Here is a 57,671-nt window from a genome sequence, read left to right as displayed (position 1 = left end):
GCCCATCGTAGCAATTGCGCAAGATCACGATTGTGGTGACGCACCCACTACAGTGTCCACTGAAAAGGTCGCAGATACAAAACTCGGGATTGAAGGTATTGCTGCGAAGTTAGTTGGTTTGAAAATTGGAGTTTCCGTAAAGGAAAAGGTTGATACAGTTATCACGCAGTTCCCCAATGCTGATCAAGTGGTACTTCGATACGCCGCGTGGACGATTGTATGCAAAACGATAAAACAAAGTTCTGCGACGCCGACAGAGAAGATCAATCAATATTTAGAGGCGGAAAAGGCGCTCGACCCGAAATCAGTGTCCCCAACAGGTATCAAAATCATAGACGCGCCTAAAGCAGAGACAGAGAGAAGGGTTAGTGATTCTCACGCTGTCCCGCCAAAGAGCGAGCGAATTACTGTGAAGACACAAGTAAGCAACGTGGACCTTGTGGCAATCCCACCAGAAGAAGGGGCTGCCGGATGGGCGCTCCGTTATCTCCCGTCGTCCCCATCAGATTCCGCGCATCAGTATTTTGTGATCGTAAAATCCGTTTCCGACGAAACAAGTGGCAAAGAAACTATCGACAAATTACGCAAGAAATTTCCCAGATATGATTTTGTTCTTTATGACCACTTCCAGGGGAATCCTTACATGGGCATCATGATGGCAGCGTGGGTGTCGTTAGCGGACGCTCAACAAGTATTAAAGATCGCAAAGACGGAAGTCTCGGCCGATAGCTATATATGGACATTCAGCAGGTGATATCACGGTATGCAGCCAGAAATCGAAAAATCACCCGTCTACAGCGGTCTATTGGAGTCGCTCAAGTCCTCTACGGAGCAAATGCCTAGTTCGCACACTTGAGTGACCCGACTTTCAATAAGCGTCGAGAAGTAGGTCGTGCCGATGTCGAAGAGTTCGTCTTTGAAAATCGGATGGCCGATTGCAGTTGGAGAGTCGACGCCGGAACGTCCGATCAAGGACGCGTATGAACGGCGGGTTGTGGCCGGACTGCGCCTGACGGCGGCCGGTCCCCGTCGGTGATCGCGGGGGCGGTTTTGCTTTTTGTTGGTATATGAGGCGTTGCGTCATCCGCGTCAGCATTGGCCTAGCGTACCTGCATGGGGTGCCAGGGGTCTAAGGTCAATTAGATGCGCCGCTTTGATTGGGTATCCGGGACTCGAACCGGCACACATCCTTGCTGCATAAGGCTCTCCGGGTGCGGTAGGCAAAAAAACTGTCATTCTTAAATCGGGCATGGGATAGATTACGATTACATTCGTTGCGCCCGACGGGGGGTAGCTCAGATGGGAGAGCGCGGCGTTGGCAACGCCGAGGTCGGGAGTTCGACCATTTTTCCAACAGCAAGCACGGATCATGACCATAAGCCCCGAATTGGCTGAAGAACTGCGGCGGATGGCCCTTATCAAGGCCGACCAACGACGGCAGAAAGCCATCTGGCAGGAGTTGCGCGAGCTGCGGGCCAAGCTGCGCCCGATTGATCGCGCGTGGTCCGATACGCGGCTCGCCCTGAAACAATACGAGTGGGATTACACGCACGTGGTCCCGCAACTTCGGGAGCGGGAGGCCCAGCTGCTCGATGAGATGCGCCCGTTCCTCCGACAGATTGACGCGCTGGAGGCGGAGGCCCGGCGGCTGGACCGCAAGATGCGCAAAGCGCAGCAAGCTAGTGAGCGCACACCGGCAGGTCCGGCCGGATCGCGCACACGCACGCCTACAAGCCCTTGAGCTTGTCTATTTCCCGTTGGTCATCACCGGCAACCCGGAAAACGCGGCTCGGAACCCAGTCCGTCGAGGTCTGCATTGGCGGGGGCATCAGCCACGCCCTGTTTTATCAATAGCTCTCGCAGCGAGAAAGCGAGGCGCACCGGCTCAGAAGAACGGGTGCGCCGTGCCCCTCTGAATTTACTTCTTCTTTGGCTTACTTGACGTCGCGCTGTTACGCTGCGCGAGATCCGAGGCGGCGACCTCCTTCTGCCTCTTGGTCGATTTCGGATCGCGCAGCTGCTTGCCGGCGTCGGACGCGGCTTTCTTTCCTGTTGCCATGGTCACCTCACGCGTTAGCCGAACCCTCATCATGTTGGGCAAAATCATCGTATGAGTAGCAATGGATATTTTCAAGGGAACGGTGGCTCGTTGGTACGGGTGACGAGCTGGGGGTGCTTTCGCTCAAATGTGTCGAGGGCTAGTCAAGAAAACGGTGGTTTTCTGGGCACGGCCAAGCTGTCGTCTGGTCAGCTCGTTACGGCTCATTCGTCTGTTAAAATTTTCATCAAATATTCAACGTCCGGCAAGTGTCAATGAATCAAGGGATAGGCTATGCCCGTGCTTCTACAGATGACCAAGACCTGGGCCTGCGGCTGACCTAGCACAGATCGTGGCCAATCTGGAGTGCTCGGGTGTCGGCTTTGAGAGGCTGACTGAGAAAATCGAAGTGCTGCGGGCAAACTAGGGGAGATGCAGGTGCGTGAGATTAAGGCGCTATTTCGCGACCAGGCATCCAAGTGACGGACGTGGCACGTCGCTATGGGGTATCCAGAACCACGCTCTATAAGCATGTCGGGGTCATCGCCCCGCGTCGCCCTTAAGCACTGCGGCTGAGATTCCACGATCAAACTAATCCTATATCTGGCCTAGTTGGTGTAGCTCAACATTTGTCATGGGATGCCCATGACTAGGGGAAGGTAGATGAATGTATTCGACCTCGATGCGGACTTACTGAGCCGTTATGAAGCTTTCGCTCGTTCGTTCACTATGATCCGGGCGCAGGATATTCGCACGCAGGTCGAAGCGATCTATCGCAGCGGGAAGTTCTGGCCCGAGCCGTTAATTGGAGTGAATCCGCATTTCGAGCCCGGCCGTGCGCTGGTGGATTTGGTGGAAGAGGGCGTGGTCGACCCGGACTTGCCGAAGGTCTTTGCCGTCGGCGCTGGTCGCTCGGCGATCAGCCTGCACCGCCACCAGGACCAGTCGCTGTCGAAGGCGCTGCAGGGACGCAACTACATCGTCACCACCGGCACCGGATCGGGCAAGTCGCTGTGCTTCTTCGTGCCGATAATCGACCGCATCCTTAAGGCCAAGCGCGCCGGTGCCGCGCCGCGCACCCGCGCGATCGTGATCTATCCGATGAACGCGCTGGCCAATTCCCAGCGCGAGGAACTCGAGAAATTCATCGAAGGCTGCGGCATCGATTCTCATCTCATGCCGACCTTCGAGCGCTACACCGGCCAGGAGAGCGACGCGGAACGCAAGCGCATCGCGTCGGCTAAGCCCGACATCATCCTGACCAACTTCATGATGCTTGAACTGCTGATGACCCGGCAGGACGGCCTCGACCAGGAAGTCGTCGTCAGCATGGAGGGGCTGGAGTTCCTCGTGCTAGACGAGCTGCATACCTATCGCGGGAGGCAGGGGGCCGACGTCGCAATGCTGGTGCGGCGTGTGCGCGAGCGTCTGGGCGCGCAGGACATGCTGTGTATCGGCACCTCGGCGACGATGGCCTCGGGCGACGAAGATGCCGGGCGCAGGGCGGTCGCGAAGGTCGGCACCACGCTGTTCGGCAGCCCGGTCCACGAGGACGACGTAATCACCGAGAGTCTCGCGCGTTGTACCCAAGGCGTGGCGCGGCCTGAGGCGCTCAGCGCATCGGTGCTGCAGCCCGAACCGGGGCCGGCCGACTACGAAGCGTATCGCCGCGATCCGCTGGCGGTGTGGATCGAGATGCACATTGGCCTTGACGAGCAGGAAGCACGCCGCCGCCGCAAGCCGCAGACGCTGACCGAGGCAGCGGCAACGCTGGCTGAACATACCGGCCTTGACGCCGTGCTCTGCCGTAAGGCGCTGGAATTCCGCCTCATCGCGATGAGCGAGTGCAAGAACGAGCGCGACCAGGCGTTCATGGCCTTTAAGCTTCACCGCTTCCTTTCGGGTGCAGGCCATGCTCATGCCACCTTGCAGCCCGCGCAAGCCCGCCGCGTCGCGCTGGCCGCCGAGAAGTACGACCGGGAGGATCGTGCGGCACGCCTGTACCCGGTGTTCTTCTGCCGCGAGTGCGGGCACGAGGCGCATTCGGTTTCGATCGACCACGAGGGCACCGTGGTCGCCCGCCCAATCGACCAGACCCCGCGCGATGGTGTCGACAGCGAGGGATGGCAGCATGGCTTCCTGGTGCCAGACGCCGATGGCGCGCTCGCGTTTGCAGGCGATCCCGGGGATTATCCCGACGACTGGTTGGAACTGACCAATGCCGGTGACCCACGCTTGAGATCCAGCCATCGCGGCAAGCACGATGGTCGCATGATGCTGCTCGGCGCTGATGGGCGCGGGAACCTGGACGGGGTGCGGGCTTGGTTCTTTCCAGGAAAGTTCCGCTTCTGCCCGCATTGCCGCAACCAGCCTCCGCCACAGGCGCGCGACATCAACAAGCTGGCAGGCCTTTCGGCAGAGGGGCGCAGTTCGGCAACGACGCTCATCACCGCCACCATCCTCGACTGGATGGAGCGCGGACAGGTCCCCGCCGAAAAGGCGCGGCGCAAGCTACTGGGCTTTACCGACAATCGGCAGGACGCGGCGCTCCAGTCGGGTCATTTCAATGATTTCATCTTCGTCACCTTGCTGCGCGGGGCAATGCTGCGGGCGGTGCGCGCCGCCGGGGACGGGGGGCTGGGGCACGAGCAGTTCGGTGACGCATTGCGCCGCGCGCTTGGCTTCGATCCCGAGGACAAGGGCCGTCGCGCGGCCTGGATGCTGGACGAGAACCCCAAGGGCTTTGCTGCGCTTGACGAAGCGAAGACTGCGATCAACCGCGTGCTCGCCCATCGCCTGTGGAACGATTTGCGCCGGGGCTGGCGCTTCACCAACCCTAACCTCGACCAGCTCGAACTAATCCGAGTGGACTATCCTGGCGTCGCTATGTTGGCGCAGGACGAGGAAAGCTGTGGCGGCAAGGATCAGGAGAGCCTGAGCGACGTGCAGAGCCGGGGCTTCGCGATACTCTCGGCGATCCCGGCCGAGAGGCGTCGGGCGATGTTCCGCGACTTGTTCGACACCATGCGCCAGGGACTGGCGGTGGCGGTCGATGCGCTCGATCCTGTGGAATTGGAGCAGGTCGGCCAGAAGTCGCGCAGCGTGCTCAAGGATCCTTGGGCGATCAGCGCCGAGGAGCAATACAAGGATCTCAATTTCCTCAACACGCTGGTCGTCGGCCTGGAGGCGGGTAAGCATGACCGCGTGGTGCGCGTATCGGCTCGGAGTGGGCTGGCGCGCCGACTGGTAAAGGCGGCGGGTGTGGAGATTCCTCTCGCCGACCGCGAACCACTACTGGAGGCGATGCTGGCGGCCGCGGCGAAGCATCAGGTGGTGCGCCAATTCTCGGTCGGGCCGCTTGCGGGCTGGCGGCTTGCGCCGGGCGCAGTGCGTCTCAAGCCGGGCGAGGACAAGCCCGAGAACGGCAAGGGCAACGCCTTCTTCGCCGGCCTCTATTCCGACATTGCGGCGCGGCTCGGTACGCCCGGCCACCTGCCGATGGCCTTCGAGGCGCGCGAACATACGGCGCAGGTCGACGCGATGCTGCGCGAACTTCGCGAATGCCGTTTCCGCTTCGGGGCTAACGACAAGACCCGAATGGCCGAAATGGCGGGCGAGGTGCGCGTCATCAACGAGAAGCGCGATTTTCTGCCGCTGCTCTACTGTTCGCCGACGATGGAGCTGGGCGTCGACATCTCGCAGCTCAATGTCGTCTACTTGCGCAACGCGCCGCCGACTCCGGCCAACTACGCCCAGCGCGCGGGCCGCGCCGGGCGCAGCGGACAGGCGGCGCTGGTCGTCACCTACTGCGCCGCGCAGAGCCCGCACGACCAGTATTACTTCGAGCGGCGGATCGACCTCGTCGCCGGCATTGTGAAGGCACCGGCAATCGACCTCGTCAACGCCGACCTCCTTTCCGCCCACGTCCATGCCGAGTGGCTTGCGGCGGCGAAGGAGTCACTGGGCAAGTCGATCCCTGACAACCTTGACATGGACGACGAGGGCCTGCCGGTGAAGCGCACCACGCTTGCCGCCTTCGCCACGGCGACGGCAGACGCGGCAGCTCAGGCGCGGGCAGGGCGCATCGTTGCCTCGGCCCTTCCTGCCGAGGGTACGTCGCAGATTGGCGATCCCGTCGAATTCGTCGCCGCCCTGTGGGGTGAGAGCGCGACGAAATTCGACACCGCTTTCCGACGCTGGCGCGAACTCTATCGCTCCGCCTCTCAGGATCGTGACGAGGCGCATCGCATCGGCCAGCGCACCGGTCTTGGCGCTCAGGAGCGTCGCGAGGCGCGGGCGCGCTATGTCGGTGCGGACAAGCAGGTGGAGCTGCTGGCGTCTGGAGTGTCTTCGCAAAGCTCGGACTTCTACGTCTATCGCTATTTGGCAACCGAGGGGTTCCTCCCAGGCTACAACTTCCCCCGCCTGCCGCTCTACGCCTTCGTGGATGCCGACAAGTCGTCCACCGTGCTGCAGCGCCCGCGCTTCTTGGCAATCGCGGAGTTTGGGCCGAACAGCCTCGTCTACCATGAGGGTAAGGCCTATCGCTGCAATCGCGCGAAACTGCCCTCCGGGTCCCGTAACGAGGACAATACGCTCGTCACGCGCACGCTGAAATGCTGCCAGTCCTGCGGTGCTGCGCACGAGAGCGAGACCCAGGAGCGCTGCGTGGTCTGCAACGATGCACTGACTGACGAAGGGAGGCTTTCGAAGCTCTACCGCATCGAGAACGTCGACGCCGTGCCGGGGGCGCGGATCACCGCCAACGACGAGGACCGGCAGCGGCGCGGCTTCGACTTGCGCACGATCTTCGAGTGGGATCCGCGGCGGCAGGAAGACCTGCTGCTCAAGGCCAACGCAAGCCCGCTGGCGGTGCTGTGCTACGGCCCGCAGACGAAGCTCTCGCGCGTCAACCTGGGCCTGCGGCGGCGCAAGGAGAAGGCGCATACAGGCTTCGACATCGATACGCTGACTGGTCGCTGGCTCAAGGATCCCGAGGCGGACGACGATCAGGGCGAAGATCCCAAGGCTGCCCGCCGCCAGTCCATCGTGCCCGTGGTGGAGGACACCAAGAACGCCCTGCTGGTGCGCTTCGATCAGGGCCTTGGCCTCTCCACCGCGCAGATGGCGACGCTCCAGCACGCGCTGATCCGCGCCATCGAGGCCGAGCATGTGCTGGAGACGGGCGAATTGCTGGGCGAGCCGCTGCCTACGCGCGAGGATCGCAAGGCGATCCTGCTTTATGAAGCGACCGAGGGGGGCGCGGGCGTGCTCAAGCGGCTGATGGATGGCCCGGAACGCTGGCAGCGCATCGCCGAAGTGGCGCTGGACCTGATGCACTTTGAGCGGGGTGAGGATGGTCACCTGCACGATTCGGCAGATGCCTGCGTCGCTGGGTGCTACCGCTGCCTGCTGTCCTATTACAACCAGCCCGACCACGAGATGATCGACCGCGAGGACGAGAAGGTGCGCGACGTGATCGAGCGCATGGCGCGCTGCGAGCGCGACCGTGTGGCCGACGCTGCTGCGACCGACGACGGTCCGTGGCTGGCGGCGCTTGCCCTCTGGAACGCACCAGCGCCACGATCCGAGCTAGTCGCCGGCGCCGCCTGGCCGCTGTGCTGGCCGGACCTGCTGGTTATGGCCGTCGCCGGAACCCCGCCGCCTGAACTCGTTGCCCGCTGCGCGGCGATCGGGCGCGACCTCATCGAACTGCCGGAACTGCCCGGCGAAACCATGCCGCCCGCGTTGGCGGCGGCGCTTGGAGTTTCTGCATGAATGTCCCCCTCTCGACCGGCCAGTTTCAGACCGGCGACCTCATTAATGCCCGCGACCGTGAGTGGATCGTGCTCGGCAAACCGGGCGACGGGCTGATGCGCGTGCGCCCGCTGTCCGGTTCGGAGGAGGATGCCATCGTCATCGCCACCGCGCTGGAGCGGACCCCGGTCCAGCCTGCAACGTTCGACCCTCCGAGCTCCGATCAGCTAGACACGCAGGACGCGGCGCGAATGCTGGCCGACGCGCTGCGCCTCTCGCTGCGGCGGGGGGCGGGGCCGTTCCGCAGCGCCGCGCATCTTGGCGTCGAGCCGCGTGCCTATCAGCTGGTTCCGCTGCTCATGGCGATGCGCCTCGACGTGAAGCGGCTGTTGATCGCCGACGACGTAGGCATCGGCAAGACCATCGAGGCAGGCATGATCCTGCGCGAGATGCTCGACCGCAGTGAAATCGACCGCTTCACAGTCCTGTGCCCGCCGCACCTCGTCGACCAGTGGGTGGGTGAACTGGCCGAGAAGTTCGACATAGACGCCGTTGCAGTCACTTCCGGCCGCGCTCGCTCGCTGGAGCGAGGCCTTGCGCCGGGCGACACGATTTTCGCGGTGCATCCCTTCACCGTCGTCAGCCTCGACTACATCAAGGCCGATAGCCGCCGCGCCAGCTTCGCACAGACCTGCCCTGAACTCGTCATCGTCGACGAGGCGCATACCTGCGTGGGCGGCAACGAGAGCGGCACGCACCAGCGCTTCGCCTTGCTCGAAACGCTGGCCGAGAAGACCGGGCGGCACCTCCTGTTGATTACCGCCACCCCACACAACGGCAACCAGGACGCCTATGCGCGCCTGCTCAGCCTGTTGCATTCCGATCTTAACGGCGGTCCCGATGCGCCCGACGCCAACGCCGTCGAGCGCTACCGCCGCCGCCTCGCACAGCACTTCGTTCAGCGCCGTCGCCCCGACATCGCTGACAAGTGGGGCGAGGCCCGCGCCTTCGCCACACTGATGAAGAAGGACGCGCCCTATGCGCTCACTGGCGACTTCCAGAACTTCCAGGAGGACGTGCTGGATTACTGTGTCGGCGTAGCCACTCGCGTCGATGGCGAGAAGGCGCGGCGCCTGGCGTTCTGGGGGACGCTGGCGTTGATGCGCTGCGTCGGCTCCTCACCCGCCGCAGCGCTCAGCGCGCTGCGCAACCGACTCGGTGGCATGGCCGAGCAGGACGCGCTAGAACCCATCCTGTTCGACAGTGATGAGGGCGATTTCGCCGACACCGACCTCGAACCCGCTACTGCACTCGACACTGAGGAAGCCGCCGAACTGCGCGCACTGATCGCCAAGGCGGAAAGACTGGTCGCCAGCTTCGACAAGGACCCCAAGCTGCGCGAACTGACTCGCTGGGTTACCTATCTGACGAATGAGAAGGGCGCACGCCCAGTCGTTTTCTGTCGCTTCATCAACACCGCCGAGGCTGTCGGTGCGGCGCTGCAGGCGGTATTTAAGAAGCACAAGGTCGAGGTCGTCACCGGCCGCCTCACGCCCGAGGAACGCCGCCTGCGCGTCGAGGCACTGGAGGACTATCCCGACCGCATCCTCGTCGCTACCGACTGCCTGTCTGAGGGCATCAACCTGCAGTCGCTGTTCAACGCAGTGGTCCACTATGACCTCAACTGGAATCCCACCCGCCACCAGCAGCGCGACGGGCGCGTTGACCGCTTCGGCCAGCAGGCGACGGAAGTCTGGTCGCTGATGATGTTCGGCGAGAACTCGATCATTGACGGCGCCGTCATCAAGGTCATCAAGGATAAGATGGAGCGCATCCAGAAGGAAACCGGCGTCGTCGTCCCTGTGCCCGAGGATTCCGCCAGTGTCTCCAACGCGCTGATGCAGGCCATGCTCCTCCATTCCAGCAGGCCCCGCGCGCAAGGCATGTTCGACTTCGGCGACGCTGCAGCGAAGCTCGACGAGAAATGGAAGAACGCCGAGGACGACGCCCGCCGCAGCCAGACGCGATATGCTCAGTCCTCGCTCAAGCCCGAGGAGGTTCTCCCCGAATGGCATCGCCTGCGCGCCCTGCTCGGCGGGCCGGAGGAAGTGAGCCGCTTCACTCGCCGCGCGCTGTGGCGTATTGACAAGCCGCTCGGCGAGCAGGGCACGCACTGGCGCGTCCACTACGACGACATGCCCCAGCAGCTGCGCGAGCGGCTCGCGGCGCGCAGGCTCACCGGCACCCGTGCGATCGGGTTCGAGGACAGCCTGCCGCCCGAGGTCGCCCATGTCGGCCGCACCCACCCACTTGTCGCGCTGCTGGCCGAGACGATGGCCGAGGGCGCGCTCGATCCCGCCTCGATCGAGGGCAAGGCCGCGCTCGGCCGCGCCGGGGCCTGGCGCACGCACGCGGTGGATACGTTCACCACCGTACTGCTGCTGCGCCTGCGCTTCAAGCTGACCACCAGTGGCCGCCGCACCTTATTGGCCGAGGAAGCCACCGCGCTCGCCTTCTGCCCCGCCGCCACCGAGGCCCTCTTGCTGGGCGCGGATGCGCTCGCGCTGCTGGAGGCCGACGCGAGCGGCAATATCGAACCTTCTGCCATCGCCCGCCAGATCGACGCGGCGCTTGCCCGTCTCGATAGTTACCAATCCGCCATCGCTGCCTACGCTAGGACGCGCGCAGCCCAATTGTCCGAGGATCACGACCGCGTGAAGGCTGCAACCCGTGGCGAAGGCGCCACCACCGAAGTGGAGCCAGTACTGCCTGCCGATGTCATCGGCCTCTATGTCCTCGTGCCGGAGGCGAACTGATGGCTCGCCTTTCCCGCGCCGCCGAGCTTGGCCTCGACGCCGTCACCATCGAGGGCGGCTTGATCGCCCCGGAGCAGGTGCAGAAGATCGCCGCTGCCCCCGCCACGCCCAAGCTCGCAGCCAGCTATGACTGTCCCCGCGGCACCAGCCTGAACGACGAGATCGCGCGCTACTTCCGCATCGGCCAGGCGCTCTGGTCAGACTACGACCGGATCGAGCACAAGACCATCACGCAGACTGCCCGGTTTGTGCACGACCTGCTTTTGCAGTGCTTTGGCTTCGACGACCTTGCCGGCCCTGTGGATCACGCGGAGGGCAACCGTCGCTACCGCCTTGCCTGGGAGGCCAGGGAGGGCCGCGTCCCCATCGTTGTGGCAGCGCCTGCCGTGGGCCGTGACACGTTCAACCTGCCCGCACCCGAGTTCGGCGACGGTGCGGGTGGTGGCCGCCTCAAACGCAGCCCTGTCTCGTTGCTGCAGGATTGGCTCAATAGTGCCGACCAGGCACTGTGGGGACTCGTCTTCGCGGGCGACAAGGTACGCCTGATGCGCGACAACGCTAGCCTCACCCGCCCCGCATGGATTGAGGTGGATCTCGGCGCTATCTTCCGCGAGGAGATGTTCGCCGACTTCACCGCCTGGTGGCTGCTCACCCACGCCACTCGCTTCGGCGCGGCGGCCGCGCCGCCGTCCGACTGCGCGCTGGAGGAATGGCGCGCCGAAGGGCTCAAGCAGGGCGAGACCGCCCGCGCCGACCTTTACAAGAACGTGCGCCAAGCGCTCGCTGAACTCGGTCAAGGTGCCGTCGAGGCCAACCCGGACTTGCGCGAGACGCTGGCCGACCACACCGCGCTGACTGCGTTCTTCGAAGAACTACTGCGTACCGCCTACCGCCTGATCTTCCTGGCTGTGGCGGAGGACCGCGAACTGCTCCACCCCGGTCGCGTCAGCCAGGAGTCGCGCGCTCTTTATCGCGACAGCTATTCCTTCGGCTTCTGGCGCGAACGCGCGCGCCGCCGAGTGGCGCGCGACACGCACTACGATGCGTGGGAGGCGATGAAGATTACGCTTTCCAGTCTGGAGCACGGGCAGGAATTGCTTGGCCTGCCGGCGCTGGGCGGCTTGTTCGCCGCCGGGGCGACGCCAATGATGAACGGCGCGAAGATCAGCAACCGGCGCTTCTTGAGCGCGCTGTTTCACCTCGGCTTCATCATGCGCGGCGGGGCGACGCACCGCATCAACTGGCGCGATCTCAAGACCGAGGAGCTGGGCAGTGTCTACGAAGGCCTGCTGGAGATCACCCCGCAGCTGGGCGCCAATGACGTCTTCGACCTCGACGACAGCGCGCGCGGCAATGCCCGCAAGACCAGCGGCAGTTACTACACGCCCGACAGCCTGGTGGAGACGCTGCTCGACAGCGCTCTCGACCCGGTACTGCGCAAGGCGGAGGACGCGGCCGACACGCCCGAGCGCGAGGTTGCCGCGATCCTAGACCTCAAGGTGATCGACCCGGCTTGCGGATCGGGCCACTTCCTGCTCGGTGCCGCCCGTCGCATGGCCGATCGCGTGGCGAAGCTGCGCAACGAGGACGCTGGTAAGGAGGAGACACAAGCTGCACTGCGCGACGTCGTCAGCCGTTGCATCTACGGCGTCGACCGCAACCCGATGGCGGTGGAGCTTGCCAAGGTGGCGCTGTGGATTGAGAGCGTTTCGCCAGGCAAGCCGCTTGGCTTCCTCGATGGCAACATCCGCTGTGGCGATGCGCTACTGGGTGTGTTCGACCTTGACGCGTTGGAAGAGGGGATTCCCGACGAGGCGTACAACCCGCTGACAGGGGACAGCCAGGACGCGGCCAAACACTACCTCAAGGCCAACCGTGACGCCAAGGCCGGGCAGGGCGCGTTCGACTTCGCGGGCGGCGGCGGGGCGATGCCTCCTGCGAAGCTGGCGGCCAACCTCAGTGTGATCCGCAGGATGCCCGAGGACACCGTGGGCCAGGTGGAGAAGAAGCGCGAAGCCTACGTGGCCTGGCGCAACGACCCGGCGCGCCTGGCCACTCACGTTGCCTGCGACCTCTACGTCGCGGCCTTCCTGCTGCCCAAGACCGATGTGTCCGCCAGTCATGGCGCAGGGCTGGTGCCGACGACGGCCGACGTGCGCAAGTGCCTCGGCGGAGGGCAGGTCTATCCGCCACTGGAGGCCGCAGCCGTGAAGGTGGCTGAAACCGCGCGCCTGCTTCACTGGCCGCTCGCCTTCCCGGACGTGATGATCGAGCGAGGCGGGTTCGACTTAGTGCTGGGGAATCCGCCGTGGGAGCGGATCAAGCTGCAAGAGCAGGAGTTCTTCGCCGGAACGCCAGTGGCCGAAGCCGCCAACGCCGCCGCGCGCACTCGCCTGATCCGCGAATGGGCAAGCAAGGAGGCGGGTAGCTACGAACGCAGTTGGATCGACCGCTTTGAGATCGCCAAGCGCCTTGCCGAAGCTTCGGTTGTGTTCTTTACCTCGCCCAAGGGCGAGGACCCGACCAAGCTGCCCGCAGCCGTCAAACCTGCCCCGACGCGGCGCTACCCCTGGACCGGGCGCGGCGACGTGAACACCTACGCGTTGTTCGCCGAGCACTTCCTGAACCTCACGCGCGAAGGGGGAAGGGCGGGCGTGATCGTGCCCACCGGCATCGCGACGGACGCGACGACCGCGCCGTTCTTCGGGCACTTAGTGACCGGGCAGCGACTGGCGGCGCTGACCGACTTCGAGAACCGCGCGGGGCTGTTCCCCGCCGTCGACAGCCGTATGAAGTTCTGCCTTCTGACAATCGGCTCTGGCGTGGCGGCGGCGGACTTCGCCTTCTTCCTGACCGACCCCGTGCAGTTGGAGGATGCGCGCCGTCGCTTCACCCTCTCTCCGCAAGAGATCGCCCGGATCAACCCGAACACGAAGACTGCACCGATCTTTCGCTCCCGCCGCGACGCTGAACTGGCCGCGAGCATCTACAACCGTGTGCCGGTGCTGATCGAGGAAGGGCGCGAAGCTGGGAACCCATGGGCAGCGACCTTTCATAGCCGCATTTGGCACATGGCAGAAGATTCAGAGTGGTTTCATTCTGCTCCGAAGCTAGTTGAACTTAATTACCAAAGAGACGGCGCAGACTGGGTGAAAGTGGAAAGTTCTACATATGTCGCCGGGGATAAATATTGCTCCATCGAATCGGCTTCTATTCCTTCAGATCACGCGCGAACTCGCTACGTCCCGCTATATGAAGCAAAAATGTTTCACCAGTTCGATCATCGGTTTGGCTCGTTCGCTAGCCGTGATGATGGTCGCGGCTATCGCGTCCTACCGGAGACCAGTTCTTCAAATTACGCCGATTCGAGGTATGAGCCCACTGCATTTTATTATGTCCCTGCAGCTGAGGTTGATGCGAGACTTCTGAATGTGACTGTTAGAGATTGGCTTGTAGCATTCAAGGATGTCACCTCGTCAACAAACGAGCGTACCGCAATATTTTCCTTTCTACCTCGCACCGCTGTTGGCCATTCAGCTCCGTTGATTTTTCCTTCAGGAGATGCGCAACTGATTGCGGCTGCGGTAGCCAATTTTAATGCGTTGACCGTCGACTATGTGGCTCGACAGAAAGTCGGCGGACTGCACTTAACCTTGGGCGTATTGCAGCAATTCCCCATCCTCCCCCCATCCGCTTATTCCGAAGCCGACCTTGCCTTCATCGTCCGGCGCGTGCTGGAGCTGACCTACACTAGCCATTCCATGGCCCCGTTGGCGCGTGACCTAGGCTATGGGGGCGCGCCCTTCGCATGGGACGAGGTTCGCCGCGCGCAACTGCGGGCCGAGCTCGATGCTTGGTATGCGCTCGCCTATGGTTTGACCCGTGACGAGCTGCGCTATGTCCTTGATCCCGCCGACGTCATGGGGCTGGATTACCCCAGCGAGACCTTCCGCGTCCTCAAGTCCAACGAAGAGCGCAAATTCGGCGAATATCGCACCGGCCGTCTCGTCCTCGCGGCCTACGATGCACTTCTTGCTAAGGGCCTGAGCCCGCGCCGGGAGGGCTATCGGTGACCTCAACCACCCTGCGCCGTTCCACCCCGCACCCGATTCTGCGCACCGAGCTTGAACAGGCAGCGTGGAACCACGGCTATCGCCGCGCCAACGGCGAGGCGGACGGGTGGCTGTGGTTCCGCTCGGACGAAGGCGTGCCCGGCGAGGTGGCGCTCGCCTGCGGTGCTTCTGATGACGGTGCGCCGTGGTTCCTCGGGGTGGAGCATGCCGGCGTGGCGCAAGTCCTCGCTTCCGAACTGCCTGAGGCGGTTTCCGGCCCGGCCCCTCCGCCGTGCAAGGGCGCCTTCGCCTTCGCGCTGCAGGCGGACATGCGCTGCGCGCTCAGCCGCGCCTTCCATCTCGCGCGCAGCCTGCCGACCTTCCCCTTCACCCAGTTTGAGGCCGAAGTCGCGGGGCTAGGCGATACCGAGGTCGACCGCATCGTACGACAGCGCGTGGGACAGGGCTTCTTCCGCGCCGCACTGATCGACTACTGGGGTGCTTGCCCGCTCACCGGCGTCACCGACCCGGCGCTCTTGCGCGCCAGCCACATCATCCCCTGGGCCGAATGCGCAAGCGACGCCGAGCGGCTTAACGTGTTCAACGGCCTGCTCCTATGCGCTCACTGGGATGCCGCCTTCGACGCGGGGCTGGTGAGTTTTGCCAATGATGGCGCGGTGCTAGCCAAGCCGGGCCTCAGCCCCAAGGCCAAGACAGCTCTGGGCCTTTCCAACGTGCCGCCCCTTCATCTTGAAGCGCCGCACCGCTTACAAATGGCGCGCCATCGCAAGAGATTTGGCTTCGAGTAGCCAGAGGTCCGTATCGCGCATGAAGGTCAGTGGTTGGGCGGTGAGACCTTCGAATCCTTCGACAAGAAGGTAGTCACGCTGCTATCGCAGCAGTGTGAATTGACGCAGTCGCTAGTGTGAATGAGAAGTCGTCGGTGCGTGAGAATGGCATTTTTAGTGGTATCGGGCGATGGGGATCTGCCAAATTGCATTGAAATACCATGGTTTCTCTAACATCAACAATCGAGTGGGAATCGTCGGACTTCACAACGACTCGCGCGTCGCCTCGACGCCCGAAGTAGAGGGGGCTTGGGCAAGACGCGATGCAAGCCGCCGTTGAGGTTACGATAGTTTCTTTGCTAGATCCTCGGCTCGCGGGTGGTAGTACCGCATCAACATGCGTGGGTCTTTGTGGCCCGTTATCTTGGTTAGTTCATGCATCGGGAAGATCGACGCCAAGCGGGACGTCGCCTCGTGCCGCAAGTCGTGAAAGCGAAGGTCGGTCAAAAACTTACCGTCTGGCTTCAATTTGGCCGCGCGGCACTCATCAACGTAAGTCTTCCGAGCTCGTGTCACTGCGCGCTCGAAGGCTCTAGTAACGGCGTCGGTGCGAATCTCGAACACGCGGTCGGCGTCGCTGTCGCCGTCTTCGGTCGGATTGCCCTTGGCGTCGTACGAGTCTTTCAATGGCCGGAGCACTGCAACGGCACGCGAAGACAGGGGCACGTCGCGGGCGCTCCCGTTCTTCGTCGACGGTAGATGCACGACGCAGCGATTGAGGTCTACGTGCATCCACAACAGGGACACTATCTCGCCCCTACGCATCGCAGTTTCGACAGCTAGACAAATGATGGGCGGCAGCAATGCTGAGCCACTAGCCCTCGCCACGCGCTCAAGCTCGCCGTCTTGCGCGCCGCGTTCTGACTCGGGCTCTTCCGCACCAGGAGCAACGGTAGATGCGTCGCCGGCAGCAATGCGCCGAGTGCGTGCGTTATTTGGCTGTGGCTTTCGCACGAGCTCAACCGGATTCGAGAGGCTTTCCATGCCCCATTCTTTTCGGGCGATGTTGAACACGTGGGACAGGACCGCTAAGCGGCGTAGCACTGTCGCGGGCTTGTAGTTCTTCAGCCATTCGTCACGGAGCTTCGCTATATCTGCGCTGCGGATCGCGGCTAGCGGCCGCTTCGCTAGTTCGACTGCCTGACAGGTCTTGATGACGGAAGCCTCCTGTGCAACGCCCTTCTTTAACAGCGAGACTTCTTCCTCGTAGCGTTTCAGTGCTTCGAAGAGCGTCGTCGCCTCAGCCTCGCTGCGGCTGACCCATACACCGCGGGACATTTCCGATTCGATCATGCTGGCCCAAGCTTCCGCCTCAGCCTTGGTATTAAAGGTTTTGCTTTGCGCTGGGTAGCCGCGTCGGCGTACCTGTGCCTCCCATTGGTACAGTCCACGCTTTCGAATGGTCGGCATTTCTCGGTGCTCGCTTGAACGGATTGTGGCAAGATTGTGGCAAATAATCGAAAGGGACGCTAGTCGCCCTAATCTATATAGCGAGGTTTTTACATTCGCAATGCGAAGGTCGAGGGTTCGAGCCCCTTCCTCTCCACCAAGTGATTTCACGGAAACCCGCGTAGCGTAAGGCTTCGCGGGTTTTTATTTTGTTGGCCATGCCTCCCTTCACTTCCCTGTAATTCCTTGTGCGGTGTCCCAAACGTGTCCCATGCGCGGTGCCTTGCGGATGTACGGGGTTGCGCAGGACGCTTGTCTTGGGTATAAAGGGGTCAATGCTGCGCTACTGTCTTGAGTAGCGGATCCTCGAGGGATGACCGATTAACTTGAGGTGCTGGTCTTGCTATAGCCGCTGGGGTCGGCTCCCTGGAGAGACTGGAGGGCGGCAGTTCGTCGCGAAGCATCGGCTGTGCGCCTGTCAGGGCAAAGGGAATGGGGCTAGGCCACGGCCGCGGAATCTCATTTCTGCGCAGCAAATGCGTGCGATCGGTACCCAAGCGCGGTTGTTAGTAGTTGCGATTGGGACAATTCCCTGTCTTCAGCCTAGGTCCGTGGACCAACCAGGTTGCTCCTGGTGCTGGGGATGCGTTCGTCTGTAGAACACCTGTCTTCAGCCCAGACCCGAGGCACTCCGGCTATCGCCTACGGCTGCTCCTGGCACGCTGAAGATAGGCACACGTGTCCACGAAAAACTCCGTCAGCATCACGTCGCCGAGCGCACTGCTTGGTCGACTGCTTGATCGTACGCTCGACGCGCACGAACTCGGCGCGACTTATCTCCGTCGCACCGCCGAAACGATATTCAAAGATCTCACGCGAGCCCCGCACCGGCTGCCGCCATCAATAAAGATACCCGGCAGGCGGGGGCGAGTTTGGCTTGAATCAGAAGTTCTCCGATGGCTCAAGGAACATCAGCAGGAGGTTGATGTAAGCCCCGTTGTGAACGGTACCTCACGCCAGCAAGTCGCTCGCCCGGCACAGAGCGCGCAAGAAGCACTCCCTCGGCAGGTCGGTCGGCCAACGAAGCTGCAACAGCGACAGAGGCAGGCACAGCAGTTGGTAGCACGGGAGGCCAAATGAACCTTCCGGAATTTGAAGATCGACTCGTATCCGAAGAGATTGAGGCTGAGGAGAGTCACGATGCTACTCACGCGGTCAAGTCGGGGAAGGCGATCGCCGAAGCACTGGTAAAGTTTCCTAAGGTCAGGGAACGGGGAGCCAAGTCTCGGGCTAAGGCGGGGGCAGTCCAGCAGAGGACACCGGCATCTGGGAGTGAATCGAAACTCGCGAGCGGCAGTATTGGACAGTCGCAATTTCCATTTTTTCTCGACGAACATATCGCCGCACTTCCAAACCATCTTCTTCGGACACCCTTGTTCGCGCCGATTCAACCCTGCAAAGAGCGCCGGGAGTACAACGATACCCAACTTCCTTCGCCGCAAGGCGTTACGGCGAAGTGGAAGGGCACGCAACTAGATATGGCCGACCAGGAAGTGTTCATGCTCGCGCTTAAATTGGCACAGGGCGTAGCCCTCAATACGCCCGTGCGTTGCGACCGGGCGGCGTTTTTCAAGGCCCTTGGCTGGAAGCCAAGTCGCACGACAGGTTCATTTGGAACGTCCGCCTATGAATGGCTCAATAAGTCGTTCAGACGTCTCACCGGCACGTTGTCGATTGAGACGAACCGTTACAACGCGCATTTGCCGCTCGTCGCGAGTTGGGTACAGGACAAAGACACCGGTGAATGGGAATTCACGATCAGTAGCAACATCCTGAAACTGTTCCAGAATAATGAATTTTCCTTTATTGACCTCGCCAAACGCAGGCAGATCAAGAAGCGGATTCACATGGCAAAGTGGCTGCAATCTTACGCCATGAGTCATCGCCGCGGTTTGCATCAGATCAGCGTTGAACACCTGAAAGAGTGGTGCGGCTATAACTCGCCCACAAGAAAATTCCGTGAGGCCCTTCGTGAGGCCCTTGAGGAACTTGAGCGAGTTGGTGTGCTGTTAGACGTGAGGTTTTACAAGGATGACACGATGGTCAGGTGGGTTCGAGGGCCTGCCTAACCACGTCATACGATTCCGCCTTTTTTTGCCTACTTCCGGCGCGACACCACGGCACAGCATTCCATCTGACCGTGGTGTCCGTTCTCGTAGGGTTATTTGACTGTGGAGCAAATTGTCTGTAGCGCAACTTTGACCACGACAAGCATTCGGCTTCAGCGCTTGGAGAGGACATTTTATGCCGTTGTGGATAAGCTCATTCGACCACGGTATAGCATTCCGGGTCCCACGGTATGGCATTCCGCTGTCACGGTATGGCGTTCCGCATTCACGGTACAGCATTCCACCCCTCTTGGCGCAAACCCACGCCCGGTCAGGGTTTGCAATGGACAGAAAGCCGTTAACCATTCTTAACCTATATATCTAACCCTCGCCTGATGTGGACAAGTCGAAAAAGATGAAGTACGCATGGCGCGACTCACACTCCAACGACAGCGAAACTCCAGCAACTCTTGATCCAGTCCATGGAGGATGCGCAAAGCGCCCCGGGGTGTTCGGCATCTCTTCGAAGGCGAGCTAAGCCGGCCTAGTGGCCGGCAGTTCGAGTAAAGAATTTTGCTGGGTGCCTCGCGGCACCCAGCAAAATCAACTCGAATCCTCGCGGCCTTCGCCGGAAACGTTCCCGGACCACAATCGTCGTAAAAGGTTTGCAGAAACGGGGAGCCTGGCGATGGCCTGCAGCTTGAAATTAGCCGCTTGGTGCGCCTCGTGTGGGTTGCCTGACGGCCCATCCCCAAACTACCCCAAAGGCTCTGAAGGCGATATTTTCGTGTCATGCTGAATCCCGCCATGGGGTGATCTGGTCGCGCTCGCCGGTAACGGTGGCGAACTCGCTATTTCGTGGCCCCCATGGGTGCGAGTATCCTTGACTCACGGGGATGACGATGATGCCGATCGGCCAGCGTCATCAAGGCTTCGACTAAGGACCATAACTGAATCTATGCCAAGGCGTACCTATCTCGCCGAAACACCCGGCGTGGCAAGACACATTGCTGAGTACCTGGGTATCAAAGAACGACGCGGTGGTGTCTATGTACTCAAGAATGGCGACTACGTTACGAACAATATCGGGCAGTTGCGGGATCCCGACAAGCGAACGGCCGACCATTTGAGAACCGTTGTCAAGCTTCTGAAAGAGGCGGACATCATTGTCAACGCGAGTGGCCTTGACCGCGAAGGGCGATTGAGAGCAGATGAGGTGATTGCGTACGCCGGGTTCGATCCGGCGGGATCGGGCAAACTCGTCGAACGCGTGGCCATCACCGCGACCAACAAAGCATCTTTGCGCGTCGCCCTTGCTTCGCCGGTTCGCCGGCGAAGCAAGGGCGACGAAACGTATGTGGACCACGCCCATAGGCGTGAGGTATTCGACGTGGAAATTGACGTTGGGTGCGTGGAGGCGCTTGGCCTCGTGCTCATGCGTGAACTGGAAATTCGTAGCTTCAAGCCGGTCACGTATTACGTCCCCAGGATCATACTGCCTGATGGCGTTGTTCTGACGTGGACAGGTCGCATCGAGGGCGCGGACGACCAGGGTATTGACGCGGAAGGTCGCATCATCGACCGGCGCGTTGCGGAGGCAATCCTGGCACGTATCCGGCAGGGTCTGGTAGGCAAGTGCACCGACTTTCAGGAAATCACCCGAGAACAGGCCCCGCCGCTCCCTTACAGCCTCGCCAAGCTGCAAACGGAAATGTCCGCACGCCACAGCATGTCGGCAAAGGAGACGTCTCGGGCCGTGCAGGACCTCTATGAGACCCGGGGGATGGTCAGCTATGGTTGGACCGATTGCCAGTATCTGCCGAAGTCGATGCACGCCGAAGCGCCGGGCGTGCTGAAGGGGATTTCCGGGATGTATACCAGGTACGCGAACGGGACGAACCCAAAAATCGAATACGCCTGCTGGGACGACTCCAAGGCCGCCATACCCCATGCCATTATACCGACCGGTAAGCTTGCAACTGGGCTGACTGAAGGCGAGCAGCGGGTCTTCGATGCCGTTGCGCGCCGCTACATCGCGCAGTTCTACCCGAAGCACAAATTCCTGCAGTTCAACCTCGAAGGACAGTACGGCGATGACATGTTCGGGTCAACGTGGAAGAAAACGTTGGTTGACGGCTGGAAAGTAGCCGACCAGCCAGCCGGCGGGGATGAGCAGCACACCGAGGGGATTGAAGAATAGCCGTGGGAAAACCGGATTCGAAGCCTGCTCACGGCCTCCGGGTGCGGGTTTCCAGGATTGAACGGACGCTCCTCAGGATAGGGAAACAGGTACCTGTCCGTACTGCCGTCCTCGTGCTGCCGCTGGCACTACCCCCGCAGTCGCGTGCGCCAAGAAATGCTGCGCTCACCATTGCCGCGAGCAGGGTGATTTTCACGTCCAGGCTTTTCGTCATTGATTCCCTGATTTGTATTGTTCATCGCTTTCGTCGCTGGCGTCCTACCCCGATTCGTTTTCGCTTCACCCTGCGAGTCGCTGAGCTTAGTTTGTTGGCCACTGTCGCTGGGGCACGGTATAAATGTGGGCGAGACGCCCGAAGACGATCCCGCGCACAATCCAAAGATTAAGCAAGAAGTCTGCAATCAGGCCGAGGACGCCGTGACCGACCGTGAACGTCCACAACGTGGCGCACATCCCGGCGAAGCCGACGATAACGGCCAAAACGGATAGCGCTACGTCTTGGCCAAGCTGCCCGCTGCGGAAGAAGACCGTTGCGACGGTTCGGATCGCCAGCCACGCGCCAATCAGCATTCCTAGGATCGGGATCGTGAGCATGACCGCCATGAACGCGTACATAAAGATAGTCCCGCGCTTGACGGTTTCTTCCGCCGAAACGGTTTTGCCATAGTGAGGCTGGTTCATGCGGTTCTCCATTCATGAATGGTCAATTTTGTGTCGGCAGCCGCGCGGCTACCGTCCCCGACTTACTCCCAAACCGGGGGAAATTGCTCACCCCTTTGGCAAAAATCCTGTCTTGCGCGGCTCGTCATTTGCCTCAGTGGGTTATGCGACTCCGATTCGTTTAACGCGTCATCACTGCCGCGAAACTTGAGCGCGATTAATGCTGCCTTTTCGCTCCCGACTGTGTTTGTGATCATGATCCTGCGTTGGTTGATCCGGAAGGCCGGTTTCTCCAACGACCAATTGAGAGCGAGGTGTCCGCGCTGTCAGCGGCCGCCTGAGTAGATCGCGACGCGGCGTTGGTCGCACAGGCCGTACAAATATCCGCGTAGTTCGGGAGCGAGGCCTTCGCGCGCTGCCATCTCGATGATTTCCTCGAATCGATAGAGCGGCATTAGGAACGGATCCTCCGTTTCCAGGATAAGCGCGAGGGTGCTATTGAGGTCCAGTTTTTCGAGTGGATGTGCACAGATGTGTGCGCGTTGCGATTGGGCCATGGGATCCCCGTGTCGATCGTTCTAACCCGCAGTGCTTGCGGTTGGCGAACTTGCTGCCGGTTCCTGATGTGCGCTCGCTACCTTCTTCTGTGTCTTGGTGCGCTGCAGGTAGTTCTTCAACGTGGCGGCACTGATTGCCATGCCGCCCTCGGTGAGTTGGGACGCGATGTCTTCCAGGCCGTAGCCGATTTTCTGCGCGAAGCGTATTTCACTTGCCATTGCCCTCACGGCCTCCGTCTTGTTGAGGTTCTTCGGCTTCTTTGCCACCGGTGGAAGTGCCTTGATCTTCGCCTTGAAGGCGGCGATCTCTTCTTGCGTGAAGTTATTCTTCAATCTCGTCATTGACTTGCTCCAGGTGAGAGTGCTTAGATAGATTGCAGAGTCGCAGATGCCTTTGTCAATAGTGAATTAAGGATGACGAAGCGTAAAGAATGGCGAGATAAGGGCGCAAATCTGTTACAGGATGGGGTTTGTCTGACACATGGCTTCGCACATGTGTCATTCAAACCACGCCTGACCGTTCGGCGCTCCGCTTCTCACAGTCAGGCTCATCCTGAAGCTCTTGGGTTCGTTCGGTCGATGTGTGAGAAATCGGTCGATAGCAACAGAGATGGTGAACCTGCCTACTGATGGCTTACGTATGGGCGCCACAACAGCGGACTCGAGGCGCTTGGAGGCGCCGCAGAAGTCGCCGTACAGTGACAGCGAACACACGGAGGGGGAAAGCGATGCCGTTTGAAAAGAAGGATTCTGAACCGCTCAATGCGCGGATCACCGTACGTCTCAGTGAGAGAGAGCGCGAGCGCCTGAGTGAGGACGCGAACCTCGCGGGCCTGACGCTCAGTGAGCTTTTGCGGCGCAGATACTTCGGCCGACCGATCGCGGCGAACATCGATCGCGCGGTTATAAAGGAGTTGATGCATGTCCGCGCGGTTATCAACCGGGCTGGCGGGCTCGTGAAACACGTCCATCTGGAGAGCAGCGGCGCGTACAGCGTGCAGACGGCTGGCGTGCTGCAGCAGCTCAAATCGACGCTGGGCGCAGTGCGCGACTACATGGAGGCGCTCGTCCGTGATCGGAAAGAAGATTAGAAAGCAACAGAGGAAGAAAGCCTCAACGAAGGCGGAGCGAATCGTGGCGCTCACGACATACATTCGTAAACCTCGGAGTGACCACACGCAGGAGAAGTGCATTTACTTTGCCGCGCGTGGATTTCTTAGCGATGATTTGGCGACGCAAATCGAAGAGATGGTTGCGCTCGCCGACGTGGCGGTTCGGAGCAGGGATCCGATTGGACATTACTTGCTGAGTTGGCGAGAAGGAGAGCAGCCGACTGTCGAGCAGGTTGAAAGTGCGGTCACGATTTTTCTGGACGAACTGGGACTGGAGAACCATCAGGCGTTCTACGGTTTGCACATCGACACGAACAACCTCCACCTCCACATCGAGGTGAACCGCGTGGATCCTGAAACGTTTCGCCCGACGGAAATCAACAAAGGGTACGACCGAGAAGCGGTGCATCGTGCGGTGGCACGAATCGAGCACGCACAGGGATGGCAGCGGGAGCTCAACGGCCGATATATTGTCCTGGAGAACGGCGAGGTCGTTCGCGCGATAAGCGGTGAGCAATCGCGCAAGCCAGACCAGCGCAAACAAGACATGGAGAACCGCACGGGAGAGAAATCTGCCGTGCGGATCGCGATCGAGCGGGGGAGTGAGATTCTGCGGACCGCCGTGACTTGGCAAGCGTTGCATAGCCACTTGGCTGAGCAGGGGCTAAGGTATGAGCGCGTGGGGAGCGGAGCGAAAATTTTCGTTGGCGACATCGCGGTGAAAGCTTCGGATGTTGACCGCACTGCGAGCCTTGGACAGCTACAGAAGCGTCTTGGCGCTTTTGACCCAGCATTGCAGGGGCATTCAAACGGCGACTCAAAGTTAGCTCCCCAACCCCTGATACGCGGTGTGCCCGGCTGGGACGAGTACACGACGGCTCGCAAGGCACATTGCTCCGCGAAGGGAGCAGCGCAGCTCGAAATGCGTAAGCGTCATGATGCGGAGCGCGCGGTAGCGCGTGAGCAGCAGAGGAAACGACGTTCCTCGTTGTTCGAGCAAAGCTGGAAAGGATATGGCGTTGCCCGTAACGCTCTGCAGAGCGTGCTCGCCGCCGAACAGGCGTCTGAACGGGCGGCGCTACGCGAGCGGCAGAAGCACGAACGGGGGAAGCTGAGGCAGCAATTTCCACCGTTCCTCAGCCTGGAAGACTGGTTGCGCTCGCGGCAGCAGCACGCGGTGGCGGATGCGTGGCGGTATCGTGCGCAGCTGCCTCAGGAGATTGTCGGGGAAAGTGGCGATGACGCCGAGGTGCCTGCCGCCCGAGATATCCGCGCCTACCGGCCGCAGGTGGTCGGGAAGCATGTGGAATACATGCGGCGCAACGCGGATGATCTTTGGCCGGGCGTGAGCGTTTCGTTTACCGATCACGGCCGGCGCATCCACGTGCACGACTGGCAGGATGCCGAAAGCACGCTCGCGGCGTTACAGCTTGCTGCAGAAAAATGGGGCAGCTTCTCGGTTCGTGGCAACGAAGAGTATGTGGCGCTCTGCGTCAGGCTCGCAGCGGAACATGGTTTCCGCATCAAGAATCTCGAGTTGCAGGATGCAATCGCCCGAGAGCGCCAGCGCCTTGCGGTGGAGAGAGCCTACGCGCGAAAGAGTGAGTGGCAACGGGAATTCGAAAAATTCGCGGGTGCCGTCGTAGCGGATCGCTATCGGGTGATGGCGACCCGTACGTATGCGGACGGCACTAAGCGAACGTTCCTCGCTGGTCGCACCCGGGAAGGGCTCACGACCGACGAAATTGCCGGGAGAGCACGGGAGATCGATCGCTTGGCTGCGCGGGGTGATGTGATCCAGTGCACTCCGCTCTCGGTCGACCAGCACCACATCGTCGTCTGCGGGATGGGCCGGGAGCAGGTGCGGCAACTTCTGGCTGATGGATATCGGCCTACGGTTGTGTTTGAGAGCAGAGCAGGTAGCTTCCAGGCGCTCTTGACGATTCCGAAGCTTGGCGCGCCGCATGACGACGAAGTCGGGCGACGGCTAGCCGAGGCACTGAATCGCCGCTACGGCGATTCCACAGCTTCAGGAAGCGTGGAGATCTGCGCGGCTGCCCCTGCAGCCAGGCCGCGCTATACAGAGGTCGCGCACTGCCACAAGGCGTCCGCCCTGTCGCGCGAGACCGACGCGGAGTGCGCGGCGGAGCTAGCCAAGGGGCTGGCCGACGTGAGAATCCGGTCCATTCCCATGGACGGTCACTTACCGGTGAACACCGCGACGGAGGCGTACCGTCGCCATCACGCTGATGTGATGGCGCGGCAGCCCGGCGGGAAAGCCGACCCGTCGCGGATCGACTCCTTGATCGCCGTGCGTCTGCGCGTTACAGGGCACAGCATGGCCGATATCGAAGCGGCGATCTTGTTCTGCGGGCTGGGAAGTCGCGCTCCGGAAGCAGCGGCGGAGCGCGACTGGCAAGCCTACGCGCGTCGCACGGCGCGGTATGCGTTCAGTGCGGCCGGCAACCGGCAGATGGTGATTCTTGGGCAGTATCGCGCGCAGTTGAAGAGTCTGGAGGGCGGCGCCTCCGCTGCCTTGCGCGACGAGCCGCGCCTCGTCTGAAGATCCGGATCTGCCGTTGACACTCATCTACTCAACTCATATACTCAATTTAATCGCTCAACTCAAATGAGTGATTCATATGAGTTGAGCGATTGAGTCGTTCACTTGATCAAACCAATGAGGTTTGCATGATTGTTCTTGTAGCGGCGGAGAAGGGCGGGGTGGGGAAGTCGACCATCGCCTCGAATCTGGCAGTTCATCTGGCCCACCATGGCATTGACGTTGTATTGCTCGACACCGACGGACAGGCGACTTCTGCCCGGTTCGTCGAGCGGCGGGACGAAGCGGGCATTCTGCCGCCGGTGCCCTGTGTGCAACGCACTGGTGAGGTTGCCGCGACTCTGCGCGATCTGGCGCGACGGTATCAGATCGTCGTGGTTGATGCAGGCGGGCGCGACTCACGAGAAATGCGATCGGCGATGGCTGTTGCAAACCTGCTTCTCGTGCCAACGAAGGCAAGTCAGGCTGACCTGGAGACGTTCCCAAAGGTCAACGAGCTCATTGGCCTCGCGCGTGGGTTGAATCCGGGGCTGAAGGCGTCGGCGGTCCTGTCGATGGCACCGTCGAATCCAGTGATTCGCGAGGTGGAGGACGCCCGCGAGCTGCTGGCCGAGTTCGACCAGCTTGATTTGGCTGACACAATTATCCGCGACCGGAAGGTGTACCGCGACGCACTGCTCGTCGGGCAAGGCGTGGTCGAGCGCGACAACTCCCAAGCGCGTGCGGAAATCCAATTGCTCGCGCAGGAGTTTTTCGAGTTTGAGGCATAATTGCCACATCTGATTAACTCAAATGAGTTGAGGCAATGAGTAAGTTCAAGGTCAAGACGGGCACCATGCCGCCGGCCGAAGCTCCCACCAGCATTGAGAGCTTTGCGGCTGGCGCGACGCTTGCACAGTCGCAGGGCAGTAAGCGGCCGCCCAAGCCAATTCGCCTCAACCTCGATCTGGATCCCGAGCTGCATCGTCAGCTCAAGCTGCGTGCGGTGACGGACGGAATGACGATTGCGGAACTGGTCCGGGGGCTGATCCAGCGGGAGATTGGCTGGGTATCGAAAACATGATAGCCGCTTACCACTTTTAAGTTTGCCGTTGCATTAGATGCTCAGCTTCAGGCGTGCGACAGGAACTTCATGATTGTCGGCGCACGTTCCTGGCACAGTTGCGCCGGCGCGTCTCGGAAGGTAATGAAGGGGCGTCGGTCCAATCGATGGTCGACGGGCGAAAGTGATCGGCTACCGTTCCCCTGCAGTCGGTTGATGCGGTGGAGCGTCCGTTTTGGAGAGGGAGGGAGAGGCGGCTCAAGGTCGAACTCGAATGTTCGACATCGATAGGGGGGTCGGCCATCCCCTGCCGTTCGCCAGCATGCGCGGAGGAGGACGGTCTAGTCTGTGAGACGTCCTTCAGGCAACGACATCAAATGCTATACCATGACAATTGCCGCCAAAATTGCCCGCAGCAAACCGGTGTTGATCATATCTACCGGAAACGCTGAAGCTACAGCGTGACCTGCTCAAATCGACCCTTGCCAGAGAAATTGTAGGGAACCTTGAACGCAGCGCCACCCTTTATTCCCTCCGACTGCTCGATGATCCGCGGCCACCATCGCACGAGATTGTGGGCGATGTCCCAAAAAGTGTGGTTCGACCAGCCCTTGTCCAAAAAGAAGACTCTCAGACCCGCTCGACGCAGCGCCTCGCGCTCCAACCCCTTATTCAGCTTGTCGTGCGTAACGACAGACCAGCCGCCCTCGCTCGACAGCGACTCGATCCAGACAGAATCAATAGTGTTTTGAGGGAACCGATCCCTGAGGTGGGCCACTGAGTGCCCGTTAGGTTCGCAAAGGGCATGGAGGGCCTTTGCGAGAGCCGGCGGCAGATTGTTGTCGACAAGGAACTTCACGCGGCCAGGCTTTCTTCGAAGGCGACTGCCGCTTCCACAGCAGTGACGCCCACTTCGTAAAGCCTCGCAACAAAGTTCTTGTCCCCTTCCGCCACAAACGCATCGTATAAGGTCGATGTCCTGATCGCGCAATCAGTCACGATTGGTTTCCCGAATGCGATCTCGGGATCAAGCATTACCGCTTTACTTCGCGGCGACGGATACCAGCGCTTCGCCACGTCGTCTTCGTCAAACTCAATACCACGGTATAGAGACGGCTCGATAATCTTCTGGAAGGCGTATTGCCCCTTCACGAGGTCCAGCAATTCCGTCTCGCCCGTTTCCTTCATGGCCGACGTAAAGATAGTGCGTCCATCGGTCTGGAATCGGCGAGACGTGAACGGATAGGGCATCTCGAAAAGTTCGCGTGCTTTCCGGCTTGCCAACCGGATAGTCTGGAGACTGACGCCGTGCTGGCGGAACGCCCGAACAAATCGGATCTCGAGGAGGTCATGGAAACTGATACCCTCCATTTCCTCGCTAGCCAGTTCCGCCTGCCACAGTGGAGCGATAGAAACCGGGCTGTGGTGCGCCTTGTCGCGGTATGAATACCCGTCCAGCCAGCGGCGGAGATCCCGCACCGGAATCTTTGTGAGCCTTGAGGCTTCATGGAAGGTGTATAGGCCGATGCCTGTAAGCTTCATTTGCCCCCCCATAAGTTCGACCAGCCGGAACTCGTCCGGCACCAAGATAGCGAATTCTACCGAATTCCTCGATCATCGATGCTTGACGTGCCGGTTAAAGCCTCCGCGCGGCGCGAGGGACGTTTTGTCATGCGCCTATCGCAAAATCAATTGTAGCTATGCAGTTACGCGACTCCAATGAGTCGATAGTGCTTCGGCTTGCTGCAACACCGTCTGCACGGCGGCGTCCTGCAAATCGGGTGGATATCCGTATTTACGAAGGATGCGCTTGACTAACACTCTCATCCTCGCACGCGCAGACTCGCGATGCGCCCAGTCTACCGATACGTTCTCGCGCAGGCCGACCAGCAACTCATGGGCGATAAGCCGCAGCTTGTCGTCGCCCATCATCTGCACGGCGCTTTGCTGAGCGAGTTTGGACAGGTCATTTCGGTACCGCGATCGTACGTCAGGCTCTGACGCAGGAAAGCCGGCAGCCTGTTCATCTGGCGTGTGAGGCCTTCAAGGGCTTCCTGTGCCGTGCAGCCGTCCATTCGACACAGCACGACATAGCGCGTCTTGCGCTCCACGAGCGTGCCCACACAGGACCGATTGAACGCCCCCTTGATCAAATCGCCTTCCTAGTGGCCAGGCCACTGCTGACCTTTTCCCTGTGAAGTATCCCACTGTAAAGTTAGCGGCAAGGCGGCAGGAGAAACCTTGTCATGAAGAACTCGCGGTTCAGTGAAGAGCACATTATCGGGGTGCTGAAGGCTACTCGGGCACCGCCAGACGAAAGGGGCGGCAACAGACAAACCGCACCTACTGCTACCGCGCCACATCTCGACTCTACCGAGTGCTGTCCTCGTGCAGGCGAACAGCCTTCATTCCAAGTGACCGACGGTCCAACGACTGCATAGCCAACCCATAGCGGCTCTTGGCCGACGATTGGCGCAATGATCGCAATGGCCGACGACTTGCCGGCCGATACGCCGCGCGAATGACCGTTCCAGTTTGTAACCGGCCATAGCCCTCGTGTTGGGTCGAAAGGCGGTAACGGGTCGAGTTCTGCCCTTCGCATCGATAATCCAAACGGTGCCCGCGTTTCGTCGCCATCGGGCCAGGTTCGTTAAGGGTTGTTCGATGCCTGCCATCGTCCGCAGGAATGTGACTGCGCCGCCGTGCTTCGCTGGCAGGCGTCGAACGAGCCTCGATGGAGGAAACCGCGGAGTGCTCCGATATGGTCGGAGTCCTGGGCTATGGCGATTGATAGGCCGGGATGGTAAGCAAAGTTGATGGATGCGTGGTGCGGTGGGATTCTGGATGCGCGTTGACGCAGTGATGAAGCGGTGCGTTGACGCAATTGTGGCGGTGAAGCGGACGTGCGAGGGACTGCACGGGGTGACGGGCGCAGACGTCCGCTCGTGGGCCGCGTTGCCGCAAAGCCGACGGTCGGGTTGGACGTGCAGGAAGCGTTGCGCTCAAGTCTCGCCTCGTCGTACGGGTGGTGCGCGAATGGGCGCAGTGCGTTCCAGTATTTCAATGACGATCATTGGTGCACCGCAGTGCCGGCAGACGAAGACCGGAGCGGCAGCAACCTCTTGATCGTCGGACTGGGTGGCGACCTCGGGTACGACGTGCAGCAACTCACGCACCTTCGCGAGGCTGGCGCGGCGCACCGGGTTGGCGAGCAGGCCGTAGTGACGGATGCGATGGAACCAAACCTTGATATTTGGTTTGCCGATCCGCATGCACCTTGGCAGCGCGGCAGCAACGAGAACACCAACGGTTTGATACGGCAATTCCTGCCCAAGGGTATGGACCTGTCGACTGTCAGCCAGACCCAATTGAATGACATCGCCAACTTGCTCAACGGTCGCCCTCGCCAGACGCTCGGCTGGGACACCTACGAAGAGGCGATGGCCAAGGAACTCGAAAAAACGGGTTAGCTAAACGTTGCACTTGACCTTAGAGACCGCCCTACCATTTTTGTGATTGATGTCCTATTGTGAAGAGACGCGCTACCGAGATGCCGGTTGGGCTAGCTCTTTCTGAGTGCGTTGTTTGCGGCTCGTTGACGAATACGTAGTTAGCAAACGCGTCGTCTTGCCATGAATCCATGACCTCGGAGAAGGCGCCCAAGCCGCTGCATGAGTATCGAAGCTCATGACAGCCAGTGAGTTATAGCTCTTTCACGACAAAATCGCGCAGTCTAATGCTCTTCTATTATTTATGCGCACGCTGTCAATGTAATTTGGTAAGCGAACACTCGCAGACTAAAGGAGTTAATAAATGCCTGTCACTGTACGTGGATATAGAATCTGTTTTCCTGGGCCCCCTCCGCTTAAGGGCCAGCCGCCAAACCCTCCAATATGTTATGACATGAGAGAACACGGATTCGAATTGATAAGACACGCAAGCGCCGACTTAGACCCTCGACTGCTAAACGTCTCTATCCTATTTTCGATGTACGAGCTCGCCAATCAGCTCAATGACGAAGAGCTGCGGAACGCTATACTGTCGAGCGTTACCGGCGGCATAGAGAACTTTGCTGCCCAATTGCCCGCCGGTGTTCAGCTACATTTCGATGGCAAGACCTATCCAAGTCGCTCAGCAGCGGATTGAAACATAGTTGTTCGAATCAGTGCTCTTTGGGGACTATCTCGTTGCGGGAGTTCGATGAAACCGTCGTCCTTTTGAGTCATGCGCGGCCACAGGAGGATTGACAAGCCTTTCCCCAAAAGTCGGGATGCAACGAACTGAAAAGCGGATCCACTGAACTGTTGCCCCCTCCTACCCCAGATGCCTAAGGACTCACCCCCGAGCAGCTTGGTGATCACGATCTGCGAAGCGCCAAATTGCCACCCGGCGAATCCGGGACGCGCCTGAACGCGTCCAATCGCGCTACCTTCAACAAGCAGGAGGCTTCATGCCATACAACTTTGACTGGCGTTTCCCTAGCGATGCTCAAGGGCCTACATCGCAACCTGAAAAGTCTCCTGCTCAGACCCCACCCGTTCGGTCGGGCTTTCGTTACGCCCAACTGGTTGACCCTGTAGCGCACGCTCCAGGCCATCACCTTTGCACCGTGTATTTTAGAAAGAATGACACAACATTCTGTTTGCAGATGATTGAAGGTAGGCTGCGCAACGAAGTCATTTTTCGCGGCATCAGTCGATCTCGCGGCCAGCCGAGCAACATGCAGTTGTTCACACTTTCCGGTCCTCTGATCGATCAGCTCAATCTATTGGCGGAAGGTGTCGAGCTGGCAGGTGGCCCCGCATTCCCATCTGTGACACTCCATCGCTTTCGAAGGCAGAATGAATCAGAGGCGGAGTCGACGCTGCCAGACATTGAATTTCATATCTACCCGCTACCCATCCGTTCTGTCGATGGCAGAAACCCCGATTCATTGCTACTCACTCCCACCGGAGAAGGCCACGACATCAGCGAAATTGCCGTAATAGGTCTTTCCGAAGGTTGGATAGGCTGGGCGATAGCTGCCGGAGCGCTTATTGGGGTCATCGCGGTCGTCGCATATGCAGTTTCAAGAGGCGCGTCAGTTTCCGCTTCAGGTGGTGTCAGCAGCCCTGCGGGATCAGCATCGGGAAACCTAAACATTAGTCAGGGAGCTTCCGGACCTCGCGATGCTGGATCGGATGATGGATCTCCCCCGCCGACTGGCCCCTGATGGAGAGCGCTGAGGAACTGATGAAGCGTGTCAATCAGGCCAGTATCTAAAGCTTGGTGGCCCAAAGCAGTGGCAATGCGGACGTTCGAATGTCGGCCCGAAAGTACCGGCCAATGTCTGTAAGTGGCCGGACAGCGACCGATGCCGGATCGCTGTCCCGAGGCGGCTCCGTCTAGACTTCGGTTTGTTCCGCCATCTCAAGCGCATCGTCGACTTCGATGCCAAGGTACCGCACTGTGCTTTCAAGTTTGGTGTGCCCAAGAAGCAGCTGAACGGCACGAAGGTTCTTGGTGCGACGATAAATCAGTGACGCTTTCGTCCGGCGCATCGTGTGGGTGCCGTACGCGGTGTCGTCCAACCCGATTGATGCAACCCACCGATGCACCACGCGCGAATACTGACGCGTCGAGATATGCGGTGATTCGTGGAGTCGGCTTGGGAACAGGAAGTCGGCCGGCGTCAGCGTTGCCGCCTTGATCCAGTTCTCGACACTGTCGCGGGTCTGCTCTGTAATCTCAAACTGAACCGGCCGTTGAGTTTTCTGCTGCATGATCGTCGCCCGGCTGGCGACGTGGTACCCATGGCAAACGTCGCTAACCCGCAGTTTCGTCAGGTCGCATGCGCGCAATTTGCTGTCAATTGCCAGATTGAAGATCGCGAGGTCACGGACTCGCGCCGAAAGCTGGAGGCGGATGCGAATGGCCCAGATTTCCTTGAGTCTCAGCGGAGGCTTCTGGCCCATGAGCTTGCCCTTGTTCCAAGGTATCTTGGCGGCGCTTCCATCGTTAGTCACCTTCATGACTATCTCCTTTCACGTGAAGGGAGAACCAGTCTGCGCTGACCGTCAGCGGGCGATTCCCGACCCACAACCGCCATTGGGCCCCGCATCACGCCAACGTCGGCTTCTTATGTCTACCCGCCATCCACGAGGTCGTGATGCGTGCCGCTTTCCCGGCTATCAAGGCTTACGCCGTAGCCAAAGGGAAGCGGTGACGTACCGCCCGACGATACCGCACGTTCGGTGGTACTCGGTACAAAGACGCAGCGAACTTCGGATACTATGGCTCTCACTTTAGAATATTTACCAGTAGCCCGTTCTATCTACGACGTGAAAACCATGGCAAATAACACCACGCGTTCAATTCTCCAAGCATATCGGACACTCACCTTGTCCAATGCCAACGAAGCTGCTACTCGCCTTAAGGTTATCGATAACGTCCTTCGAAATGTCCTCGGCTGGCTCGACGAAGACATTCTGCCGGAGGAACATGTCACGGAAGACGGTGGGACGACCTATGCCGACTATATCCTCAAGACCGCCAACACCGCGATTGTGGTCGAAGCAAAAAAGGCTGGTGCAGCTTTCTCCAGCAACGGCGGCAATCGGCGAGTTAAATTATCCAATAGCTTTTTACAAAGTGAACTCGGTGAAGCAATTATTCAAGCTAGAGACTACGCTCGAAAATTCTCTATCGATTTTGCCGTTGCAACGAACGGATCCACGTGGGCAATTTTCCCTGCTCAACGCCATGATCAAGTCCGATTTAACGAGTCTACCGCTTTAATTTTTTGGTCGCTCGAAGACGCGTTAAATGAGGCCTATCAGGAATTTCACGATCTGCTCAGTCGAGATTCGGTGATTTCCGGAAGTCTAGAAAATGCTTTGCTTGGGAGGTCAGAGAACCAAGTTGAAAACAGAAAGTTGGGCAGCTACTTTTCCGCCAATGCCGCGCAGCGATTGACAAATCCTGTTTTCCACATCATCGAAGACGAAGTAATGACCGCGTTTTCCGATTCAATTGTTGATTTGAATGACGAATCGTTTGAAAAATGTTATGTGGCGGCACCGGAGTCTATAAAGTTCGACCACAAGATACGAATGAACGTTTCTCGACGTGAATCTGTGGTTGGAGGTGGACTTTTGCGGCCAATGAAGGATAGGGACGCAGGTGCGTTTTACGCCCGAGTGCAAGCGTCGGCGGTTAATAGAAAACCTCTTGCCATACTTCTTCTTGGAACAGTCGGAGCCGGGAAAACCACTTTTTTGCATTACATGCGAAAAGTTAGGCTAAAAGAGGTATTTGAGAATACGGAAAATAAAACACGCCCGCACTGGCTGCATTTGGATTTTCTGGTTAATTCTGCTGGCACCTCGGCCAGCGAATTTATCTATCGCTCGCTGCGAGACTACATAAACCAAGACGCTTTCCTTTCCAGCTATGAGCAATGCATATCGCGTGCTTACTGGGACGAGATCTCGGCACTCAAATCAGGGCCACTCTTTGCACTTAAGGGTGCGCAGGATAAGGTGGAAGAACGAATTGCCGATCTAATCTTCAAGGATTATCAAGAGGTGCACCCCTACGTGGACAGGATATTACGCCACGCGACGTCAACGAACACATTCTTTCTCGCGATCGACAACGTAGACCAGATTGAAGACGAAACCACACAGTCCGCGCTTTTTACTGAGGCCCTAACAATCGCGCGTAAACTTTCACTCAACTTAGTGTTATGTCTCCGTCAGTCTACGTTCGCGAAACACCGCAATTCTCCCGCGATTGATGCATTTGACTTTGAAGCCGTTCAGATAGATCCACCTCGCATTGCGTCGGTCCTCTCAAAGCGTTTTGGACTCGTACGATATATGGCGGAAGGAAAGAAAGGTGAGTTCACCGCAGAGAATGGCGCGAGAGTACGGGTAGAGAATGCATCCCAAATTGTGGACTTGCTTCAGGGATCGGTTTTGGGTACCGAAATTGGGACTCGCATTGAGGTGTTAGCAACGGAGGACGTTCGATTGGCTCTTCGAATGACCCGCGAATTTCTGGAGCGTGGATACACCAATCCGGGTCGAGCGATCGAATATCATCGCCAAACTGGAAAGTATGTTTTGCCAAGACACGAGGCGTTCAGAGCTATCATCCTCGGCACTAGAACTGTGTACAGCGAAGATTATTCACCAATTGGAAATCCGTTCGATTCCAGGATCTCTGTCACACAAGCTCAGTTATTACGTCTCTATGTATTGTCAGCGGTAGTGGCATATGCGTCGGAAAATAGCTTTCGCTTTGTGGACGGGTCAGTCATCAATGAAAATTTGAAAAAGATCGGGTTTGGAGACAGTTTCACATCGCGCATATTGATGGATTTGTCGAAACACAGATTTTTGTTCACGGCAAATCACGGCGAAGCAAGTATCGGATCGAGTTTCGTACCCTCTAGACTCGGCGGGTACGTCGTTCGTGAATTGACGGCAAATTTTACCTTTCTCGAAAATACGCTATTCGATACTTATATCGCAGATTCGCATATGTGGCAGGAACTCCGGGCTGTGAGTTACAGCATTGAAGCAGAACGAAATACAGTCGAGAAGATTAAGCTTCGGGTGCGGCGAGTGCAGATATTTTACGACTACATGCAAACATGTATTTCTCCGCTTATCGTTGAAAGTCAAAAGCGAGGACTCCCCTCGCAATGGTGTACGGATGTACTGGCGGAAAGGCGATCCGATTTTCGCCGAGAGTTGTCAAGGGTGCTTGCATCGGCGCGTCGTAACTATGGAAAAAGTGGCCAACGCCGGGATGTAGCGGCTCAACGAACTGGTGCCGATGAAGAGGAGGACTTGAGCCGAGTATAAAGTGTCACGCGGGATTTGCGCGGTACACAGACAGTACCACTCGTAAGCACCGGCACAACAATCCGCCCATGTACGACTCTGTTCGGAACGCCGAGGCATCGAAAGTGGCGACTGATCGGCTGATTCTTGATGTTCGCTTGAGGGGGACCATGCGAATGGCCCCAAGAGCCGACGTGACGTTCAACTCGTGAATGGAATAGCCGCTCTTTGGGGGGAACGGACGCCTGAATGTCCGAGCGATCGGGCGTCCGAATGCCCCCTCATGGCCGACCTCTGCCCGACGCCGGTCGGCCGGACCCGACCCGTTGCCGTCGTTCGAATCGTTGGTATGTCAACGACCGCTTTCGAAGTCCAACGGCCGGGCGCTCGCGCAAGGTCGACTGCGGCTTCCATTGGCTGCCGGGCGCCTACTGGTTTGCCCACATGCTCACTAGTTCACGTACTGTTTTTCCCGCCGCGGCAATTGCGGTAAACGCCGGCGCCGATTTCTCGATAAGCGCTAGCGATTTTTCCACCAGCGTTTTGTCAGGCGCGTTAGATTGAGCTTCGGCCTTTATCGATCGAGCGGCTTCCAACACGATCCCCCTTTCACTTTCTGAAAGGTCCGCATTGTGAATTTGCCGAAGAAGGTTATCAATTTTCTCGATGAGCAGATCGCGGTCGCACTGCCCATAATTATTGATAATCTTCGAGTGCCGACCGCTAATCGCCTGTTCGGTTGTAAATTTCCCTCTACCCTTAACTATGATGCCTTCGTTGCCCATGTTGCCCTCCGTCACTTTCAGCCGACTGCGGCACAGTGATTTTCGTTTTCACCGACGCGCCGGACCCTACCGCAACCTGCTCCGCTGTAACCGTTCCACCGGAAATGATCAGGCCGGAATTGAAGATTTGCGTTCTCCGCTCCTTTATGTCGTCGGTTGCGATACCCTTCGCGTCCAGAAAATCGACGATGGAATTTACGATGACGTACTGGCATGTTTTGGCGGCCATGTCTTTTTCGAGCATTTGAAAGTACGCATTCCAATTTTCTGCCCCCCAGCTTTCGCGCAGGCTCTTTGGATTGCCATAATTATAACTTTCATCCCGAACCTTTCGTTTGTCTTCGGGGTGGCCGAAGATTCGCTCGGATAACCAAATTCGTGACCTTCTGACTATACCGAGCAAGAAAATCGAGCCCCCCAGTAAAATAAGCAGTGAACCGAGGAGTTTCTGGGCGTAAACACGACAATAGTACTGTGGCCCGTGCCAACACGGTAAATTGACCAGTTCAGCAAATTCGGGTTTGATGGGCGGCAAGAGGAAGCATCTCGATTCAATGAACAAGTTCGACCCTAGCATTGTTGATCTTAGGAAATACGTCAGTAGCATTTGTTCGTCTGCAAGTTGAATCGAAATCACTCGATAGTGGAGCGCTTCTTGATCAGGCTGACCTATCTTCGCCCTAATGACATCAGGGTCGATCCAAACCTTAGGAGAGGCTGTAATTGCAGGCAGTAACATCCTATTACTGCGAATTCGTCTTCCGTCCACGAAAATCTTATCAGTAATCGTAGCGCTTATAAGGGTTTTCCGAATGACTTCCGATACGCAATTCAAAAGCTCGATTTGCTCGAATTGATGGGTCCTATCATCATCATTTTTTGGTTTTTCTGAATCAATGACAAACGACCACCCGTCAAGATCGACTCCATATCCGGCAAATGGCGAAAATCCGCCGAATATAATAACGTTATGTACGGATGAGCCATCTTCTGGCTGTTCGGCGTGAGTAATACTGCGGGCAACCTTGCGTCGGAGATGGTTGTTTATAACAAGTACTTTGATCGTTTCGATTAATGCGGCTAAAAATATTGGTGGCGAAAATGTAAGAATGGCTCTAAGCAGAAAAGAATCGGTATTGTGGAAATCGAAATTTAGAATCGTTAAAACTATCCAAAATGCGGGGATCAGTAAAATTAGGTCAAAAATTTCATCCCTAACGCGTGCGCATTTCGCTTCGAGCAATACAGTCGCCTTGTCTATACCAAATTCTGGAAGATTTGCCCTATGCCGGTCCTCAAGACGATCGATGACCTCTTGAGGAATCAACCTCCCAAGATGAAGCGCGGCGCAGATGTTTTGAGTTACAGAATACATGCCAATCCCCTGCCGTTTTAACGCACATCCTATTCCTGAGCCGCTCCAATAAATTCAGTAACGACGATTGCGGGGCACGCAATCATCTGACTCCGGAATTCCGCCGATATTGTGCAATACTAGACAAAAGGCCTCACTTTTCAATAGCTGCTCGGCAGGTCCCATGTCCCTGCGTGCAACGTCAAAATGAAGACTGAGCCCGTGACTCACCTCTGTGCCAACAGTTTCCGGCTGCGGCGCCCACGAATGTACTTGCAGCGCTGGCGGGGTGAGCCGCTAGGCGACAAAACAAAAACGAATTGGGGGCACACGATTTAAAAAGCGACGCGGCCCACGCGCGGACCTCTGCGCCTGTCGCTTCGCACGGGCCCTCGCACGTCCGCCTCGCCATCACGATGGCGCGACTGCACCGCTTCGGCACAGCGTCAGCGCCCATCCGGCATCCCGCCCGGCCGCGCTTCCTGCAACGCCGCTGGCCATCCCGGCCCATCAATCGCCATAGCCTTAGACATTTCAACCGCCTCGGGGCACTCCGCGGTTTCCTCCCTTCAGGTTTATTTAACGCCTGCCCGCACGCGCCGTCGCGCGCCCCGAGCCCACGGACATGGGCAGGCGTCGAACAAACCTTAAGATGAAGCAATGTTCAACGTCGCGAATTGAATGGCCGCTTCCTAGGTAGAACCGACGCCTGAATGTCCGAGCGACGGTGTGGGCGAATGGCGGCTCATGGCCGACTACTGCCGGATGCGATCGATCGCGGCCTACAACTCGTCGTATAGAAGCATCGCAGCAGGGACGGTCTGGACAAGCATTCACCTCACCAAAGGCGAGGCTGCTGCCTGCATCGGTATGATGGAATCCAGCCTGCAACGCGGGGCGGTGCAAACACATTTCGAGGTGTGGTGAGTATTTGAGGTCGCGAGTTGACACCGCGAGACGAGCCAGACGCCACATCTGGTATGGCTCGCCTCGCAGGTAGAAACTCAGCCGCCTAGATCGCCGTCAGGGACGGTCGGGAGGTCCAGCTCACGGATTCATATCTGGTGAGCCCGAGACCATCCCTGCCCGATCAGGCGGAATATTTACTAATTACAAATAGTAAACATTCCGAACGCCTGAACCATCCTGCCGGTGTACGAGGCCCTAAGGGCTGGATAGAATGTTTAGAAAGTATTCGAACGAAGAAATTTATAAACATTCTGGGGTGGTCGATGCGCGAAGGTCAGGCGAAGGTGCTGACGGAATCGGAGTTCCGTCGCGTCGTCAACGCTGCGAAGAAAGAAGCCCATGCGAAACGAAACATCGCGCTTCTATATTGCTCGTTCGGTCTCGGGCTGCGTGCGAAAGAGATGGCCGCGCTTCGAATCCGCCACGTCCTCAATACCGACGGCGAACTACTGGACGAAATCAACCTCGACGGTTCGATGACGAAAGGTCGGAAGCAACGCCACGCCTACCTGACGAATCCCAAGGTCGCCGATGCGATTCGGGACTATCTGGATGAGCGTCGTAATGCCGATGGCGTCACATTCAATTATGATGCGCCGCTATTCCGTTCACAGAAAGGCGGGACGTTTACGCCAAACACGCTACAGCAGTTGTTCCATCGCATGTATTCAAAGGCTCGTATGCAGGGCGCATCAAGCCATTCGGGTCGCCGCACGTTTGCGACGACCTTGATTGAGAAGGGAGTAGACATCAAGGCCGTATCGACGTTGATGGGGCATGCATCGATTGCGATGACGGCCCGCTACGTCGAAGACAACCCGGTACGATTGAGGCAGATCAGCGCCGATGCTCTATAGTGCGGGAGACGATCATTATGAAGGTTGAGACGCGGATCAAACGCGCAAGCGCCGAACGGATTCGTCGTTATCTTGAGTTGCTCGACCGAATCGCCGCGACGAACGATACGGGTCTTTCCGACGAAACCGTGCTAGCGATTCTGAACGCAGATCGTGGCCAGTGGACCGAGTATGCGAGCGTCGAAGAACTGTTCGCGTCGTTGGGCATTGAGATGCCATGACTTGACGCGAGAAGCGAGAACGGGGGCACGCATAGGACCGCGTTCGGCCATCTACGGCCATTGGGCCGCCCTTTCACGTGGACGTTCGAGCGGCGGCTCTGTCCAGGCAATGGGCCTTCGCACGCCGACGGTGTCCGTCGCGTCGGCACATCGCGCAATCAATATACCGCTGGCATGCCCTCTGGACGATGTTTGAAGCGTCGATGTACCCAGTAATACTGGGCAGGGAATTTCAGTATCTGGGTCTCGAGAAACGCATTCATGGAACGCGCATCATTCGTGTCGCTTCCCGAGGGGAAATCGCTAAGCGGCGCAAAAACGTTCAACTTATACCCTTTGAAATCCGGCAGGACTTCCGTGACAAACGGCACAACGCGCGCATGCCCGATTGTCGCAAGTCGAGAAACAGAAGTCAGCGTGCACGCCGGAACGCCAAAAAAGGGCACAAAGACCGAGTTTTCGATACCGTGGTCCATGTCCGCAGCAAGCATGACCGACTTGCCCTCGTGAAGGAGTCGCACAATCCTCCTGGCACCTGTCGAGCGTTCGATCATCTCCGCGCCGAATCGGCCGCGCTGCCGTCTGGCCAAGTCGCAAAGGCGCGTGTTCGACATGTGCGTGTACAAGGAAGCGGCAGGCATCTTCAGCGAGTAATGCAGGCATCCGATCTCGATGCCCACGAAATGAAACCCCATAAAGATCGTGGGTGGAGCATTCCTGTCTTCGAGATCAATCGCGCTTTCGATCTGGACGAGCTTTCTGATCCTTCGCGCGCTACCAAACCATTGAACACCTCGTTCGAGATAGCTGCGGACCACATGCCGGAAGTGTTCCCTCGCAAGCTCATCGCACTCACGTTCCGACTTTTCCGGAAAGCAGAGGTACAGGTTGACAAGGACGATATGTTTGCGGCGGCTGGGAAGCGCATAGAGGGCCGCGCCGAGCGCGCTGCCAAGCCTCGCGACCAACGGGTACGGAAGTATCGAGAGCGCGCGAAGCAAAGCTACGACGAGCAGATGACCGAAATGTTCCACGACCGGCTCCTGTGTGGCGGACGGCACGTATCACACGGGTGTCCGGCGACAATCGTCTCTACGGTCGCGTGGCAATTGTAGTTGATGCCAGACCGGTGGACCCATAAACAGATGGCGACCTTGCGTGAGCGGATGACCGAATTGCCTTGGAAGCGGTCGTCATCCCGGCGCGGCCGCGTATGACCGGAGCGGGTCGAACTGGGACAAAGGGGATAGATCAACCGATACTTTCGTTCAGCAACTGCAACGCGTCAAGCGCGCTACTATTGACGCCGATACCATTGCTCTGGTCAATCTCATGTTCGCCGGTGTTGATCCGGATAACGCGTGGGCCGTGTCGCTTGCTCATGTCTCGAACGGTTGGGATGGCGCGTCCTGCGCCGAGTTCGATGACGACCAACCGCGCGACGCTCAGTAGCCACGCTTCGAATCGCATCCGCTGACGCTTCGCCCGAGTCTCGATCCAATCCCCATCGTTGAACATCAAGATATTCGGTCTGGCTACGTCACCACACTTCGGACAGCGCGGCAGATCAGAAAGCAAACGGCAATGTTCTTCGTTTACCTCAGGATTGAAGTCGTCCGCCGACCATGTTTCATGGGTACACGCACGACAGCATTGCAGTTTGTGAATCGTACCGTGGCATTCGAGAATTCTGTCGTCTGCGAAACTAGCCTTCTGGAATTGTCCATCGACATTGCTGGTGAAGATGAACGCACCATGTTCCTTCGTAGATGCCCATCGACGCAGTATGTCGAAGCCTTCGTGTGGAACGGTACGTCGGTACAGGTTGAGCCGGTGACCATAGAAGCCCCACATCCTGATCGGATCGTCGCGAAACGCCTCGCCGTTTGCGATGTCCTGAAAGCCGATACCCGCCGACCTCAACGCGGGATATGCACGCCAGATGCCATCGGCTCCACGAAAATCGGGCAGTCCGGAATCCACACCCATCCCTGCGCCAGCAGTGATCAGAATCCCATCGGCATCGCGTATCCAGTCGGCCGCAACCTTCAGTTGTTCGGTCATGGTGGTCATGCGTCGTTGTCGTTAAAGAGTATCGCCATGCGAGGCAGCATAGGCCTTCGTCGCGTCGAATACCAACTGTTCGAATTTGATACCCTCCGGATCGTCACGAAGGAACGTCCAGAGATCGGCAAGGTGTTGTTTGTTCTCGGCTTCGACCCGTTCGACCAATTTGAGCCCGACAATTTCCGAATCAGGCAGATCGAACATCGTTTCCTCGGTCAATCCGAGTTCATCGAGTACGCTCAGCCTGTCGTTTGAAAGACAATGGATACCCCATCGGAAGGCAAGATCAAACAGTCGAACAAAATTTGTGACGGCAAGCCACCGGATCATCACGTCGTCGCAAAGGTCGCATTCGGTCTGGGCGAGCTTGCGAAGGGATCGCGGGACGTTGCATTTTTTCTGTTTGAGGAAGTTTTCGATCCGATCGCTCACCGCGCGACGGGCCATGCCAATGAAATCGATCAGATCATCGATTTCCCACTTGGGGTTCTTTGCAAATCCGATGAACCATGTCAAAAGGATCTTCGTATACGGCTCTCCGGAAGCTTCGTGCACTATGTCAAGAGGCGAGAGATGTCCGGTTACGACGCGTACTGGTAGCAGGAACGGTAGTGCCGCTTTCAGAAGCTTCACGGTCTGGGTCAATGCTCCCGCTGCGATATCGCCAGCCACATCGAGGTCACGCTGGGTATTGGCTAGCAGGTCCGCTATACGTGTCGGTGCCATGATTTCGAATTCTTCGGGTTTGGCTGCGGCCTCAATATTCGCTCGGAAACAGTACAGCGGTCGAAGTCTGATCGGCTTCGGTGATGATCCATACGCGCTTGCCCGCAACCTCATAGGCTGAGAATATTCGTGCGCCGTGGATCGCCGCCATCAGATTCGCATCGGCATCCTTCGGCGTAACGTCGCCCCAATCGCCGTGTTCGTGGCGATGCAGGTAAGGTTGGATATCGACGCCTTCGCGTTCGAGATGTTCGAGTACGGCGCGCGTGACAACAACCCGTCCGAGTTCGATCAACGGAAAGGCGAAACCTGCGAACGGATTATTGGTTGCGGACGTTGCGCTGTCGTTGCTATCGGACATTTGGGCTACTCCTTTCTGGTGTCGGTGTCAGTGCGGTTTTGATAGGCGAAAAAAAACCAGGGCGGGTGCCCTGGTTCATCGGTCGAATCTACGACCATCCTTCGTGCTTGTGACCGGATCGTTTCCGGAAGGGACGCAATCGCAGTCGCATCACAATAGGGTGCCATCAACAGAATCCATCCGATAGCCAACACCGCGAATTTGTTTGATTTCGAAACCGTTGCACTGCATAAGTTGGAGCTTCGCTCGCAGCCTCGATAGATGAGTGTCAAGAGTTCTCGTGGGGAAGTTTTCGAGAGTTCCCCAAAGCGCCTCGTGTAAGTGTTCACGAGTGATAGGCCTCCCAACGTTTTGGAACAGCAGCAGTGCGAGAGCGTATTCCTTCGGGCGAAGCATGATCCGTTTGTCGCGAATGTCCACATAGTGGTGCCGCCGGTGCAACACGTACTGCCCGAAGCGCATAGTGGAATGGTGATCGTCCACCGGTACTGTCTGAGTAGCGCGTTTCGACGACGATGCGACGAGCCGCAGGATTGCGTTGAGTCGCGCTTGCAGGACCGGAGTCGGAATTGGGGTAAGAATGTAGTCAATGGCACCGCAATCCAACGCGGCGACTATATCTTCCGACGCGTTATGTGCCGTGAGAAAGACGATGGATGGCGGAGTCGGAAACGTTGCGCGGATCCATCGCAGGAAGTCTCGACCTTCGATATCGCGAAGGTTCCATCCGGCAACAATAAGATCCCACTCAGAATCCTTCAACGCCCTGAAAAGGGATGTGACCGTACGAAACTCTTGATAGTGCGTGACGTCCGGCGGTACGTGCGACGTATCCCCTCTCTTCAGGGTGCCCGACTCTGGACAAAAAGCAATTCTCATGTCGAGGGAATGAAAAAAGACGGGGGCTCTGGTTCGACAGCGAATCATTTCGAATGAATTCGGGTCCGGTTGTGCCTCACGTAGAGGCGCAACCGGTCGTTGCGACGGGGGCAGAGCCTGTAAATAGTCCGTACCCGGTCAGCGACCGATAGCCGTAGTGTGGTGCCACGACAGGCGCACGGTCCTACGCGATCGATGCCGCCCGATCGGAAACCACGCACACTTTGGCGGCGACCTCACTCACTACCCTTGTAGACCGTCGAATTCAGATAAGCGATCTCGCCGTCCTGCATGGCATTCACGAGTTGTTGATAGACATCAGCGCGCGTCTTCTGCGCGAGGGGCTGGCTATAGGACGCCATCCCGGGGCTACTCGACGCACCGGTTTGAGCGACTTGCGCGGGTGCTGCGGGGTGCGACGGTTGATCCGTTTGGGCGAAAGCGGAAGCGGTTGCGGTGGTGCCGACCAAGGCGATGGCTAGCATTACGTGTTTCATGTTTTTTGTTCTCGTCTGAGTTGGTATCGCTTCTTCAATTGCGTTGCGCTCGGCGCATGGACACGAAATCGCTGTAACCATGTAGTCGAATGCAACGGCCAAAATACGCCGCGTCTTTGACGACGCGGCGCACATTCGGTGCACGGGCGTGTGGCGGTATGCCCGGTTGTTCAATACGGCAGGCACCGATGCCAGTCAGAGCTGGATGAGTTGGTAGACGATGGCCTGTACGTCTTCACTGTTGCGGCGGAGCAGAAATGCGAAGCGCGATACCAGCAGTCGATTCTTCTTGCGCTCGATCTCGTTGATCTTGCGCACGGCAACCGGATCAAACGCACGACCAGGTTTCAGTTGCTCGATTGCGGTTTTCGCGAGGGCGGTCCGCTCGGCATCGAGTTGCGCGAGCGTCGCTTTGAACTTCTCGGGCGTGTCCGTCGCTTCCGTCCTTCGTGCCGGTTTGTCTTTTTTCTGCACCTCCGCAGTGTTGGTTTTTGCCGGTTCTACGCTGCCCGCTTGCGCCGCGACCGGTTCGCCCGCACTCGAAACCTTCGCTTCCGTCTTCACGCTCATAGTTTTCTCCGAATGAATCCGTCAAATCGACAGTTCCATACTATCCAGCGTTTTTGGCTTCGTACACTGTTTTTTATATAAAAATCAATGGGTTGGGTCGGTTGTTTGGCAGGCCGTCTGGAGTGCTGGCGATGATACTTCGCCCTCGGCGGCCAAACTGATGTATCCCTAAAAAGGATATTTAGCCGTTTATGGGGCTGTTTGGCAAGTGGTGTGCCTGCAAGGATTGCTCCCTTCTTGGGAGCGGGTATGGACAAAGAGGCGCAACGAGTGTTGGCTCAGGCCGTTGGAAAAGCGATTGCGCGAAAACGCATGCAGGCTGGCTATACGCAGGAAGATGTAGCTGAAAAACTAGGCTTGGGCCTCGGGGCGATTTCTCGGGTGGAGCAGGGAATCGCGGTTCCGACGATCATCCGATTGATCGAACTTGCCGATTTGTTTGGTTGCAGGCTTGAAGAACTTCTATCGGATGTTCCGGCAACACTGGATGATCGAGCCGCAATGATTGCTCGCAGCATCGCTCAACTCAGACCGTCAGATCAGACGATAGTGGTCGAACTGGTGAAAACGCTCGCCGAACAATTCAAAGAGAAGTAACTGCGTGCACCATCAGACCAACGCGCTTGTCGTCAGCAATTTCCATTGCGAATGCCTAAAGTGGACCCGTGTGTCAAGACAGAGATGATCGCAATTTAAGCTGCATCGATGCCACACGCAGCTGAACGGCGCTGCCCCGGTTCCGCGCTGGCGGATTCGCCTGCGCAGCGTAGCGGAGCAGGCAAATCCGCCAGCGCCCCACTGAACCTGTCAACGATCCTCGCACCACCACCGCAGCCACTCAGATAGACCGCAGCCGGGGTCTGGTATCCGAGCGTCTGATGAGGCCTCTCGCCGTTATAGTAGGCAAAGTACTGTGCCAGACCGATTGTCAGTTCGCCCATCGTCGCATAGCCCTTCAGATAGACATCCTCGTGCTTGACGTTGCGCCACAGGCGTTCAACGAATATATTGTCCAGCGCCCGGCCCCGGCCGTCCATGCTGATCGCCACACCGGCGCCTTTGAGCACCCGGGTGAACGCGTCGCTGGTGAACTGCGAGCCCTGGTCGCTGTTGAAGATCTCCGGCTTGCCGTACTGGCTCAACGCGTCTTCCAGGCAGTCGACACAGAACCCGGCGTCCATGCTGTTGCTGATGCGCCAGGACAGCACCTTGCGGCTATACCAGTCGATCACGGCCACCAGATACGCAAAGCCCCGTGCCAGCCGGATATACGTGAGGTCCGTACTCCACACCTGGTTGGGCCGCGTCACCTCGACGCCGCGCAACAGATACGGATAAATCTTGTGCTGTGGATGCCTGACGCTCGTGTTCGGCCCCGGCGCCATGCCCCACAGTCCCAACTGCCGCATCAGGCGTTGCACGCGCTTGCGGTTCACCACCTCGCCCTGCGACCTCAGGTACACCACCATGCGTCGGCTGCCGTAGAACGGCCGCCGCGTGTACTCTTCGTCAATCAGCCGGCACAGCAGCAGATCGGCCTCGCTTGCTGCGCGCGGCGAACGCTGCGCATAGACTGTCGCCCGCGCAACCAGAGCGAGCGCGCATTGCCGGGCCACCGGCACCTCGTCCGATGCATCGATCCACCCCAGGCGCGTTTCCCGGCTCACAGCGACAACTTTTTTTTGAGCCAGTCCACTTCCATCTTCAGCCGTCCAATCTCGCCGTACAGGCGCTCCGGCGCGCTCTCTGCGTCCACCGGCTTGGGCCCCCGCTTCACTTCAAACAGCGCCGCAGCACGCTCCTGGATCTCCTTCTTCCACTGCCCAACCATCACCGGGTGAACCCCGTATTTCTGCCCAAGCTCGTTGATCGTCTGCGTACCCCGTACCGCTTCCAGACCCACCTTTGCCTTGAACTCCGGCGTGTACACCTTTCTTGTTTTTCCCGCAGTCATTACCCGTTTCCTGTCATCTACGACGACAGCTTAAATGCTTGTCTCGATTTCTGGGTCCACTTTAGCCGATGAAGCGCGGAGCAAGCCTAAATCCCGCCCAGATCATCGGAGTAAGCTGGTGGTCGCAACAATAAACGAAGCCAATTAAATCCAGTCACGGTTCGATAAATCGCAGGGGTTGGGCGAATTTTGCGAAAAATGAGGACGGGAAGGCGCCAACAGTTCGGTCTTCAGGGTTTTATTGGCCACAAGTCAAAAAGACAGGGCACCCGAAGGTGCCCTGAATCTGTCGACTGATTGCTTTCCATCGCAGTTATTGCCATGAATCCGTCAAGCATCGAAGTGGATGGATGGCGTTACGAATCTTTATCGAAAACACCACACTCGCGGTCAGTGCGGGTACGAGCGCCAGTGCGCAGGTTGATCCCGATCTTGAAGATGCCGCTCTCTTGCAACATGGACTGTGAAGTCCATTGAAAACGCCCAATCAGCAGCTTCTTTTTGCGTTTTGGTGCTCTTGACTTCCTTGCCGTCGACAATTACCACGTGATGGGTTGTTTCCGTCCCTTTATTGGAAGACAACGGCCTATGTTCGACATACGCGTGCTTTGCCATACTTTTCCTTTCGAGGATGCGACACAGGATTGTGCCGTCATCTGAATGTAGGGCCTGCCCCCGTTTTCTCAAGCCGCCGGGAACGCACTACACCTTCTAAACGCGTACGCCGACCTTAGACCGCTGGCGGTCTCACCTTGATTGCACCAATAGTACAGTCGTTCCCTTACCGAACGGCGGCGGTACGGTCGGTGCTGTGCTATTCATTGGGCCTAATTGGCCATAAGGTAACGCATTCGGCCCGCCAAAACCCGAATTTTGGTGCGCTCTATCGGTCCAACGGCGTGTTCGAACGGCGCCCGGTGATGTTTCGAGCGTTTATGCGCGCGTTACGAATGGAGGGCTGCACTTAAAAATGTATCGGGCGCAACTGCTGTGGGGCAGGTCTCGACCCACTGCAGTCACCCACGTTCTTTGTTCGGACGGCCGCTTCCGAATTAACTCTGTACATCCGCCCTCGAAGCAGCTAGCCACTCCACCGATCGCCTTCGACCACTTTGGGCGATCCATGCCGAGAGTCGCAAACGTCGACACAGCCCGATCGATGGAACCCCAAACTTGTGGTGCGACGTGCTAGCGCGTTCGCAGACCGTCCAGTGAATGGACGGCTGTGGGCAAATTCCCGCGCTCGGCACAGCCAACAATGCGAGGAGCACCAGTGCGCGTGCTGGGGGTAACGCTGGAGAACAGGCGATTTCTCTGCTACAGCCCGCTCGCTTTATGCGAGTCGGGGGCTCTGGGCTTGCGTGACTTGCGGAGCGTCGGGGGGCTCAAGGTTGGATGGCGGCGGTCGTTATAGCGTTCGGGTTGTATTTGTCTGAATAAATAAAGAAGAACGCTATGAGTGATGAGCAAAAAATGGGCGACACGTCGACAGCCGACACGCCGCAGAGCGGCGCAGCGACCGCCTCCCCGCAAAGCGCGACGAATACCTCGCAGCCGACGGGCAACGGTACGCAGGACGGCGCAAAGAAGGAAAGCGACGGTGCGGCGGAGGAAAAGAAGAAGGAAGGGAAAAAATTCGAAAATCTCAAGGAAATCGTGAGCCTCGCGTGGAAGGGCCTGCTGTTCCTTGGCGGTATTTTCCTGTTGATCTTTTTTCTGAACGTGGGGTTCTTTCCCAATATCAAGCTGGCGGATCTGACCGCGACCCTGGCGGCTGTATCAATGACCGGCTTGCTGATGCTGGTTATCTTCGCTGCCGCGTTCGTTTTCCCGGCGCTGATGGCGCACGGCTCATTAGCGCGGCTCAACGGCGCGGAGGAAGTCGTGCGGAAGTCGGCTTTCTTGGGGGCAGTGCCTGCATGGGCGTTTTGCCTGTGGCTGCTTAAGATCGACATTTGGTGGAAATTTGGCGGCACCGTCGGTTTGCTGATTCTGTTAGCCCTTGGTCTCACGTATCGGAAACCTCAGGACGCAAAGGACAAGCCGCCCAGCATCAACAGGGCCGCGATGGACGGCGAGGACCGGTGCTCCCTGAGCGAGCTGTGGAATGGCGAAAAGCGCAACAGGTCTGAAGTGGTAGGGGTGATCGTAGCGTTCTTCTTCGGGCAGATCATCGCGGCGTTTTACTTCGCTCTAACATCCAGCCAGACAGGTTCGAATGATCAGTTGCCCATGTTTTTCGCATGGCCAGTTATCTGCTTTGGGGCAAACATCATCGTGCTGACTCACGACCGGGCCGATGACAAGCGCCGATGGAAATATCTGGGCTCGGCGGCGGGATTGCTCCTGTTGATCTTCCTGATGATGACGAGTGCGAGTTCGTTGATGAGTGCCAGCATTGCGAGCAGGCTCGCCTTGGGCGGCATTCCCGACGCCGCGGTGATGCTTTCGAAGCAAGGGTGCGAGATTGCGAAGGCATCCAGTTGTAACGCCATGGAATGTCAGGCAGTGAATGCGGATGGAACGGGTGTCGTCGGTCCTGTGACGATCGTTTCGCGGATTGGCTCGGAAGTCGTGCTTCAGCCGAAGAATCCGAATTTCCAGGTCGTGATGAAGAGCGAGGACGTCCTCGGCTGGTCGCGCAAGACTCCGCGGGCGTTTCTCCACGCTGCGTCGAGCGTGACGGGCGACAGTCCGAATCAGGGAGGCAACGAGACACAGCTCGATCTCCCTTGCCGCGCGGCCTCCGCCCCAGTGGCCGCAAGCCCTCCTGCCATCGCCTCGTCCCCGCCCCCCGCGCCCGTGCCTCAAGCCTCTACCTCGTCCGCTACGGCGCTGTCCGCCGTCGCCCTAGCCGAAATCAGAACCACTGTGCAAAGTACGCTCGCGCAGACGATGGCGACGCACCGGCACTCAGTTGCCATACGGGCGCCCGCGCCGGTCGTGCCCTCCGCGACGAATGTCTTTTATGACAATCACGGCGATGTGACGGTCAACAATCTCGGCAATGCGAGCGACGCGGGCAACGGCTTGCGCGTGAATACGCCTGAAGAGAAGGATTGCGCGGCGGGCAGCGCATGCCTGGCGCGACGAGCCGCGACCATCGACGCGCTCGCGACGCACTCGTCGGCAACGGCTTCGACGATTATTTCGGCGTCTGCATCCGCGACCCTCAAGGCGGCAGCCGAAGTCTCGCGCTAACGCGGGCGCTGGCAATGCAACGTCGCGCAGCGACTCATCAGGCGACGTGCTGGGCCGGGGAATTGCATTGGTCTTGTCTGCAGCGAAGGCGCCCACGCGCGAAAAGTCGTGCGCACCGCCGTGCGTCTTTTGCCTGAAAATTTCCGTGTGTGATGGGCGGTCAACTGACGTACATCGGACGTTCGTACGGCTGATCGAAAGCGCGGACCAAAGGCCGCAACTGGCAGAACTCCGTCCTTGATGCTCGGCGGTTGGTTTGTATGTCTCTGGCCTGACGATCGACGGATGCGGCGTGCCGCTCATTGTACGTATGCGTCGCATCGAGCGGCCGACGCCGACGCCGGCCGCCGAGCAGGCGTCGCTTTTCTGACGCATGAAAAAAAAGGAAAGGCCGAAGCCTTTCCCCTTCTGTAGCGGCTAAAAAGCCTTCCCTAGTTACACAGGAACACCGGCCCTCAGTTGGTCTGAATCCTCATTGACCTTGGACCCTATCCACAACGCGATTCGTACCGAACCATCCGCGTTCCGGACCCTGCGGCCTTCGATCGAGATTGACCCCAACCGAAACTGAGTGTCTTCCGACACATGCTCATTCGCCACGTAAGGAACCAGCGAAACATAGCCCACATAGTCAGGATCATCAGGTGTCTCGCCTTCCGACAATTCACCATCATGCCAGCCACGCCGATCCGTGCGCCACAGTTCGCCCTCGTAACGCAAAGCGTCGATGCCGAATTGCAACTTCAATGACTTCGAACCTAGAGAGCGAGGATGTGCGGCGATTTCCAGCAAGGCCAAAACCGGCATAACCGACTCGCCGACTTCGACCGAACCCAACATCAAAGGCGTTCCGCGCGATGCGGTCCAGTTGTTGCGAAAACGGTCCGTACCCAGGCAGGGGAAACAGATTACCTGTAGTAACAGTTGTTACCGTGAACATAATGGCCTCCAAAAAAAAGGCCATTCGGGAGTGTCGTTAGACGCTCCACGAATGGCGGAGCGTCAAACGACACATCTTACATTCCGCACGTCGGGGACCCAATTTGGCGCGAATTTCGTCGCGAGTCCGGCGGGCGAAAGGCGTTTTCCGGGACGCCGAGTAGCCTGAGCAGCTGACGCTGCAGTTCCGTGAGGGGAACGTCGAAGACCTGCACCGTGTGTGCACCCTCGATCAGCCGGTGACGTTGGGCGAGGCTGAACAGGCGCAGGATCTGTTCGGTCGTGGGGCGTGCGCACTGACGCTGCTCGGGATAAAGAGGCAGTTCGTCGAGATTCTCGCGCTTCATGGCAAGGCGCAGCTCGCGTTCAATGAGCGCCTGCACGAGCAGAGCGAGGAAGTACAGCGTGAAGAAAGCCTCGATGCGGCCCTCATCCTTCAGAAACACCGGCGCGATCTCATGTACCGTCTTGACCTGTTCGAAGCGCTTCTCGATCATCGGCTGACCCTTGTGGGCTTCCAGCACCTGGGCCGGTGACAGACTGCGATCGTTTGTGACCAGAGGATACATGCCATCGCTGTTGTGATCGTAAGCGATGGCCTGCTCGTCGGTCGTCCACTCGGTGTCAAAGCGCCGCCTGGTGATCTTGCGGTAAGCGGTCTCGGGGTCCGGGCGACCCCGCCGCGTCTGCCTGTACTCGTGTTCTTCACGCACGGTACGCCGGACCTTCAGATAGCGGGCGACGTGGTGCTTCTCGAGCATCACCTTGATCTGCAGGTCAATCTCGGCAGCGCCACGCAGCCGCGTCTTCGCGCCGGCCAGCCGCGCGCGTAACTGCTGCAACTCTTCAATGGCCGCGGCGATGTTCCTGCGTCGCCTGGCCTCCTGGCGCAGCGTCAGCAACGGACTCCACACCCAGACGACGGGCCTGGCTTCGGCCGACAGCAGCGGCGCGCGAAAGACATACCAGCAGTCGCGCGGCCCGTCGCTGTGGCGTGAATTGGGCCGGTCCCACACGCAGGTCCAGTCAGGGGTGTTGGACTGGATCCACTGGCGGAACTCGGCGTCTTCCAGGCGATTGCGGGGCAACACGGTGACGAACCGTCCGCCCGCGCGATCGATATGGTCCATGTTTTCGCGCGAACACAGTTTTGAATCGGCCACATACAGGAAGTCGCTTCGGCCGGCCAGGGTGCGCAGCGTATTCCAGGTATCAATGTGGGTACGCGAGTCGCTCGTGTTGCCGTCGGTACAGCGGAACGCGACGGGAATGTTGCCGTCGGCGGTCATGGTGAGGATGAACAGCAGCTGCTTCATATCGGGCCTGTGCGACTTCGAGTGACCATAGGTGATCATCGGAGCCGTGCGTCCGCGGATCTTGCGGCCGGAGGCACCACGATAGCTGCCATGGAAGCTGATAGTCGTACTGTCGTTGTGACACTCGTCGAAGTTCACGCCGAAGCGCTCTGCAACGGCCAGCGCCACCTCGGTGAGCAAGGCCGCGCGGTCGGCGTCAAACAGGTGATCCAGCGCCCGGCCAAGCCGATCATCGCTGAGGTGATCCATCTGCCCGGAAGTGATGCCAAACATCCCGCCCGCAAAGTCGTGGACCGTCTCCTGCTGGCGGTAAACCGGCTCACGCTCGACGATGATCGAGCGCGGCAGCACGCCAAGGGCCTGGGCGTGAGGGACCGCACAGCGTGCGTCTGAGGGAACGTGCCGATCGAACAAGGACGCCAGGCCGATGCGATCGATGAAGTGATTGACGAGGGGTAAAGGTCCCAGTCGCTCGCTGTGCAGGATGAAGCGAGCCTTGGGCGGAGAAAGTTTTTGCGGGCCTGACATTCTTCCGCTATATTAGAAAAGGACTACTAAATATTCAAGGACATTTGATGCTGTCTCATCCCGCGCCTTGATCGTCGGGAACAGGTCGGTGTTCACGAACGTCAGCAGCTCATCACCGGTGATGCCCTCAGCATCGGCCGCCCAGTCGCCGTTCTTTAGCAAATATGCGCCTTTCAAGTGTTTTGCTATGCCGAGGAACTCAGCAACGTGCCTCGCGATGTCGGGCTTTTCAGCAAGGTAAGTGCGCTTCGGGCTCAATCATGTACTCCTTGTTGTCTATCACCAGAGGCAGGGCCAGCGTCGCGCCGGAGGTAAATCGCGCGTAGGCCTGCATGCGTCGCACCGTCGTAATCGGAGCTCAGTGAGTCGCCAATCACGAGTGTGTTTTCGGGGAGCACGCCTAGCCGTTTACATGTCCACTCGAAGATCCGCCGATCCGGCTTTAGATGACCAACCTCGAACGACCACGCGTACGCTTCCAGCTCGAACGGCAGCAAGGCGAGGAGCGGGGCGGCGTAGGGCATGGCGAGATTTGACGCGATCGCGAGCTTGATGCCGCGAGCGCGCAAGCTGGTTAGCACATCAATGGTTTCGGGGTACAGCTCGATGCTGGCAAGCTCCGCAGCGAGGTCGACTTCCAGCGCGGTCATGACTTCGGACTGCGGGGTAAGTTTCAATGCCTCCGCTCCTCCCCGCAAGTCGAGGGGTTTCGTCATGACTACCTTCAGCGCGGGCCAGAAGTTTCTTCCTCCTCCGAGATTGAAAAGGCGCAAAAATGGCCGAGTCGGGTTTGGGATGTGGCAGAGCGTCCCGAATGCGTCGAAAATGACGGCCTGCACCTCAGGGTCAAGCGTAACGTCGGCAAGACTGGGCGCGACCGGCGGCAACTTCTTACTCGCCTCTATCGCTTTCGCCTCCCGAAATTCGGCGATGGCGTTGCGCAGTCGGGTTGCGTTCCTCGGTGATTCGAGCAGGTGCAGTGTTTCCCGCGTGCCGGGCAGACCTCTTTCGGAGAAGTGCAGAGTCAGACGTGCTTCCTGCGGAATCGCCTGAAGAACGCCAATTAGCTCGGCCGCCGTCATCGCTGTTCCATCGCCCGATTTCACTTCCTTTAGAGCTCGAAGATTTGCTTTGGTCAAGGTGTGATCCTCAGTTGAAGGTGTAGTCGCCTAACGCATCTTCGGGAGTTCGGATGTCCCGAAATGGTTGGGTACGGCGTTCGGCAAAAGGGTGCGGCACGCCATCGAAGTCGAGAAATACAATCATTGCGCTTGCTCGGCGTTTTGTTGAAGGTCACCGGCTGGGGCATACGTGCCTGCTTTCAGCTGTTCGACCCACTTTTCCCAATCTGCGTGGCGTGCAAGCTTCCACTTCGTCTGGATGAGACAAGCTGCGCAGGTGAAGTTTTGTGTGAACGCGTTCCTGACGACCGTGGGCAAGGCGTCGAGCACGATAAAAGACTCATGCGTCGTGCCCATGCGCGTGCGTGCGAATTGCAGACGGGAGAGCGCAGGATAGCCGTCGAGCAACGCGTCCATGACCTGATCGCACATCTTTGCCATCCGTTCTTCCAGCTCCTCCGATTCCAGATCCAGAATGTCCTTCACGGTGCGCTCCTCAATAGAATCCGATTGGATGGCGTCGCTCGCTGCCGAAGGCGCCGGGCATCCCGACGGCATGCGGTGGTGGAATGGAACGGGTTGAGACCGTCGACTCACCGGCCTGCAACGTGCGGCCGATCAGAACCCGCAGCATGCGATCCATGTCCCGTCCGGTTTCGAGCTGTTCGCACAGGATGTCCAGTACGTCGTCCGGTAACGTGCTCTCAATCTGCCGGGAGACGGCCGGATTGTTTTCCAGAAGTTCGCCATACATGCGTGCGATGACCTCGCGCATTTCGTCTTGCGACAGCGGGCGAATCCGGAAAACGGTGAAGCGCGAGAGCAGAGGCGCCCGAACGGGTTCCAGCGAGTTCGCGGTGGCAATCCAGTTGATGCGTGATGCGTCAAAATGCACGCCGGGGAGGGCGACATCGAAGAAGCGCTCCGCCGTACGGCGCTCAAGCAACGTGTACAGCCCGTTGAGCGGGTCGTAGCCTTGGTGATGCCCATGTGCTTTGTCGATCTCGTCGAGGACGAGGATCGGATTGATGTACGCGCTGTTGGCAAGCAACTGGAACACCGCCCCAGGTTCGCTATTCGACCAATGTCGTTCGGTTCCAGTCAGGAAAGCCGACGTTTGGACGTTATTCACGGAGGCTACCTGAGAAGGCACGCCAAGCAGTTTTGCCAGCTCAAGGCAGAAGGTGGTCTTGCCGGTACCGGCTGGGCCGACGAGCAGCAGTCGCGCGAAAGATAGCCCGTGCCCGGCCGCTCGGGCAAACGCCATCTCGGCGGACAGGAAATCCACCACCTCGCCAAAGTTCGGGTGCCGTTCGGAAAGCGTCCGAAGTTCAGCCTCCATGCTGGGGGTGAGCTGCGCGCCGAAGCGCTTGTCCGCATGTTCCAGCAGGAGTCCTGCCCACTGCTTCACTTTGCGCGCTTCGTCGCGGTCGGGGCTCCTGCGCTTCGCGATGCCGATCAACTCGCGGAGATTCAGAAAATTGATACGGTCTTGCATGGCGTTCTCCTGGTGTTGCCGTTGTGCATTAGCCCTTAGTCGGCCGCGTGGGCAGTGCATCGCGTCTTCACCCACAGACCATCGATCAGCGCGCCGGGTGCGCCGCACGTCTCGCAGGTCGTTTTGCTGGCCGCTTCTGCTGCTTGGACTAGATTTCGTTGCCGGGCAGCGAGGTCGGCGGCGTAAAAGCGGATGGCTCCGAATTTTTCTTTCACCTGCAGCGCCACGACTTGGGGTGCTCCGTTCTCGGCGGTCTCGCATTGCAGCTGGCGGCAGAGATCGTCGAGCAACCCGGCCCAGCCATCACCGCACTGGAGCCCCCAGTAGCTGAACGGGGCATGCGGGTGACTCTGCTTCGTGGCGGAGAAGATGAGGGGGTGACGCTCACGCAAAAAGGCGGATTTCTCAGGGCTCATGGCTGCTCCGAGGGAAGAGGCTAGACATCAGGCCGGGTTGGAAATATTATATTTCGTCATGTGGTAATATTAATCATGTGGAGATAGGGCGTGTCAATAGCGATTTCGTTTCGGTGGATTATTTCGGTGGAGAGAGCGGGATGCGCGAAGCGTTCGACATAGACCAGGCACGGCTCGCCGTGCGTATTGGTGGGATACGCGCGGCCAACGTGCGAGCCGCGTATGGAAACTACTTTTACGTCGAGTTCGTGACCTGTGCCGGCGAGGCCGATCTCGTGACAACGCGGCAGCGCGAGCTAAGGGCGTTCCGGGATGCCGGTCTGGCGCTCAAAACGCTGCACGAAATTGGCATCTTCGCAGCCCAGGTGTTCATGGAAGAGTGGGAGCCCAGCGCGGGCAAGCCGCCGGCCTGGGCGCGGCCCGACAAGTCGGTGGCCTTGAAAGAGACTCACGAGCGGGCTCATGCTGATGTAGCCCTTGAGCAGAAGGTGAAAGATGCGTTGGCAGATGCGCCGGCCGGCGCTGATTTGCTCGCGAACGCTGGTCTCGTCGCCGTGCTGAAAGAAAAGGTGGGGAAGATCGAGGCCGGTACTTTCGATTTGCAGGCGGCAATCGATGCGGCTATCGAGAAAGCCGGGCCGAATTTGGAATGACGCGCCAGACGATTACTTGCCCACCGCCGCATGCTGCGCATGCCTTGTGCAAGACCAGCCTTCTGCGTGCGGCAGGGCCGTCGGGCCGGTTTCGCGCAGGTTTCAGGCCGTGGACAAGCCAATGTAGGGACGTTTTGCGCGGAACTACCGATCGCTCTCAACAATGACAAACAGGGGAGAAAGGCGGTTGTCGTAGTGGTTCATAAGTGGGTGTTTCGCCCGATATTCGTTGGCCGTTTGCCAGGAGTGGCTCAGTATGCAGAAGCGGTGTTATGTCGTTAGCGATTCGACGGTGGCCGAGCACGTCGCCGAGTACTTGGGTATCGCCAAGCGTCTGAACGGTGCGTATCGGCTGAAGAACGGCGACACGGTAACGCACTTAAACCGCGTTCCGCGCGGCGGCGTCCCTGTCGACCTGTGGCGCGATATGCCTAGCCCCTATGGGAGATTTTTCGACCGAACGCCGGAGCGGCCGGATGACAAGGACGAGCAGAGGAACCTCGTAGGCCGCCTCCTGCGCGAAGCGGACATTGTCGTCAACGCGTGCGGCGCGCGTGATATCGACCAATACTTAGCTGACAAGCTGATCGCGGATGCCGGGTTCGACCCGGCGGGGCGTAAAACCATTGCCGGACGAAGCAAGCCTGTCGAGCGGGTCGTGTTTCGAGCCTTAGACTGTCACGGATCGGCGTAAAGGCGCCGGGGATGATCGCCGTAATGGCGCCAGTTGGAAGTGGTGTCGAACGCGGATTCGAACGGCCTCAAGAATGCGGTTTCTTGCTTGAT

General features: G+C 58.8%; 47 protein-coding genes, 1 tRNA gene and 5 pseudogenes (1 of these 53 running past the window's edge). 24 read left to right on the top strand and 29 right to left on the bottom strand.

Annotated features, from left to right (window positions below; translation table 11 throughout):
- From HV744_RS30110 to HV744_RS30100, 3 genes are all read left to right on the top strand, one after another.
- Positions 1-754: the 3' portion of a hypothetical protein gene (locus tag HV744_RS30110; RefSeq protein WP_175152994.1), read on the top strand. The gene continues 2 nt to the left of window position 1, outside the view; only the last 754 of its 756 coding nucleotides appear in the window; its start codon straddles the left edge of the window (only 1 of its three bases is visible, at position 1); the stop codon is at positions 752-754.
- A 535-nt stretch (positions 755-1,289) separates the two neighbouring features.
- A tRNA-Ala gene (locus HV744_RS30105) sits at positions 1,290-1,356 on the top strand.
- A 13-nt stretch (positions 1,357-1,369) separates the two neighbouring features.
- Positions 1,370-1,741, top strand: a complete 372-nt coding sequence (locus HV744_RS30100) for a hypothetical protein (RefSeq protein WP_175152993.1) — start codon at positions 1,370-1,372, stop codon at positions 1,739-1,741.
- A 177-nt stretch (positions 1,742-1,918) separates the two neighbouring features.
- Here HV744_RS30100 and HV744_RS30095 read toward each other — a convergent pair whose 3' ends face one another.
- Entirely contained in the window at positions 1,919-2,134 is a 216-nt protein-coding gene (locus HV744_RS30095) for a hypothetical protein (protein ID WP_175152992.1), read from the bottom strand.
- A 383-nt stretch (positions 2,135-2,517) separates the two neighbouring features.
- On the opposite strand from HV744_RS30095, the gene HV744_RS37720 reads away from it, so the two are divergent.
- The 5 genes from HV744_RS37720 to HV744_RS30070 all read left to right on the top strand — a co-directional run bounded on the left by HV744_RS37720 (position 2,518) and on the right by HV744_RS30070 (position 15,472).
- Entirely contained in the window at positions 2,518-2,601 is an 84-nt protein-coding gene (locus tag HV744_RS37720; RefSeq protein ID WP_343056477.1) for a hypothetical protein, read from the top strand.
- Positions 2,602-2,701: 100 nt separating this feature from the next.
- Positions 2,702-7,816, top strand: coding sequence for a DEAD/DEAH box helicase (locus tag HV744_RS30085; RefSeq protein ID WP_175152991.1), 5,115 nt, complete (start codon positions 2,702-2,704; stop codon positions 7,814-7,816).
- Positions 7,813-10,611, top strand: a complete 2,799-nt coding sequence (locus HV744_RS30080) for a DEAD/DEAH box helicase (RefSeq protein ID WP_175152990.1) — start codon at positions 7,813-7,815, stop codon at positions 10,609-10,611. Before HV744_RS30085 ends, HV744_RS30080 begins: the two co-directional genes overlap by 4 nt.
- Positions 10,611-14,684 carry an Eco57I restriction-modification methylase domain-containing protein gene (locus tag HV744_RS30075; RefSeq protein WP_175152989.1) on the top strand — a complete coding sequence of 1,358 codons (4,074 nt, stop codon included), beginning with the start codon at positions 10,611-10,613 and terminating at the stop codon, positions 14,682-14,684. Before HV744_RS30080 ends, HV744_RS30075 begins: the two co-directional genes overlap by 1 nt.
- A complete protein-coding gene (locus HV744_RS30070; protein WP_175152988.1) occupies positions 14,681-15,472 on the top strand; it encodes an HNH endonuclease in 792 nt (263 codons plus the stop codon). The genes HV744_RS30075 and HV744_RS30070 overlap by 4 nt, the downstream gene beginning before the upstream one ends.
- Positions 15,473-15,793: 321 nt before the next feature.
- Here HV744_RS30070 and HV744_RS30065 read toward each other — a convergent pair whose 3' ends face one another.
- A complete protein-coding gene (locus HV744_RS30065; protein WP_175152987.1) occupies positions 15,794-16,921 on the bottom strand; it encodes a site-specific integrase in 1,128 nt (375 codons plus the stop codon).
- A gap of 1,115 nt (positions 16,922-18,036) precedes the next feature.
- On the opposite strand from HV744_RS30065, the gene trfA reads away from it, so the two are divergent.
- Together trfA and HV744_RS30055 are read left to right on the top strand one after the other, a co-directional pair.
- Complete coding sequence (trfA, locus tag HV744_RS30060) at positions 18,037-19,029, top strand: plasmid replication initiator TrfA (RefSeq protein WP_175152986.1); 993 nt, start codon at positions 18,037-18,039, stop codon at positions 19,027-19,029.
- A 937-nt stretch (positions 19,030-19,966) separates the two neighbouring features.
- Positions 19,967-21,208, top strand: a complete 1,242-nt coding sequence (locus tag HV744_RS30055) for a DNA topoisomerase (RefSeq protein ID WP_175152985.1) — start codon at positions 19,967-19,969, stop codon at positions 21,206-21,208.
- A gap of 300 nt (positions 21,209-21,508) precedes the next feature.
- On the opposite strand, the gene HV744_RS30050 is transcribed toward HV744_RS30055, so the two are convergent.
- The 3 genes from HV744_RS30050 to HV744_RS30040 form a co-directional block, all read right to left on the bottom strand.
- Positions 21,509-21,889, bottom strand: a complete 381-nt coding sequence (locus HV744_RS30050) for a hypothetical protein (protein WP_175152984.1) — start codon at positions 21,887-21,889, stop codon at positions 21,509-21,511.
- 305 nt (positions 21,890-22,194) lie between these two features.
- Complete coding sequence (locus HV744_RS30045) at positions 22,195-22,425, bottom strand: hypothetical protein (RefSeq protein WP_175152983.1); 231 nt, start codon at positions 22,423-22,425, stop codon at positions 22,195-22,197.
- Positions 22,426-22,446: 21 nt separating this feature from the next.
- On the bottom strand, positions 22,447-22,767 hold the full coding sequence (locus tag HV744_RS30040) for a hypothetical protein (RefSeq protein ID WP_175152982.1): 321 nt from the start codon (positions 22,765-22,767) through the stop codon (positions 22,447-22,449).
- A gap of 386 nt (positions 22,768-23,153) precedes the next feature.
- Here HV744_RS30040 and HV744_RS30035 point away from each other — a divergent pair, with 386 nt between their 5' ends.
- From HV744_RS30035 to HV744_RS30020, 4 genes are all read left to right on the top strand, one after another.
- Entirely contained in the window at positions 23,154-23,516 is a 363-nt protein-coding gene (locus HV744_RS30035; protein ID WP_175152981.1) for a plasmid mobilization protein, read from the top strand.
- 43 nt (positions 23,517-23,559) lie between these two features.
- A complete protein-coding gene (gene traI / locus HV744_RS30030; protein WP_217469174.1) occupies positions 23,560-26,100 on the top strand; it encodes a TraI/MobA(P) family conjugative relaxase in 2,541 nt (846 codons plus the stop codon).
- Positions 26,101-26,228: 128 nt separating this feature from the next.
- The gene (locus tag HV744_RS30025) at positions 26,229-26,870 is read left to right on the top strand and encodes a division plane positioning ATPase MipZ (RefSeq protein WP_175152979.1); all 642 of its coding nucleotides are present in this window, start codon (positions 26,229-26,231) and stop codon (positions 26,868-26,870) included.
- Between the two features lie 35 nt (positions 26,871-26,905).
- The gene (locus tag HV744_RS30020; protein WP_175152978.1) at positions 26,906-27,163 is read left to right on the top strand and encodes a hypothetical protein; all 258 of its coding nucleotides are present in this window, start codon (positions 26,906-26,908) and stop codon (positions 27,161-27,163) included.
- A gap of 433 nt (positions 27,164-27,596) precedes the next feature.
- Here HV744_RS30020 and HV744_RS30015 read toward each other — a convergent pair whose 3' ends face one another.
- The 5 genes and pseudogenes from HV744_RS30015 to HV744_RS38595 all read right to left on the bottom strand — a co-directional run.
- Positions 27,597-28,001 (bottom strand): PIN-like domain-containing protein, encoded by a 405-nt coding sequence (locus HV744_RS30015; protein ID WP_175152977.1) that lies wholly within the window; start codon positions 27,999-28,001, stop codon positions 27,597-27,599.
- Positions 27,998-28,684, bottom strand: a complete 687-nt coding sequence (locus HV744_RS30010) for a MerR family transcriptional regulator (protein WP_175152976.1) — start codon at positions 28,682-28,684, stop codon at positions 27,998-28,000. The genes HV744_RS30015 and HV744_RS30010 overlap by 4 nt, the downstream gene beginning before the upstream one ends.
- A 156-nt stretch (positions 28,685-28,840) precedes the next feature.
- A pseudogene (locus HV744_RS30005) lies at positions 28,841-29,089 on the bottom strand (type I restriction enzyme endonuclease domain-containing protein); the annotation flags it as partial.
- A pseudogene (locus HV744_RS37715) lies at positions 29,089-29,325 on the bottom strand (transposase); the annotation flags it as partial. The pseudogenes HV744_RS30005 and HV744_RS37715, both read right to left, overlap by 1 nt.
- 819 nt (positions 29,326-30,144) lie before the next feature.
- Positions 30,145-30,381: pseudogene (locus HV744_RS38595) on the bottom strand (IS91 family transposase); the annotation flags it as partial.
- A 6-nt stretch (positions 30,382-30,387) separates the two neighbouring features.
- Between HV744_RS38595 and HV744_RS30000 the strand changes: the two are divergent.
- Together HV744_RS30000 and HV744_RS29995 are read left to right on the top strand one after the other, a co-directional pair.
- Positions 30,388-30,629, top strand: a pseudogene (locus HV744_RS30000) (IS30 family transposase); the annotation flags it as partial.
- Between the two features lie 963 nt (positions 30,630-31,592).
- Positions 31,593-32,354: a hypothetical protein gene (locus tag HV744_RS29995; RefSeq protein ID WP_175152975.1), complete on the top strand. Its 762-nt coding sequence runs from the start codon at positions 31,593-31,595 to the stop codon at positions 32,352-32,354.
- A gap of 172 nt (positions 32,355-32,526) precedes the next feature.
- On the opposite strand, the gene HV744_RS29990 is transcribed toward HV744_RS29995, so the two are convergent.
- A complete protein-coding gene (locus HV744_RS29990; RefSeq protein ID WP_175152974.1) occupies positions 32,527-33,153 on the bottom strand; it encodes a tyrosine-type recombinase/integrase in 627 nt (208 codons plus the stop codon).
- Between the two features lie 318 nt (positions 33,154-33,471).
- Here HV744_RS29990 and HV744_RS29985 point away from each other — a divergent pair, with 318 nt between their 5' ends.
- Positions 33,472-35,994: a hypothetical protein gene (locus HV744_RS29985; RefSeq protein ID WP_217469173.1), complete on the top strand. Its 2,523-nt coding sequence runs from the start codon at positions 33,472-33,474 to the stop codon at positions 35,992-35,994.
- A 407-nt stretch (positions 35,995-36,401) separates the two neighbouring features.
- On the opposite strand, the gene HV744_RS29980 is transcribed toward HV744_RS29985, so the two are convergent.
- Together HV744_RS29980 and HV744_RS29975 are read right to left on the bottom strand one after the other, a co-directional pair.
- Positions 36,402-36,758 carry a hypothetical protein gene (locus HV744_RS29980; protein WP_175152973.1) on the bottom strand — a complete coding sequence of 119 codons (357 nt, stop codon included), beginning with the start codon at positions 36,756-36,758 and terminating at the stop codon, positions 36,402-36,404.
- Positions 36,733-38,133, bottom strand: coding sequence for a hypothetical protein (locus tag HV744_RS29975; protein ID WP_175152972.1), 1,401 nt, complete (start codon positions 38,131-38,133; stop codon positions 36,733-36,735). The genes HV744_RS29980 and HV744_RS29975 overlap by 26 nt, the downstream gene beginning before the upstream one ends.
- 726 nt (positions 38,134-38,859) lie before the next feature.
- Here HV744_RS29975 and HV744_RS29970 point away from each other — a divergent pair.
- From HV744_RS29970 to HV744_RS29960, 3 genes are all read left to right on the top strand, one after another.
- Positions 38,860-39,039: a hypothetical protein gene (locus tag HV744_RS29970; protein ID WP_175152971.1), complete on the top strand. Its 180-nt coding sequence runs from the start codon at positions 38,860-38,862 to the stop codon at positions 39,037-39,039.
- A 137-nt stretch (positions 39,040-39,176) separates the two neighbouring features.
- A complete protein-coding gene (locus tag HV744_RS29965) occupies positions 39,177-39,938 on the top strand; it encodes a tyrosine-type recombinase/integrase (protein ID WP_217469172.1) in 762 nt (253 codons plus the stop codon).
- Between the two features lie 17 nt (positions 39,939-39,955).
- Positions 39,956-40,159, top strand: coding sequence for a hypothetical protein (locus HV744_RS29960; RefSeq protein WP_175152970.1), 204 nt, complete (start codon positions 39,956-39,958; stop codon positions 40,157-40,159).
- 158 nt (positions 40,160-40,317) lie between these two features.
- On the opposite strand, the gene HV744_RS29955 is transcribed toward HV744_RS29960, so the two are convergent.
- The 7 genes from HV744_RS29955 to HV744_RS29925 all read right to left on the bottom strand — a co-directional run bounded on the left by HV744_RS29955 (position 40,318) and on the right by HV744_RS29925 (position 45,253).
- Positions 40,318-41,193, bottom strand: coding sequence for a lipid A biosynthesis lauroyl acyltransferase (locus HV744_RS29955; protein WP_175152969.1), 876 nt, complete (start codon positions 41,191-41,193; stop codon positions 40,318-40,320).
- A gap of 217 nt (positions 41,194-41,410) precedes the next feature.
- The gene (locus HV744_RS29950; protein WP_246279254.1) at positions 41,411-42,232 is read right to left on the bottom strand and encodes an SIR2 family NAD-dependent protein deacylase; all 822 of its coding nucleotides are present in this window, start codon (positions 42,230-42,232) and stop codon (positions 41,411-41,413) included.
- Positions 42,233-42,244: 12 nt separating this feature from the next.
- Entirely contained in the window at positions 42,245-42,952 is a 708-nt protein-coding gene (locus tag HV744_RS29945) for a hypothetical protein (RefSeq protein ID WP_175152968.1), read from the bottom strand.
- A gap of 31 nt (positions 42,953-42,983) precedes the next feature.
- Entirely contained in the window at positions 42,984-43,313 is a 330-nt protein-coding gene (locus HV744_RS29940) for a hypothetical protein (protein ID WP_246279253.1), read from the bottom strand.
- A gap of 150 nt (positions 43,314-43,463) precedes the next feature.
- Positions 43,464-44,192: a response regulator transcription factor gene (locus HV744_RS29935; protein WP_175152967.1), complete on the bottom strand. Its 729-nt coding sequence runs from the start codon at positions 44,190-44,192 to the stop codon at positions 43,464-43,466.
- A gap of 236 nt (positions 44,193-44,428) precedes the next feature.
- Entirely contained in the window at positions 44,429-44,677 is a 249-nt protein-coding gene (locus tag HV744_RS29930) for a hypothetical protein (protein WP_246279252.1), read from the bottom strand.
- A gap of 207 nt (positions 44,678-44,884) precedes the next feature.
- The gene (locus HV744_RS29925) at positions 44,885-45,253 is read right to left on the bottom strand and encodes a hypothetical protein (RefSeq protein WP_175152965.1); all 369 of its coding nucleotides are present in this window, start codon (positions 45,251-45,253) and stop codon (positions 44,885-44,887) included.
- Between the two features lie 255 nt (positions 45,254-45,508).
- Between HV744_RS29925 and HV744_RS29920 the strand changes: the two genes are divergently transcribed.
- Complete coding sequence (locus HV744_RS29920; RefSeq protein ID WP_175152964.1) at positions 45,509-45,856, top strand: helix-turn-helix domain-containing protein; 348 nt, start codon at positions 45,509-45,511, stop codon at positions 45,854-45,856.
- Positions 45,857-46,032: 176 nt separating this feature from the next.
- On the opposite strand, the pseudogene HV744_RS29915 reads toward HV744_RS29920, so the two are convergent.
- Together HV744_RS29915 and HV744_RS29910 are read right to left on the bottom strand one after the other, a co-directional pair.
- Positions 46,033-47,213, bottom strand: a pseudogene (locus tag HV744_RS29915) (IS3 family transposase); the annotation flags it as partial.
- A gap of 390 nt (positions 47,214-47,603) precedes the next feature.
- On the bottom strand, positions 47,604-47,828 hold the full coding sequence (locus HV744_RS29910) for a hypothetical protein (protein WP_175152963.1): 225 nt from the start codon (positions 47,826-47,828) through the stop codon (positions 47,604-47,606).
- A gap of 840 nt (positions 47,829-48,668) precedes the next feature.
- Here HV744_RS29910 and HV744_RS29905 point away from each other — a divergent pair.
- Positions 48,669-50,414, top strand: a complete 1,746-nt coding sequence (locus HV744_RS29905; RefSeq protein ID WP_175152962.1) for a hypothetical protein — start codon at positions 48,669-48,671, stop codon at positions 50,412-50,414.
- A gap of 435 nt (positions 50,415-50,849) precedes the next feature.
- Here HV744_RS29905 and HV744_RS29900 read toward each other — a convergent pair whose 3' ends face one another.
- The 7 genes from HV744_RS29900 to HV744_RS29870 all read right to left on the bottom strand — a co-directional run bounded on the left by HV744_RS29900 (position 50,850) and on the right by HV744_RS29870 (position 56,232).
- Positions 50,850-51,254 (bottom strand): hypothetical protein, encoded by a 405-nt coding sequence (locus tag HV744_RS29900; protein ID WP_175152961.1) that lies wholly within the window; start codon positions 51,252-51,254, stop codon positions 50,850-50,852.
- Between the two features lie 176 nt (positions 51,255-51,430).
- Positions 51,431-53,197: an IS1634 family transposase gene (locus tag HV744_RS29895; RefSeq protein WP_175152960.1), complete on the bottom strand. Its 1,767-nt coding sequence runs from the start codon at positions 53,195-53,197 to the stop codon at positions 51,431-51,433.
- 12 nt (positions 53,198-53,209) lie between these two features.
- On the bottom strand, positions 53,210-53,455 hold the full coding sequence (locus HV744_RS29890) for a hypothetical protein (protein WP_175152953.1): 246 nt from the start codon (positions 53,453-53,455) through the stop codon (positions 53,210-53,212).
- Complete coding sequence (locus HV744_RS29885; protein ID WP_175152959.1) at positions 53,452-54,336, bottom strand: HAD-IA family hydrolase; 885 nt, start codon at positions 54,334-54,336, stop codon at positions 53,452-53,454. Before HV744_RS29885 ends, HV744_RS29890 begins: the two co-directional genes overlap by 4 nt.
- A 123-nt stretch (positions 54,337-54,459) precedes the next feature.
- Positions 54,460-54,804, bottom strand: a complete 345-nt coding sequence (locus HV744_RS29880; protein WP_175152958.1) for a hypothetical protein — start codon at positions 54,802-54,804, stop codon at positions 54,460-54,462.
- Positions 54,805-54,814: 10 nt separating this feature from the next.
- Positions 54,815-55,816 carry an AAA family ATPase gene (locus HV744_RS29875; protein WP_175152957.1) on the bottom strand — a complete coding sequence of 334 codons (1,002 nt, stop codon included), beginning with the start codon at positions 55,814-55,816 and terminating at the stop codon, positions 54,815-54,817.
- Positions 55,817-55,851: 35 nt separating this feature from the next.
- A complete protein-coding gene (locus tag HV744_RS29870) occupies positions 55,852-56,232 on the bottom strand; it encodes a hypothetical protein (protein WP_175152956.1) in 381 nt (126 codons plus the stop codon).
- 140 nt (positions 56,233-56,372) lie between these two features.
- On the opposite strand from HV744_RS29870, the gene HV744_RS29865 reads away from it, so the two are divergent.
- On the top strand, positions 56,373-56,885 hold the full coding sequence (locus HV744_RS29865) for a hypothetical protein (RefSeq protein ID WP_175152955.1): 513 nt from the start codon (positions 56,373-56,375) through the stop codon (positions 56,883-56,885).
- Between the two features lie 256 nt (positions 56,886-57,141).
- The gene (locus tag HV744_RS29860) at positions 57,142-57,579 is read left to right on the top strand and encodes a hypothetical protein (protein WP_175152954.1); all 438 of its coding nucleotides are present in this window, start codon (positions 57,142-57,144) and stop codon (positions 57,577-57,579) included.
- Positions 57,580-57,671: the final 92 nt, after the last annotated feature.

This window comes from Paraburkholderia ultramafica (assembly GCF_902859915.1).
Lineage (GTDB): Bacteria > Pseudomonadota > Gammaproteobacteria > Burkholderiales > Burkholderiaceae > Paraburkholderia > Paraburkholderia ultramafica.
This window is presented reverse-complemented; position numbering and strand designations above follow the sequence as displayed.

Bases quoted from the DNA above. Each gene is read 5' to 3' on its own strand.
- HV744_RS30100 (WP_175152993.1), top strand. From the start codon at position 1,370: ATGACCATAAGCCCCGAATTGGCTGAAGAACTGCGGCGGATGGCCCTT.
- HV744_RS30025 (WP_175152979.1), top strand. From the start codon at position 26,229: ATGATTGTTCTTGTAGCGGCGGAGAAGGGCGGGGTGGGGAAGTCGACC.
- HV744_RS29895 (WP_175152960.1), bottom strand. From the start codon at position 53,197: ATGTCAGGCCCGCAAAAACTTTCTCCGCCCAAGGCTCGCTTCATCCTG.
- HV744_RS30045 (WP_175152983.1), bottom strand. From the start codon at position 22,425: ATGGCCCAATCGCAACGCGCACACATCTGTGCACATCCACTCGAAAAA.
- trfA (WP_175152986.1), top strand. From the start codon at position 18,037: ATGAACCTTCCGGAATTTGAAGATCGACTCGTATCCGAAGAGATTGAG.
- HV744_RS30050 (WP_175152984.1), bottom strand. From the start codon at position 21,889: ATGAACCAGCCTCACTATGGCAAAACCGTTTCGGCGGAAGAAACCGTC.
- HV744_RS30065 (WP_175152987.1), bottom strand. From the start codon at position 16,921: ATGCCGACCATTCGAAAGCGTGGACTGTACCAATGGGAGGCACAGGTA.
- HV744_RS29960 (WP_175152970.1), top strand. From the start codon at position 39,956: ATGAAGGTTGAGACGCGGATCAAACGCGCAAGCGCCGAACGGATTCGT.
- HV744_RS29865 (WP_175152955.1), top strand. From the start codon at position 56,373: ATGCGCGAAGCGTTCGACATAGACCAGGCACGGCTCGCCGTGCGTATT.
- HV744_RS30010 (WP_175152976.1), bottom strand. From the start codon at position 28,684: ATGAAGCTTACAGGCATCGGCCTATACACCTTCCATGAAGCCTCAAGG.
- HV744_RS30035 (WP_175152981.1), top strand. From the start codon at position 23,154: ATGCCGTTTGAAAAGAAGGATTCTGAACCGCTCAATGCGCGGATCACC.
- HV744_RS29975 (WP_175152972.1), bottom strand. From the start codon at position 38,133: ATGTATTCTGTAACTCAAAACATCTGCGCCGCGCTTCATCTTGGGAGG.
- HV744_RS29870 (WP_175152956.1), bottom strand. From the start codon at position 56,232: ATGAGCCCTGAGAAATCCGCCTTTTTGCGTGAGCGTCACCCCCTCATC.
- HV744_RS29945 (WP_175152968.1), bottom strand. From the start codon at position 42,952: ATGGCACCGACACGTATAGCGGACCTGCTAGCCAATACCCAGCGTGAC.
- HV744_RS29900 (WP_175152961.1), bottom strand. From the start codon at position 51,254: ATGTTGGGTTCGGTCGAAGTCGGCGAGTCGGTTATGCCGGTTTTGGCC.
- HV744_RS29980 (WP_175152973.1), bottom strand. From the start codon at position 36,758: ATGGGCAACGAAGGCATCATAGTTAAGGGTAGAGGGAAATTTACAACC.
- HV744_RS29950 (WP_246279254.1), bottom strand. From the start codon at position 42,232: ATGACCACCATGACCGAACAACTGAAGGTTGCGGCCGACTGGATACGC.
- HV744_RS29910 (WP_175152963.1), bottom strand. From the start codon at position 47,828: ATGGCAAAGCACGCGTATGTCGAACATAGGCCGTTGTCTTCCAATAAA.
- HV744_RS30040 (WP_175152982.1), bottom strand. From the start codon at position 22,767: ATGACGAGATTGAAGAATAACTTCACGCAAGAAGAGATCGCCGCCTTC.
- HV744_RS29995 (WP_175152975.1), top strand. From the start codon at position 31,593: ATGCCATACAACTTTGACTGGCGTTTCCCTAGCGATGCTCAAGGGCCT.
- HV744_RS29970 (WP_175152971.1), top strand. From the start codon at position 38,860: ATGGCCGACTACTGCCGGATGCGATCGATCGCGGCCTACAACTCGTCG.
- HV744_RS30080 (WP_175152990.1), top strand. From the start codon at position 7,813: ATGAATGTCCCCCTCTCGACCGGCCAGTTTCAGACCGGCGACCTCATT.
- HV744_RS29990 (WP_175152974.1), bottom strand. From the start codon at position 33,153: ATGAAGGTGACTAACGATGGAAGCGCCGCCAAGATACCTTGGAACAAG.
- HV744_RS30055 (WP_175152985.1), top strand. From the start codon at position 19,967: ATGCCAAGGCGTACCTATCTCGCCGAAACACCCGGCGTGGCAAGACAC.
- HV744_RS29920 (WP_175152964.1), top strand. From the start codon at position 45,509: ATGGACAAAGAGGCGCAACGAGTGTTGGCTCAGGCCGTTGGAAAAGCG.
- HV744_RS30085 (WP_175152991.1), top strand. From the start codon at position 2,702: ATGAATGTATTCGACCTCGATGCGGACTTACTGAGCCGTTATGAAGCT.
- HV744_RS30020 (WP_175152978.1), top strand. From the start codon at position 26,906: ATGAGTAAGTTCAAGGTCAAGACGGGCACCATGCCGCCGGCCGAAGCT.
- HV744_RS29930 (WP_246279252.1), bottom strand. From the start codon at position 44,677: ATGCTAGCCATCGCCTTGGTCGGCACCACCGCAACCGCTTCCGCTTTC.
- HV744_RS29875 (WP_175152957.1), bottom strand. From the start codon at position 55,816: ATGCAAGACCGTATCAATTTTCTGAATCTCCGCGAGTTGATCGGCATC.
- HV744_RS30075 (WP_175152989.1), top strand. From the start codon at position 10,611: ATGGCTCGCCTTTCCCGCGCCGCCGAGCTTGGCCTCGACGCCGTCACC.
- HV744_RS29935 (WP_175152967.1), bottom strand. From the start codon at position 44,192: ATGAGAATTGCTTTTTGTCCAGAGTCGGGCACCCTGAAGAGAGGGGAT.
- HV744_RS29905 (WP_175152962.1), top strand. From the start codon at position 48,669: ATGAGTGATGAGCAAAAAATGGGCGACACGTCGACAGCCGACACGCCG.
- HV744_RS29985 (WP_217469173.1), top strand. From the start codon at position 33,472: ATGGCAAATAACACCACGCGTTCAATTCTCCAAGCATATCGGACACTC.
- HV744_RS29940 (WP_246279253.1), bottom strand. From the start codon at position 43,313: ATGTCCGATAGCAACGACAGCGCAACGTCCGCAACCAATAATCCGTTC.
- HV744_RS29860 (WP_175152954.1), top strand. From the start codon at position 57,142: ATGCAGAAGCGGTGTTATGTCGTTAGCGATTCGACGGTGGCCGAGCAC.